Below are 54,780 nucleotides of genomic sequence, written 5' to 3' on the forward strand. Positions count from 1 at the left end.
CCGGCACAACAGGCAACTCCGCCGTCTGCTCCTCTGCGGCCATCGGCAGCGGGGTCGGCTCCGACGGCAGCAGGGCGGCCATCTGCTCGGCCATGCCTCCGAATCCTTCGCCGGCGTCGCCATCGGGATGCCGCTCGGGCCCCTTCCGTACCGTCATCTCCCCGCCCACGGGAAGGGAAACCCATTGCCGGGTTATCATTCCTCTCCTCCCGCCTGGCTGACCCAGTCGTAGGCGAGCGAGCCTTCCCGCCGCCGGCGCAGGGCCTGCAGCTGTTCGTCGAGCCGAGCGGCCTCGTCACTGACCTGCTGCCAGGCCTGGCGATACTGGCGGCCGAACTGGGCCAGCGCCGCCCGTTGCCGCTCGTTTAATCCGTGGCGATAGGGCTCCAGCTCTTGCAGCAGCAACCTGAGCTGCTTGTCCAGCTCTTCCAGCCAGCCCCATTGCCTGGCGTTTACCGCCTGCTGCACATTGCCCTGCAGCAGCAGCAGCCGGCCGAACAAAGGGGCTATCGAGGAGGTGTTCATGCCCGGCGTCTCCCGCTCCAACCCCAAAGCGGAATCCCCGTTTCCGCCCCGGTTTCCGCCGGGGTGGCCAAAAGGTTCCGTACCGCCATCAGGCCCCGGCCTCCTGGCCGAGCCTGTCCCAGCCTTCGCGCAGATCCTGCAGCACCCGCACCACGGGCACCAGCTGGGAAAGATCGTTGTGGACGCTGGCACCGAACAACTGGCGACCGCAGTAGTCGTACAGCTGGTGCAGGTTGGCGGCCAGCTCGCCGCCCTGCTCCATGTCCAGGGCGCTGTCCAGGCCGCCGAGGATATCGATGGCCTTGGCGATGGAGATGCCCTTTTCCCGGTTCCGCCCCGCCTGTATATGGCCTTCGGCCCGGGCGATTTCGTCCAGCAGCCCGTCCATCAGCATCAGCACCAGCTCCCGGGGCGAGGCCTGGGCGGCCCGGGCATCGGTCTGGGTGTGCTGGTAAATATCAAAGCCGGTATCGGCATCAAACATGGGAAGCTCCTGCCTCGATTTAGAACATGCCCATGGTCTGCTGCATTTGTTGTGCCAATGTTTGCATGCGGGTGAACTGGGCCAGGTAGCGCTGGTAGACCTTGTCCATGCGGTTGTCCAGCGCCTCCTGCCGGTCGGTGAGGCGATCCAGCCCCAGCTTGAGGCTGCGGTCCCGCTGTACCAGTATGCCGTTGCGATCCAGGTAGGGCTTGATGTCGGTTTCCATCCGGGTCAGCAGGCCACCGGCGCCGGTCAGCGCCTCTTCCAGGGCGCCGGGGCTGCTCTGCTGCAACCTGGCCATGGCCTCGGTATCCAGCGACAGCTTGCCCTGGCGGTCGGTCTTGATGCCGATCTCCGCCAGGCTCAGGCCGCCGCCCGGGTTGGACAGGATGGCTCGCAGCCGGCCCACCAGGCCCCGGCTCAGGCTGTCACCGCTCAGGGCCGCCGTCTTGCCCTCGCCGCCCTTGGTCTGCAGCTCCACCTCGGCCACCAGGGCATTGTAGGCGCTCACCACCCCCTTGAGGGATTCTTCTATCGCCGCCTTGTCGGTGGCCACGGTCAGGGTGAGGGGGGCGTCGGTATAGTTGCCGCCGCCATCCCGGGCGTGGGCCTTCTGCACCGTCAGGTTGAGGCCGTCGATATGGTTGTCGAAGCTGTTGCTGGCGCTTTCCAGCAGCAGGCCGCCGGCCCCGCCCAGCTCAATCTGCGCGTTTTGGGCCTGGCCGAGTCGGGTCTTGCCCGCCAGGGCCGCCTCCAGCTCGGTATAGGCGGCGCTGCCGTCACCGCCGCTCAGGCTGATGGTAAGGGCCTGATCGGCGCCGGTTTTAGCGCCGGTCAGCATCAGGTGGGTCTGGCCGTTGCTGCGCACCAGGGAGGCCTGCACCCCGCTGTTGTCCGCCGCGCCGTTGATGGCGTCGCGCAGGCCGGCCAGGCTCTTGCCCGCGTGCGCGGCCAGATCCAGGCTCAGGGTGTCGCCGGCCACGGTTATCTCCAGCACGCCCTGGGCCGGCACCGTCCAGTTTTCATCCAGGGCCAGGGAATACTGATCCGCCTGGGCCAGCTGTTTGACGTAGAGCTGGTAGTCGCCGTTGGCCGCGCCGCGCTTGAGGCTGGCGCCGGCGTAGCCCTCGGCGGAGAAGCTGGCCGCCTGGCTCTGCAGCCCCTTGCCGGTGTTCAGGGCCTTGACGGCGTCCTGCAGCGCCTGCAGCTTGCCCTTGATCTTGTTGTAGGCGTCCTTCTGGGCGCTGATCTGGCTGCGCTGGCTTCTGATCAGGGTGTCCAGCGGGGTGCGCTCGGCGCTCATCAGGGCCTGGGCCATGGTGGACGGATCCATGCCGTTCATTCCAAACATTGCCACCTCCGGGGTGTGTTGTGATGGGTGCACTGGAGCACCGTTCAGTTTAAAAGTTCACCAGTCCACATAGTTCAGAGGCAACAGGGCCACCTCCGCCGACACGCTTCAAGCACATCCCTGTGACGCTCGGCACATGCCGAATGTCGCGGAAACCGCCGTATCATCGCTTCGCGATGCTGGCGGCGGTGCAAGGCGCTTCGCGCCCCCTGGCATGTGACGGTCGGCGGAGACAATCCCTGTCGCCTCTTTCAAGCCCGGACGCCGTCCGCTGGTGGTGCCAGCAGAAGACACTGGAGTCTTGGGAAGGACAAAGGGTGCTCGCTAGATACTGCTAACGACCGGGGTGGCGGCGGACTTGAATCGGCGGGACAAAAACAAAAAGGCGGCCCCGAGGGACCGCAAGAGACGAGCCATATCCAGAGGACATGGAACATGAACAACAGGCGGGCTCCACGGCGGAGCCCCACAAAAAGGAAGTAAGGATGCGCTTAGCGCAGCAGCGACATCACCAGGCCGCTCATCTGGTTGGCGTTGCTCAGCACCGACATGCCGGACTGCATCAGCATCTGGTTTTTGGTCATATTGGAGGCTTCCTGGGCGAAGTCCGCGTCCATAATACGGCCCTTGGCGGACTCGGTATTTTCGCGCATATTGGACAGGTTATTAATGGTATGCTCCAGGCGGTTAATATTGGCGCCGAACTGGGCCCTCAGGGTACCCACATCATTCAAAGCGGTTTCCAGCTCATCGATAGCGCTGCCTGCATTGGCTGCATCATCAAGCGTTTCTGCTTTGATTGTTGTAATTGCCGCTGTAACTGCCGCCAAATTAACACTTGCATTAAATGACAGAGTTTCCGCACTGCTGGCACCGATCTGGAATGAAGCTGCTGCGGTAAATTTGCCTCCTGCAGCAAACAAATCATCACCGGCATACTTGGTATTGGTAATAATATTAGTCAGTTCATTGCCAAGCTCGTCATACTCGGTTTGCATTGCAGTTCTGTCATCATCGCTGTTGGTATCGTTGGCTGCTTGGGTAGCCAAATCCTTCATCCGGTGCATGATATTGGTAACTTCATCCATGGCGCCCTCGCCGGTCTGCAGCATGGAGATGGCGTCCTGGGAATTGCGCATGGCCACGCTCATGCCATTGCTCTGGGCTTGCAGGCGGGTGGCGATTTGCAGGCCGGCGGCGTCGTCGGCGGCGGAGTTAATACGGAAACCGGTGCCCAGGCGCTCCATGGCATTGCCCAGCATCTTGTTGGTGGAATTCAGGGTGTTCTGGGTCACCAGGGAAGTGTAATTGGTATGAATAGACAGGCCCATAATCTTTTCCTTTTAAAAAGGGTTGCTTGGTTCCCCTTGATAAAACGGCGGCACCGGACGGCAACTTTAATTAAGGCGGAAATATTTTTTGAGGGGTGAGGTGAGGAGGACAAACCATGCACCCGGCGCCATCGGCCCTGGATGCCCGCCTTCGCGGGCATGACGCGACTTTCCTGAAGACGCCGTGAGTCGGATTTCCTGGCTGCCCGCCTCCGCGGGCATGACCCACCACGACTAAAAGAGTGAAGCCTGGCGGCAGTGGACCGCCGACAAAGCGCCGGCCTGCCCTGTCGTCACTCCCGCGAAGGCGGGAGTCCAGTGCAATACTTTATGGTCCTCCGTCTTCGCGGAGGTGACCACCAGTAAACAGCGGTGTCGAGGGGAGCATGTCCGGCGATAAACCAGACCATGAGGGCTTACCGTCACGCCGAGAGCTGGGCACCCGGCCGCTTATTCCTTGCGCAGCAGGGCCACGGCGTTATGGCGGGAGACATTGGCCTGGGCCAGCAGGGCGGCCACCAGTTGCTCGAAGCGGCTGGCGGGGCCGGCCAGGGGCGCGGTGTCGCCCCGCTGCTCGATGGCCGGGGCCGGCCAGTCGTCGGCCATCTGCTGCAGTATCAGCTGGCGCTGGGCCTGCAGTCGCTGGGCATAATCCTGGATGCGGGCCATCACCCGGTTGAGGTGCTCCCGCTCGCTCAACAGCTCGCCCTTGCGCGCCGCCTCGGCCAGGGGCGCCAGGGCATCGGGCTCGGGGCTGGCCTTGATCAATACCGGCTCGCCGGCCGGCACCCGCACCCCCTCGCCCTGCATCAGTATCGGCTGGCGCAGCACCGCGTCCGCCTGGCCTTTCGCCACCAGCTGCACCCTGCCCTGCTCGCTCTCGGCACCGATACCGAGCGGCGCCAGGTGGCGGTTGAGCTGGGCCAGGGTGTCCGCCGGCCGCTGGCCCGGGGCTATGGTGATGCCCATGGCCTGCTGCTGGCCCGCCAGCAGCAGCGACACCCGCTCCCGCACCGGGCGCGGCCCCAGCAGGTCCACCTTGTCGAGCAGGTAGCGATGACGGGCGGCGTCCCCTTCCAGGGCCCTGGGCTGCAGCCGGGCGTCCAGCTGCCCTTCCCGCTGCAACTGCTCCGACAGCCGGGCCAGTTGCTCGCCCCAGCGGCCCTGCTGCTCCGGGCTCATGGCCGAGGCGTGCATGCGCTGGGCCAGGGTGCGCAACTGCAGGTACACCTGGCTCAGGGACTGCTCCGCCGCCTGCAGCTGGGCCACCCGGTTCTGGGCCTGGCCGAGCCGGCCCCATTGCTGGAAGCGGCCGGGCGCGGAGAGCAGTGCCTCCTGCCGCTCCCGCCGCTTCGCCTTGTCCTCGCCCCCGGCCGGGCTGCCGGCGATGGTCGCCGGCGCCGCCACCCCGGCCTGGGCCGGGTTGAGGCGTCCGTTGCTGACTTGCATATTGGCTCCCGTCATCCGTTACAGGGCATTGAACAGGGACAGCTTGTTGACGTTGACATAGGTCTGCTGGGTGCTCTGCAGCGCCAGCAGTATCTGCTGCATGTTCATGGCCGCGTCGCCGTAGTCGAGGGCGGACAGCTCGTTGTGCAACCCCTGGCCGAACACCTTCATCTCGCCGTGGGCGGCCACCACCTGATCCAGGCTGTTGATGCGCCCGCCGATATCGGTCAGCGACCGGGTGATATTACCTATGCCCTGGTCCAGGCTGTCGAGCATGTCGCCCACCGCATGGCCGATATTGCCGGGGGTGCTTTGCAGCAGGGCGATAAAACCGTGGATATCCTGCAACAGGTTGCCGCCGTTGAACAACAGCCGCTCGGCGCTGTCGTTGGCCGGCACCATAACGCCATTGGCGATGGCCACCCTGCGCTGGTAGTCGTCGCCCTGGTAGTCGAATACCCCGGGCGCGGTCTCGGCCACCGCCGGCCGGTCGGTGCGGGAGCCGGCGAAGACATAGTGGCCTTCCTCGTTGCGGGCGTTGGCCAGGTCGAGCAGGGCCTGCTTGAGGGACACCATCTCGTGGGTCAGGGCCTGGCGCTCGGCCAGCTCGTAGCTGCCGTTGCCCGCCTCCACCGTCATGTCCCGCAGCCGCAGCAGTATCTCCTTCATGCCGTCTACCTGGGTTTCCTGCTGGCCGAGCCGGCTCTTCACCTGGACGGCGTTCTTCTCGTACTGGTCGAGGGCACTCAGCTCCTTGTCGATGCCCTGCAGCCGCACCGTGGCCAGGGGATCGTCGGAGGGCTTGAGCAGGCGGTTGCCGCTGGCCATCTGCTGCATCAGCTTGCCGTAGTCGGCGCCGCCCTGCTGCAGGCTCTGCATCACCATCCGCTGGATTTGTCCTGTACTTACACGCATGGGGGAATCTTCCTCGCTGGGCGGTTACATCATGTTCAACAGGGTGTTGAACAGCTGGTCGGCGGTGCTGATCACCTTGGCGTTGGCCTGGTAGCTCTGCACATAGGTCATCATGTTCATCGCCTCTTCATCCAGGTTGACGCCGCTCACCCCGTCGCGCCGGGCCTGGGCCTCGGCGCGGATATTATTGGCCGCCGCCGCGTCCGCCTGCCACTGGGCGCTGGTGATGGCGAGCGCGCCCACCAGGGTGCGAAAGGCTTCGTAACCGCCGTCTTCCAGCGCCAACAGGGCCCGCAGGTTGTCGTTGTTGCCCGGGCCGGCGGCACTGGTGCCCGACAGGGCCAGATCCTCCGCCTGCAGCCCTTCCGCCACCCGGATGCTGCCGGCGGCGTCATTGCCGTCCAGGCTGAACAGGGGCCGGCCCGGCTGGCCATGGAGATCCTCGCCCAGGGCCAGCTGATCGTTGATTTTACCGGCGAAGTCGGCCGCGATGCGGTCGAGCTCTTCCCGGGCCGGCAGCAGCTGCTGGTGCCGGTGCAGGATAAGGCCGCCCAGGCTGCCGCCGATGCCGCCGTCGAGGGGGAATTCCTGGCCGGCGAAATGGACGCCGATATCCTGATCCTGGCGTTCGATACGGGCCGCCTGGTTGCCCAGCACCAGGGGCTGGCCCTGGCTCAGGCTGATGTTGAGGGTGCCGTCCTGCTGGCGGGCGGTGCGGATTTCCACCAGGCCGGACAGACGGCGCAGGGTCTCGTCGCGGCTGTCTTCGAGGACGCCGGTGTTGCCGCCCTTGGCGCCCACCTTCTTGATCTGGTCGTTGAGCTCGGCCAGCTGGGCCAGCAGGCTGTTGGCCTGGCTGTTGACCGCGTCGGTCTGGTCCAGCACCCGCCGCTGCTGGGCATCCAGCTGGGCGGCCAGGTAGTTGAAACGCTGGGCCAGGGCGCCGGCGGAGGCGATGATCTGCTGCCGGGGCGCCGTGCTCTGGGGCGTTTCCGCCGCGCTGTGCAGGGCGGCGAAGAAGTTGTTGAGGCCGGGCAGCAGGCTGCTGTCCGGGCTGCCGAGCACCGTCTCCAGTTGATCCAGGTAGCCGCTCACCTGAGTCCGGTAGCCGGCGTCGGACTCGGCGCGCCACAGCTGCACCGCGAGAAAGTCGTCGGTCACCCGGCGCAGGCCGGTCACCTGCACGCCGTTGCCGCCCATGACGCCGAAGCCGGACTGGCGGGCGCTCAGCATCACTTCCTGGCGGGTATAGCCGGGCACGTTCACGTTGGCCACGTTCTGGCTCATGGTGTTGAGGGCGGTCTGGGAGGCCAGCAGGCCCGACAAGCCGTTGTTGATCATTGCCATGGTTTTATCCGTTCCTGTTCGCCCTCAGCGGCTGGCTGAAGGCGGCGATGGGCGTCTCCCCACTAGCAACGACCGCAGGCTCCGAATTCTTTAACGGCGAGCTCAATTGGCTGACCAGCAAGTCCCTCAGGCCGGTCTGCCCCCGGGAAGCCAGGTTCATGGCCGTCTGGCCATCGTACCAGTCGCGCATCATCTCCTCCCGGGGGCCGGGGGCGAAAGGGCCGTCGGGATCCCGCAGGGCGTCGCTGGCCGAGCGCATCTGCTTGAGCACCTGCTGCAGGAACAGGGCCTCGAACTGTTCCGCCGCCTGCTCCACCGCCTGTTCGACGGGCTGCTGCTTGAGCTGCTCCAGCCCCTGCCATTGCAGGTAAGTCGCGGTTTGGGTTTTCATCTGTTCTCCTACAACACCACCAGTTCCGCTTCCAGCGCGCCGGCCTCGTTGAGCGCCTGCAGTATCGACATCAAGTCGTCCGGCTTGGCGCCCAGGCTGTTGACCGCCTGCACTATCTCGTCGAGGGAGGTTCCCTCGGGCCAGACGAACATGCGCCCGTCGTCCTGCTCCACCCGCAGGTCCGACTCGGGCGTGACCGTGGTCTGGCCCTGGGACAGAGGGTTGGGCTGGCTGACGTTGAAACGCTCGGTGATGGTCACCGTCAGGTTGCCGTGGCTCACCGCCGCGGCGCGCACTTTCACGTCCTGCCCCACCACCACGGTGCCGGTGCGGCTGTTGAACACCACCCTGGGCCTGTTCTGCCCCATTTCCACCCGGATATCCTCCAGCATCGACATAAAGGTCACCCGCTGGCGGCTGTCCGCCGGCGCCTGCACTTCGATGGCCCGGGGGCCGGTGGCCCTGGCCACGTCGGGGCCGAACACCTGGTTGATGGCCTGCTCCACGTTGCGGGCGGTGCGGAAATTGGCGTCCTTGAGGTTGAGGGTCACCATGGGGGTGCTGGCGAAGGTGGACGGAATCTCCTGCTCGATCAGCGCCCCGTTGGGGATGATGCCGGCGGTAGGCACGTTGACCGTGACCGAGGAGCCGCTGTTGCCCTCGGCCTGCAGGCCACCCACCACCAGGTTGCCCTGGGCCACGGCGTAGACCTGGCCATCCACCCCGCGCAAGGGGGTGAGCAGCAGGCTGCCGCCGCGCAGGCTGCGGGCATCGCCGATGGAGGAAACGGTCACGTCCAGGGTCTGGCCCCGCCCGGCCAGGGCCGGCAGGGTGGCGTGCACCGACACCGCCGCCACGTTCTTCAGCCGGGGATCCGTGCTGTCGGACAGCTGCACCCCGAACTGGCGCAGCATATTGGTCATGGACTGACCGGTGAACTTCACCTGGCTGCGATCGCCGGTGCCGGACAGCCCCACCACCAGGCCGTAGCCCACCAGCTGGTTGTCGCGGATGCCCTGCACGTCCACCACGTCCAGCAGCGGGCGTACCCGGGTCTGGGCGTCGGCCAGCACCGGCAGCCAGGCCAGCAACAAGGCCATCAATATCGGCATTCTCATGGCAACTCCTAAAGGGGGAACCAGCTGCTGTTGAAGAAACGACTCAGCCAGCCGGCCTGGTTGGTGTCGGCCAGGGCGCCGCGCCCGGCATAGGTGATGCGGGCGTCGGCCAACCGCAGGGACGACACCCGGTTCTGGCCGTCGATATCATCCACCCGCACCAGGCCGTTCAGGCGCACGTATTCGTCGCCCTGATTCAGCTTGATCCATTTCTCGCCCCGCACCCGCAGCACGCCGTTGGGCAGCACTTCCGCCACCGTCACCGTGATGGAGCCGGACAGGGCGTTCTGCTGGCTGGTGCTGGCGGAGCCCCGGAAGTCCCGGTCCACCGCTCCGTCCAGGGTCAGGTTGGTCCTGAGCTTGCGCCCCACCATGGGTGCCGGGATGTCGATGCCGCTGCTCTTGTCCATGCTGGTGTCGGCCTTCTTGCTGGACTGGGTGCGCTCTTCCAGGGTGATGGTCAGAATATCGCCCACCCGATAGGCCCGCCGGTCCTGGAACAGGGTGATCATGGAGTGCTGGTTGAAGGCGCTGCCATCCCGGTGCTGTTCCTGCGGCGATACCTGGCCCAGGGTCGGGGCCCAGTCTTCCTCGCCCGGCTCCGGCGGGATCAACTCATAGGTAGTGCAGCCGGCCAGCCCCAGCAGGCCGGCCCACAGCCAGTGCCTGGCGCTCTTCATCAAAGCGCCTGGCTCACGAACTTGAGCATCTGATCGGCGGCGGACACCACCTTGGCGTTCATCTCGTAGGCGCGCTGGGTGGTGATCATGTCCACCATCTCCTCCACCACGTTGACGTTGGAGCCTTCCAGGGTGCCCTGCTTGAGGGTGCCCAGGGCGTCGTCCCCGGCCTGGCCCTCGAGGGGCTCGCCGGAAGAGCCGGTCTGGCGGTAGAGGTTGCCGCCCATGGCCTCCAGCCCCGCCGGGTTGGCGAAGTTCACCAGGGTGATAAGCCCCAGTTCCTGGGGATCGGCCTGGCCGGCCAGCGTGGCGGTGACGGTGCCGTTGGCGCCCACCGCCACATTGATGGCGTTTTCCGGTATCTCTATCTGCGGCACCAGGGGCAGGCCCTCGGCGTTGACCATCAGCCCCTCGGCGTTGCGGTGGAACTGGCCATTGCGGGTATAGACCAGCTCGCCGTTGGGCCGCTCTATCTGGAAGAAGCCCTGGCCGACGATGGCCAGGTCCAGCTCCTGGCCGGTGTTCTGGAAGCTGCCGGTGGTGAACACCTTCTGGGTGCCGACCACCTTGACGCCGTTGCCCATCTGGATGCCGGAGGGCACCTGGTTCTGCTGATCCGCCGCCGCCCCGGGCTGGCGCTGCACCTGGTAGAACAGATCCTCGAAGGCCACTCTGTCCCGCTTGAAACCCACGGTATTGACGTTGGCCAGGTTGTTGGAAATGGCGGTCATGCGCGCATCCTGCGCGCTCAGACCGGTTTTGCTTACCCATAAGGCTGAATGCATGCTGTTATCCTGTTGATTGATTCAAAATCACGGCCGCGGCTCAGCTGCCGCGGATCAGCCGGGCACCGGCCCGGGCCTGGTCGTCGGCGGCCTTCATCACGTTGACCTGCAGCTCGAACTGGCGCCCCAGGGCCATGGTGTGCACCATCTCTTCCACCACGTTGACGTTGGCGCCTTCCAGGTGGCCCTGCTTGAGCACCACCTCGTCGTCCTGTTCCAGTTGCGGGCCCCGCTCGGGGTAGAAGAGGCCGTCCAGCCCCTTCTGCAGATCCCCGGCCTCGGGCAGCACCAGCTTGATGCGGCCCCCTTCCACCAGGGCGCCGCCCCCCGGCGGGGTCAGGCTGAGGGTGCCGTCGGCGCCGATGTCTATCTTGCTGAACTCGGGCAGCACCAGGGGGCCGCCGTCGCCCACCACCGGGTAGCCGTTGATGGTCAGCTCCCCCTCGGGGCTGACCAGCATATTGCCGGCCCGGGTGTAGGCCTCCTGCTCGCCGTTTTGCACGGCGATAAAGCCCTCGCCCTGGACGGCGATGTCCAGATCCCGGCCGGTCTGCTGCAACAACCCCGGCGCCATATTGGTGCCGGCCGGCTGGCTCTGGGCCAGGGCCCGGGTGCGCAGGCCGTCGCCGGCCAGGAAATGGGCCGAGGCCTGCTCGTAGTCGGCCCGAAAACCCTGGGTGTTGGCGTTGGCCAGGTTGTTGGCCCTGATGGCCTGGGCCATCATGCTGTGCTGGGCCCCCGACATGGCGGTGTATAGCAGGCGATCCATGGGCTAGTCCTTAAAACGAGTTGAACAGTACCTGGGTCATCTTGTCGGCGGTGCTGATGCTCTTAGAGTTGGCCTGGTAGTTGCGCTGGGCCGTCATCAGGTTGACCAGCTCGCCGGTCAGCTCCACGTTGGAACCTTCATAAGCGCCCGCGGTCAGGCTGCCCAGCACGCCGGTGCCGGGCTCGCCGATGACCGCCGCGCCCGAGGCGAAGCTCTGATGCCAGCTGGTGTCGTCGCCCTGGCGCAGGCCGTCGGGGTTGGCGAAATGAGCCATCACCACCTTGCCCTTGAGCTGATCCTGGCCGTTGGTGAACACCGCGTACATGTTGCCGTTGGACTCGAAACGCACGCCCGCCAGCTCGCCGGCGGTATAGCCGTCGTGCTGGTTGCGGGACACGTTGAAGTCGGCGGCGAATTGGGTCATGCGGGCCGGATTCAGGCTCACTTCCATGGCCTCGGCGCCGGCCGGGGCATAATTGAGGGTGATATTGCCCGCCGGGGTGGCCAGGGAACCGTCGGTGTTGAAGGTCAGCGCCTGGACGGTTCCCACCGCTTTACCATCTATCCGATAATTCACTTCCCAGCTATTGCTGCTCGGATCACCATCAGCCTGGTTAAGGGACATATTGAAGCCAGAAGCATGCTGGGTCATACCGGAGTGATCCAAGGCGATAATCATTTTGGTAGCCCCTTCCGGCTCGTACTCCAGGGTAAGACTGCCTGGGCTTGCCAGAGTACCAGCGGGATTGAAGGTGAGATTTTGGGGCGTACTTACTGCCTTACCGTCAATATAGTAGTGCGCCTCCCAGGTATCGGCGCCGGTCTTGACGAAATACTGAGTCATCACATGGCTATTGCCCCGGGAATCAAACAGCTCGCTGGAGCGGGAGAAGTTATAGCTGCTGGAATTGGTCGGAGCGAACGCATTTTCCGGGATGGTCGCGTCAGCATTCAGGTTGGCCGCAAAATTCAGTTGGGTGCTGGCCGTACCCGGCATTTTGACGAAATACTGGGTCAGCACATGGCGGGTGCCGAGGGAGTCGTACAGTTCGCTGGACTGGGAGAAGTTGTAGCTGCTGGCCTCCGCCGTATCGAAGGCGCCGGTGGGAGCCACCGCATCGGCCTTGAGGTTGGCGACAAAATCGAGCCGGGTGCTGGCCTGGGCCGGCAGGTTGGCCACGTCCACCCGCAGATCCTGCACCACGCCCTGGATCAGCTGGCCAGCCTCATCGGCCATATAGCCCTGCAACCGCATGCCGTTGTTGGCCACGATGAAGTTGTCCGCGTCCCGGTTGAAGGTGCCGGCCCGGGTATAGGCGCTCTGGCCGTTCAGGCTGGTCATGAAGAAGCCGTTGCCGGAAATGGCCAGGTCGAGGGAGCGGCCGGTGTTGACCACGTCGCCGTCCCGCTCGAAGTTCTGGGACACGTTGTTCACCTCCACCCCGCCGGGCTGGCCGCCGCCGTAGACGGCGGCGAATTCGGCCCGGGCGCTCTTGAAGCCGGCGGTGGATACGTTGGCGATATTGTGGCTGATCACGCCGAGCGACTGGTTGGTCGCGCGCAGCCCGCTCAGACCTATGTTGTAAGACATGAGTGTGCTCCTTGATGGGTTAGGGCTGACCGAACTCGGTTACCCGGAATAACGACACCTGGCCGATGCCGGCCAGGCTGAGCATGATCTCGCCCCCGCCGCCGGGCAGGCTGACCTTCTCGACGGTACGGGACAGATAGGGCGCCAGGGGCGTCGTCCGGCCGTCCTGGTGGGCCTGGACCCGGAACTGGTAGTCGCCGGCCTTGAGTTCCGGCAGGTTGAAGCCGACCTCGCCGCTGACCCCGCCCCACTCCTGTTCGTACACGGCTTTGCCCGCGCCATCGAACACCGTCAGGGTCAGTTGCTGGGTACCCGCCGGCACCGGAATACGGCCCTGCAGGGCTTCCGCCTCGCTCAGGCTGATGCTCTGGGCCGGCACCGTCACCTGCTTGCCCATCAGGGAAGTGCTGCCCAGCACCTGCAGGGTATCGAGCAGGGTGGCCTGCTGCTGGCCCTGCATCTTCATCTGCTCTATGCCTTCCACCATGCTGAACTGGGCCAGCTGGCTGACGTACTGGGTGCCGTCCATCGGATTGAGCGGATCCTGGTTGTTGATCTGGGCCACCATCATCTGCAGGAACTCGCTGCGCAGGCTGCCGATGTCGTTGCCGGGGCTGATGTTGCCCAGGGTCGAGCCCATGGCGCCGTCCAGGCCGTTGATGCTTGCCAATGCCATGATCAGCGCTGCCCCAGGTTGAGCAGCCCCTGCTGCATGCTGTTGACCCGGCCTATGACTTCCACCGCCGACTCGAAGCTGCGGGAGGCGGACATCATGTCGGCCATCTCCTCCATCACATTCACCCCGGCGTGATAGACATAGCCGTCGTTGTCGGCCAGGGGATGATCCGGCTGGTGGCGCCGCTCGGGCACCCGGTCGGACTGGAGTACACCGGCGATATTGACCTTGGCCCCCTGCAGCTCGCCGGTCTGGGCCTGCTGGTAGAGGGTGGCGAACACCGGCTTGATGGCCCGGTAGGCTTCCTTCTCTGAGGCCGCCACCGAGCCGGCATTCGCCAGGTTGGAGGCCACCGTATTCATGCGGCTGGTCTGCGCCTGCAGGGCGCTGGCCGCGATGTCATAAACGCCGCTAAACGACATGATCAACGTCCTTCTATGGCCTGGTTCAGGCCCCGTAGCTTGATGTTCAGGAAAGTCAGGCTGGTCTGAAAATCCATGGCATTTTCGGCGAAGGCAGTCTGCTCCACCGACAGCTCCACCGTGTTGCCGTCCTGGGACGGCTGGTAGGGAATACGGTACAGGCTCTCGGCGGCCCCTCCCGGCTTGCTGTGCCCTTGTTCCAGCTGCCGGGCGGTATGCTGCAGCACCGCCCGGTAGTCGATATCCCGGGCCTGGTAGCCGGGGGTGTCCACGTTGGCCAGGTTGCCCGCCAGTAATTGTGTTCTGTCCATCCTGAGCGATAATGCGTAGGGATGAATGCCAAGCGCCTTGTCCAGCCCCAGGGCCATCCGCTTTCCTTATGTACTTGCCAAGTCGATGGGCCTGTTATAAACAAGATTTATGCCACTAATTAAAATTTATAAAATTCAATGAATTACCTAATCAACATCCTGGCTTTCCGCCGTTCAGGGGAAGCCCGGCTTCCGCCCGGAAGCGCCCTGCTGCTGTGCCTGCTGCTCGCCCTGCCGGTGCGGGCCGAACTGGCCGACGATCTGCACCGGGAGGCGGAGCAACGCCTGCGGCTGCACGCCGAGCAACAGCAGTGGCCGCCCTACCAGGCCGACATGGCACCCTGGCTGCCCGCCGGCGCCGCCCACCTGCCCGCATGCAGCCAGCCGCCGCAATTCACCCCGGCCCAGCCGGACGCCCGCCCCTGGGGGCGCATCCCCTACCTGATCCACTGCCCCGACAGCCCCGGCTGGCAGACCCGGGCCAGGGTACTGGTGCGGGTACGGTTGCCGGTATGGGTGGCGACGGAGCCCCTGTCCCGGCAGCAGGAGCTGGCTTCCGCCCGGCTCGAGCTGCAGGCCATGGACATAGGCCGGCTGCACCGGGGCTTTATCAGCGGCCCCCGCCCCGGGCAGCAACGGCTGCTGCGGGATCTGCCGGCCGGCGAGCCGCTCTACCCGGCCCTGCTGGCCCCGGCCTGGCTGGTGCGCCGGGGAGAGGCGGTGGTGATAGAGGCGGTGGGCGAGAGCTTCACCATCAGCACCCGGGGCCAGGCCCTGGACAACGGTGCCGAGCGGGAGCTGATCCGGGTGCGCAACAGCGACTCGGGCCAGGAAATCCAGGCCCGGGTGGTGGGCGCCAACCGGGTGCGGACCCTGTTGTGATTGAAATTCAAGTTTTTCCACCCCCGGGTCGTTATGCAGATACAGCAGCGGATAACAGGTATGGTGTTATGAAAATCTCCCCCCAGAGGATAGGCGCCCTCGGCCCCCTCTCCTCCCAGGACGACAGTCGGAAAGGCCCGGCGACCGGGGCCTCGCCCCGGCAGGACTCGGCGCCCCGGCTCAGCCGGGAACTGAAGATGGTGCAGCAGGCGCGGGCGCAGCTGGATGCCCTGCCGGAAGTGGATATGGAAAAAGTGGCCATGCTGCGCCAGGCCATCGCCGACAATGCCCTGCCCCTGGATATGGACGCCCTGTCCAGAGCCATCGTAGATCTGCACGGCAAGTCATGAGCAGGGCGAAACTGGAACAGCTCTGGCAGTTACTCAAGCTGGAACTGGAAGGCTACAGCCAGCTGCACCAGATGCTGCTGCAGCAGGGACGGCTGCTGATCGGGCAGGATCACCAGGGCCTGCTGGTGCACAACCCCCGCCAGCTTCAGCTTTCCAGGCGGCTGAACGAACTTGGCGAACGGCGGGAAGTCCTCTCGCGGGAACTGAGCGGAACCCATGGCGGCGCGGCCATCGAACGGCTGTGCCGGCAACTGCCCGACAAGCCGGCCCGGGAATTGAGCCGGCAATGGCAGGAGCTGCTGGCGACCGCCGGCCACTGCAAGCAGTTGAACGACGGCAACGGCCGGCTGCTGGCCAGCCAGAAGGAATGGCTGGAGCGTCACCTAGAACTGAGCGCCCCCACCTACGCACCGGACTGACTGGTTGGCCGACTTGTAGGGTCGAATTTATTCGACCAAACCCCGGCGCCGTTGGTGGGATGGTCCACTGAAGTGGACCCTACAACAGGCCCAGATGTAACCCGCCGCCCGTAGGGTCGAATTTATTCGACCGAACCCCGGCGCCGTGGGTGGATGGTCCACTGAAGTGGACCCTACAACAGGCCCAGGTGTAACCCGCCGCCCGTAGGGTCGAATTTATTCGACCGAACCCCGACAACAGGCCCAGATGTAACCCGCCGCCCGTAGGGTCGAATTTATTCGACCGAACCCCGGCGCCGTGGGTGGAAGGTCCACTGAAGTGGACCCTACAACAGGCTCAGGTGTAACCCGCCGCCCGTAGGGTCGAATTTATTCGACCGAACCCCGGCGTCGTTATTGGAAAGTTCCATTGAAATGGGCCCTTCAACCCCAACATCGGCCATCGGCGGTGAGGGTGACAGGTCCGTTGAAACGGCGCCTAATATCGGCTCCCCGGGGCCTGGCTCAGGCACCATTCCAGCTGATTTTCCCACTCCCGGTTCTGCTGCCGGCGCTGCAGCGCCTGCCGGCGTTGCAGCTCCTGCAGTTCCAGCCCCTTGACCTTGCCCGCCTGCTGGCGGCTCAGGCGGGCGAAACGTTCCCTGTCCTGTGCGGCCACCAGCAACTGCCGCTGCTGTGCCTCCATCACCTGCCCCAGTTGTTGCTTGATATGCCCCTGGTTGAGCAGGCCGAGGGCAGAGGTGCGCGCCAGGGGCTCGGCGATCAGCTGCCGGGCCTGCTGCAGCCGCTGTCGCTGCTCGTGCAGTTCGGCCTCGCGCTCTGCCAGTCGATCCCGTTGCTGCAGCAAGCTGTTCAACTGCTGTTGCTGCTGCCTGAGCAGATGTTCACGCATCTTTTCCTCCGGTTAATAGCGCCAGTGCCCGCAAGCTCTGTTCCAGGTTGATCGCCTCCCCCTCCTGCTGCTGCAGGAACTGCTGCAGCCCGGGGTAACGGGCAATGGCTTCATCGGTATCCACGCTCTTGCCGGCCTGGATACCGCCCAGGGGCAACAGCTCCCTCACCTGCTGGTAGAGGCTGAACCAGCGTTTGCACTGCACCGCCTGCAACCAGTGCTGCTCGGTCGTTACCTTGCTCATCACCCGGCTGATGGAGGCGCCGATGTCGATGGCCGGGTAGTGTCCCTGCTCGGCCAGCTGCCGGCTCAGCACTATATGGCCGTCGAGGATGGCCCGGGCCGCGTCGGCGACCGGTTCCTGCTGATCATCCCCTTCCGCCAGCACGGTATAGAAGGCGGTCAGGCTGCCTTCGGGCCTGTGGCCGTTGCCGGCCCGTTCCACCAGCTCGGTCAGGGCGCTGAAGGCAGACGGCGGATAACCCCTGGCCACCGGTGGCTCGCCCACCGCCAGGCCGATTTCACGCCGGGCCTGTACGAAGCGGGTCAGGGAGTCCATCAGCAGCAGCACGTCCTTGCCCTGATCGCGAAAATACTCCGCCACCCGGTGGCAGGACTCCGCCGCCCGCACCCGCAGCAGCGGGCTCTGATCCGCCGGCGCGACTATCACCACCGCCTTGGCCCGGCCCTCGGGTCCGAGGCAGTCGTCGATGAATTCGCGCACTTCCCGCCCCCGCTCGCCGATCAGGCCCACCACCACCACCTCGGCCCGGGTATAGCGGGCCATCATGCCGAGCAGCACGCTCTTGCCCAGGCCGGGACCGGCGAACAGTCCCATACGCTGGCCCTTGCCCGGGGTCAGCAGGGCATTGATGGCCCGCACCCCCACGTCCAACGGCTCGCTCACCCGCTGCCGCCAGAGGGGGTTGGCGATCGGCGCCCGCCAGGGGATCTGCTGCCCGGCCTTCAGTGGCAGGCCGTCCAGCGGACGCAACAACCCGTCCACTATACGCCCCAGTAACGGCGGGCCCACGGCCAGGCTGGCATCCGACGGACAGGGGCGAACCCGGGCACCGGTAAAGAGCCCGGTCGGAGCAGTCAGCGGCATCAGCAACGCCTGCTCCCGGTCCAGGGCCACCACCTCGGCCTCCAGCTCGCCACCGCCGTCGGTTTCTATCCGGCAACGCTGTCCCAGGATCAACCGACAACCGGACACTTCCAGCACCATGCCGGTGACCCTGAGCAGACGGCCATAAATCTGGCCGATGCCGAGATCTTCGCTCAGCGCCGCCCTCGCCTGCTGCAGCTGAGCCTCAAGCCGGCTCATCGGCGGCTTCCAGCCCCTGGCTCACCCGGGCGATGCCCTTTTGCAGCCGCTCTTCGGTCAGGGCCTCCAGGGTCAGGGTTTCGGTTTCTATCCGGCAGTCTCCCGCCGCCAACGCCGGGTCCGTGTGCAGCACCCAGCCCTGGCACTCGGTGATGCCGAGGGCCTGCAACCGCCGCTGATCATCGGGGTTCAGAAACAACTGCAGCTCCTGCACCCGGGGATCTATCCCCTTTAACGCCTCTTCCACTATCGCCAGTACCTGCTGGGGATTCAGGGTCAGCTCGGTGCGGATCACCCGCCGGGACACCTGCTCCACCAACTCACAGATCTGTTGCCGCTGCTGGCGCAATGCCGACAGGGACAGTTGCTGCCATTGCTGCTCGGCCCCGCTCTGCCACTGGCGCAGCTCCTCCGCCAGGGAGCGCTGCAGTTCCTTCAACTGGGCCTGGCCCTGCTGCCGCCCCTGCTCGAAGCCGGCCTGGCGACCGCTTTCCATCCCGGCCTCGTAGCCGGCCTGGCGGCCCTGTTCCAGCCCCTGCTCATAGCCTTGCTCGAACCCCTGCTGGAACCGCTCTTCATCCTGCTCCGCCGTCGCCCCGACATCCGCCTCGCCGTAGAGGGAGGGAAAACGATAGCGGCGATAACCGCCGGCGGGCCATTTGCTGCCTGAAGGACCCTTCACTAGTTCACCACCTGCTCTTCATACAGCTGGAACTCCAGCTCGCCCAGTTCGACCAGCTCGCGCACCAGCCCCATGACCTCCAGCCGTGCATTGTCGACGCGGCTGACCGCCACCGCGCCCTGGCGCAGCATGTCCTGCTCCATCTGCTGGGCCATACGCCTGGGCATGGCTTCCAGCATGACCCGGCGCACATTGCTCTCGGCGCCCTTGAGTGCCAGCCCCAGCAGTTCCAGCGGCAGCTCCTGCACGATGCGTTGCAGGGTTTCCGGCGTTTGCCGGGCCAGGCTGGTGAAGTCGTACATGTTGCGTTCGATATGGCCGGCGGTGTCGGCATCCTGCTGTTTGATGGCCTCCATCAACTGGCCGCGGTTGCCCTGGTAACGGTTGACGATATCGGCCACCTGGCGCACCCCGTCCACCCGGGCACCGGCGTTTTCCGCCACGAAATCCAGGCAGCGCCGCAGCGCCGCCTTCAGCTCCACCACCACGAACTCGCTCACTTCGCTCAGGTTGGCCACCCGCAACAGCAGTTCGTCGTGCATGGCCGCCGGTAACAGGGACAGCACCGCCGCCGCCGTATCCGGTGGCAGGAAGGCCAGGATCACCGCCTGCATCTGGGGATGTTCCTGCTGCAGGAAGCGCGCCAGCACTTCCGGCTGTACCCATTGCAACCGCTGGATCTCCTGGCGGATCTGGTCCCCGTACATGGAGTCGAGCAGGCCCCTTGCCAGCTTTTCCCCCAGGGCCAGGTCCAGGGTCCGTTCCAGGTACTCCCGTGAGGCGGAGTTGATCCCGCTCTGCTGGCGGTAGAGATCGAAGAATTCCTGCAGGGTGCCCTTGGCGGAGTCGGCCGACACGCCCGACAACCTGGCCATGGCGGCCGTCACCTTGCGCACATCGTCCCGGTCCAGCCGCTGCAATACCCGTGCGGCGGCCGCTTCGCCCATGCTGAGCAGCAGCACGGCGGCCTTTTCCATTTCATCCAGCGGCATCTCGGTCTGTTGTTCAGTCATGGTCTTTAATCCAGTGTTTGATCACTTCCGCGACGCGCTCGGTTTCCCGCTCGGCCAGGATCTGCAGGTGGGCGACCTGCACCTTCAGCTCGCTGCCGGGAGGCGGCAACTGCCACTCCCGCTCATCCATTTCCCAGGGCAGCAGGGTATGGGGGCCGGCTCTGCCGTGCCCTGGCAGGCCCCGTTCCTCCTGTTCCATCCATCGCGCCTCCTGGGGCAACGCCGGCCCGGCCGTCACCGCCGCCAGGGCGGCTTCCTCCCGCTTGACGGCCGCCAGTTGGCGCCCGTTGAGGTGGTGGAGCAGCGGCCGCACCCCGAACAGCAGCAGCGCCAGCAGCATCAGGCCGGCGGCCAGATAGCGGGCATAGCTTTGCCATTCGGGGCTCTGCCACCACAGGGGCTCGGACGGGAACTCGGTGAGTACCGAGTGGGGAGCGAAGTCGAAACTGGTCAGGGCGAACTGGTCGCCGCGCGCCAGGTTGAAACCCACGGCGCCCTGCACCATCTGGCCCAGTTGCTCCAGCTGCTCGGCCTGCCAGCCGCCTTCCGGCGCCACCCCATTGTTGAGCAGTACCGACACGCTGAGCTGGCTGAGCCGGCCGCTCTGGTAGCGGGTATGCACCACGGAGCGACCGCTTTCATACTGGCGTTGGAATTCACGCCGTTCCCGCAGGTTCTGGTTGGGCTGGTTGCCGGCCTCGGCCTCTTCGCCCACCTGGGGCGGCACATTGGCCAGGGCCCCGGGAATCCCCAGGCCCAGGCTGTCCTGGCTGTTGTTCTCGCTGCCGGTCTCCCGCAACAGCACCGGGCTCTGATCCAGGGTTTCCCGGGTTTCCTCGACCGCATTGAAATCCAGCTCGGCGGTCACCTGTACCCGGAAGTTGTTGGCGCCCAGCACCGGATAGAGCATGTCCCGGGCCCGCTGGCTCAGCTGCTGCTCGAGCTGACGTGCATATTCCACCTGGCGCAGGCTCATCCCCCGGCTCTGGCCGTCGGCGGAAAGGTGGTCGCTCAGCAGTTGACCGCCCTGATCGATCACCGACACCTTGCCGTTTTCCATGCCCGGCACACTGCCGGCCACCAGGTTGACGATGCCTTCCACCTGGCCCGGATCCGGCTGCCGGCCGGGAATGATATCCAGCATGACCGACGCGGTCGGGGTCTGCTCGGCCCGGCCGATGAACAGGGTGCGTTCCGGCACCGCCAGGTGCACCCGGGCGTTGCGTACCCAGTCCAGCGCCATGATGGTCCGCGCCAGTTCGCCTTCGAGGGCATGACGGTAGCGGCGGGTTTCCATGAACTGGCTGGTGCCCAGGCCGGTTTGCTGGGCCAGGCCGTCGAGGCCGGTCGGCAGCACCGCCTTGATACCGCGGGAGGCCAGCAGCATCCTGGCCGGCCCGAGCAGCCCCGGCTCCACCAGTATCTCCCCGCTCTGGGGATCGAGGCGGAAATCTATCTTGCCCGCTTCCAGGGCTTCCACGATGCTGCCCTTGTCATACAGCTCCTGTTTGCCGTACAGGGGCACATAGCTTCGCCCCGATTGCCACAACAACGCCACCACCGCCACGGCAATCACCGCGGCCAGCAGGCTGAGCAACAAGACCTGGCGGTGGTGGCGGGACAGCCCCTGCCAGCGGGCCCAGCCGCGGGCCATCGACACCTTGAATTGCCGGCCGGCGGAAAAATCGGACGGGGGAATGGAATGCACTTCGGCCATGAGGGTTCCTTACAACGGCATACGCATAATGTCATCAAAGGCAGTCATCAGTTTGTTCCTGACCTGTACCAGGGCAGAGAAACTGAGTCCGGCCTTCTGGCTGGCGAGCATGGCGCCGACCAGGTCGTCACTGACGCCGGTCTCTACCGCCGTCATCAGCCCGGCGGCCTGCACCTGTTCCGTATTGATACTGCGCACCGAGCTTTTCATTAACTCGGTGAAGGAGCCCTGTTCCACGGCCGGGGCAATGTCGCCACCGGCGGCCCGCTGCTGCAGTTGCGTCATCCGCACCAGCATCGCCTGTTGTTCTGTCTGCAGTGAAACGTTCATATGGTTCCGCTATGCCCCCACGGCTCGGTCAATATCAATGCCCTGCTCTCGCATGGCGGCCAGTTTGTAGCGCAATGCCCGGGTCGTGAGCCCCAGCGTTTCCGCAGTGCGGGAGCGATGCCCGCTGTGCTGGCGCAATATCTGCAGCACATAGTCAAACTCGGCGCGCTGGCGGCTGGCCTGCAGCCCCTCGCCCGGAGCCTGGTTGCCGGGGTTCGCGGCCGCGGGCAGGGAGCCCAGGGTACTGGGCCTGCATCCCCGCTCGTCTTCCGGCAGCATCAAATCCGTCGCATCGATGATGGCGCCCCGGGCCAGGATCAGGGCCCGCTGGATCACGTTTTCCAGCTCCCGGATATTGCCGGGCCAAGGGTAACCGAGCAGGGCCCGCTCCGCCTCCGGGCTCAGACGGAACAGTTCGCCCTGCCCGTAGCGGGCCAGGAAGTGACCGGCCAATGGCAGTATGTCCTCGGCCCGCTCCCGCAGCGGCGGCCAACAGAGCGGCAGCACATCCAGCCGGTAGAAGAGGTCTTCGCGGAACTGGCCGGCCGCCACCGCCTCCCGCAGATCCCGGTTGGTGGCCGCGACAATGCGCACATCCAGGTGGATCTTCTGGTGGCTGCCGAGCCGCTCCACTTCCTTTTCCTGCAGCACCCGCAACAGCTTGGCCTGCAGCGCCAGGGGCATTTCCGATATTTCGTCCAGCAGCAGGGTGCCGCCGTTGGCCAGCTCGAACTTGCCCGGCTGCGCCTGGGCCGCGCCGGTAAAGGCCCCCTTGCTGTAACCGAACAGCACCGCTTCCAGCATGGTCTCGGGGATGGCGGCACAGTTGACGGCCACGAAGGGGCCATCACCGCGACCGGACATCTTGTGCACATACTGCGCCAGGCACTCTTTACCCGTCCCCGACTCACCACTGATCAGTACCGCCGCCGGGGTTTGCGCCGCCCGGTACGCCAGTTGCAGCACCTGCAGCCCCGAGCGCGAGCGCACCACCATATTGCCGGTGCTCTGGCGCAGGGCCAGGCTCTGCCCCAGCACCCGCAGCAATTGGCTGGGCTGGTAGGGCTTGAGCACATAGTCGCTCGCCCCGGCGTGCAGGGCTTTCCCCGCCAGGCTGCTTTCCCCGTGCTCGACCATGGCCATGACCACCGCCTGGGGGAAACGACTGACGGCACTGCGGATAAGATCGAGAAAGGAAACGCCGATATCGCTGTCGAGCAGGATGACCTTGGGCTGCTCGGCCCCGGTCCGGCCCAGCCCGGTCATGGCTTCGACCCGGTATCCCGCCGAGAGCAAAGCGCCGTAACACAGATCGGACACACCGGCCCGGGACACCAGCCACATCAATGTCGACGACACGGTTCCTGCCTTCATGATGCCTGCTCCTGTTTGATGATCCGGATAACGACCCGCCGATTCTGGTAACGCCCGGCCGGGGTATCGTTGGCCGCCAGGGGCGACGCCTCGCCGTAGGCCTTGATATCCAGGCGCAGTGCCGGCAATTGCCGGCGCAACAGGGCGGCCACCCGCTCGCCCCGTTCCCGGGACAGGCGCTGGTTCAGCTCCGGGTGGCCGCTGCTGTCGGTGAAGGATTCGATGACGAGGCCGGTCACCTGCCGGTCGCTCGCCAGGCGGCCGGCCAGGGCCGAGAGCCGTTGCTGCTGCGCCGCGCTCAGGTCGCGTACCCCGGCATGAAAATGAAGGACCAGGCTGTGGCCGTCGCTGCCCGGTTCGACCGCGGCTTCGCCCCGGCACAGGCGGAACTGGCCGTAGGCCTGCTGGAAATGGACACTGGGGATGATAAAGCGGCGCGGGCTGCCCTGCTCGCGAATGCTCAGCCAGCGGCCGTTGGCCATGGCGCTGAGCACGGAGGGAATATCATGGTGGTATTGCAGGCGCTGGCGTTGCCAGTGGCTGTTGCCGATAGGCTCGGCTTCGCCCTGCTGCCAGGGTGCCGGACTCAAGGCCAGCTCGGCACCACCACCCTGTATGCCTTGCTGCTGCCACTCGAGTTCGAAGCGTACGCCGCCACCGCTATCGGCGACAAAACGGGCGGAGGCCACCCGTCCGACCTGATGTTCCATCACGCAACGGGATGCATCACCCACAGCATGCCAAGCAGCCCTGTCCATGGCGGTTGAAAACTCCTCAGCCATAAGGGGACCGCTCAACAAAACGCCGAGGCAAACCATGCCCTGCAGTCTTGTAAGGTTGTTCATATTCCGTCTTTTGAGAGTGTGCACCGGCATATCCCGCCGGTGTGGCCTTTGGCCACTTTTTATTATGTACAGCTGAGAAAGGTATACAGGCTGGCCCTGAGGGCCGGAGGGTTATCCCTGCCTTGGCAACCCCGCTGTCGTAGGATAAAACATCCCTTAGACCGGAAGCTTTGCGTCCTGACCTTTCAGTCAGTTTGCCCTTGTCATCAGCAATCGATTCAGTGCGACAATAGTTGACTAAAAAAAACGACGTAATTCAACAACAAAAGTCAGTTTTTTCCGTTTATATGGGACTGGTGTCGCATCCTGCTCAGGATGCCGCCAGTCCTCCTACCAGATGAACCCGCCGGGGGTGGGCCGGCCTCAACCCAGGGTGCCGACCACGTCGATCTGGATATGCTCGGGCACCTCGTTGTAGGACAAGACCTTCAGACTCCTGGCGAAAACGGCGCCATAGCGGGCCAGCAAGGGCCTGAGCTGGGGCATCACCAGCAGCACCGGCGGCACGCCCTGGGCCTGCAACGCCTCCCCTACCGAAGGCATTTTCTGCTGCAGTTGCGACAACAACGCCGGTTCGACCGGGAAGCTGTCGATGCTGGCCTTGGCGTTCTGCTGCTGGGCCTGATTCAGGGCCTGCAGCAGGGTCTGCTCCAGGCCGTCGGCCAGGGTAAAAGCGGACAACACGCCGCGTTCTCCCATGATCTGGCGCACTATTACCCGCTTCAGGGCACAACGCACATCCGCCGCCAGCAGCACCGGATCCTTGGTGATCTCCGCCCCCTCGACCAGGGCGGTGGCGATGGTGGTGATATCCGCCAGGCTCACCTGCTCCTTCAGCAGGTAGCGGTAGACCTTGAGCTGCAGTATCGGCGGCAGCAACTCCGCCAGGGTGTCCGCCAGCTTGGGCGCCTGCTGCTGCAGCCGCTCCCCGAGCCGGACCACGTCATCCAGCACCAGCAGCTCGGCCAGGTGCTCCCGCATCAGCTTGCTGACATGGGTCGCCACCACGGTGGCCGCATCCACCACCGCATAGCCCAGGTTCAGCGCCTTGGGCTTGCTGGCCGCGTCTATCCATACCGCCGGCATGCCGTAGGCCGGCTCATGGGTGAGTTCGCCGTCGATATCGCCGTAGACCTGCCCTTTGTTGATGGCCAGCATGCGCTCGCCGTCGGCGCTGCCGCTCGCCATCACCACGCCACCGAGCTTGATACGGTATTCCTGGGGGGCCAATTGCAGATTGTCGCGGATCCGCACTTCCGGCAGCAGAAAACCGGCCTGCTCGGACAACGTCTTGCGCACCCCGCGGATCCGCCCGAGCAGCGGCGCCCCCTGCTGCTCGTCCACCAGCCCGACCAGGCGATAGCCCAGCTCCAGGGTCAGCAGATCCACATAGGGCAGATCCTGCCAGGCCAGGGCCTGAGCCGATTCCTGCTCCTTGGACAACAGGGCCTCGGCCTGCTCCAGGGGCGTGGTTTCGGGCCCTTGCCGCTGCAGCCGCCAGGCCACATAGCCCAGCACGGCGGCGAACAGCAGGAATACCAGCGTCGGCATGCCGGGCACCAGGCCGAGGATCAGCATCACCGCCGCCCCGGTATAGACCACGCGGGGCGAGGCCAGCAGCTGTTGGCCGACTTGGGCGGACATGTCGCTCTCGTCGTTGACCCGGGTCACGATAATGGCGGCGGCAGTGGCCAGCAGCAGCGAGGGGATCTGTGCCACCAGGCCGTCACCTATGGTCAGCAGGGCAAAGCGCTGGAAGGCCTCCGCCGCACCGAGCTCGTGCTGGAACATGCCGATCATGAAGCCGCCCAGCAGGTTGATGAACAGGATCAACAAGCCGGCGATGGCGTCGCCGCGCACGAACTTGGAGGCCCCGTCCATGGACCCATAAAAGTCCGCCTCCCGGGCCACTTCCTGCCGACGGAGCCGGGCCTGGTGTTGATCCAGGGCCCCGGCGTTGAGATCCGCGTCGATCGCCATCTGTTTGCCGGGCAGGGCATCCAGGGTAAAGCGGGCCGCCACCTCGGAGATACGCTCGCCGCCCTTGGTGATCACCACGAAGTTGATGATCATCAGGATCACGAACACCACCATGCCCACCACGTAGTTGCCGCCGATCACCACCTCGCCGAAGGCCTGGATCACCTTGCCCGCCGACTCGGGCCCCTCATGGCCATCGAGCAGCACCACCCGGGTCGAGGCCACGTTCAGGGTCAGCCTCATCAGGGTCGCCACCAGCAACACCGTGGGGAACACCGAAAAATCCAGCGGCCGCCGGGCCGACACCGCCACCAGCAGCACCAGGATGGCCAGCACGATATTGAAGGTAAACAAGGCATCCAGCAGCCAGGGCGGCAACGGCAGTATCACCATGGCCAGCACCGCAATCAGCAGCAGGGGAACCCCCATATAAGGATGGCTTAGGCCTTTCCAGTTCACGCTTCACCTCGTTTTCGTTGATATTGTTGCGGGATCTTGAACTCGGGCAATGCCCCCGGCGGGCGCCCCCGGCCGTCCCGCCAGGCCTGCAGTTGCAGTACATAGGTCAGCACATAGGCCACGGCGCTGTAGAGGCCGGCCGGCACCTGCTGATCCACCCGGGTGGAATAGTACAGGGCCCGGGTCAGGGCCGGGGAGCTGATGACCTCGCGCTGGTGCCGCCGGGCCAGCTCCCGGATCCGCGCCGCCAGCTCGTCACTGCCCTTGGCGATCACATAGGGGGCTTCGGCCCGGGCGGGATCGTATTTCAAGGCCACGGCATAATGGGTCGGATTGACCACCACCACGTCCGCCTCGGGTACCCGCCGATCGATGCGTCCCCGGGCCATCTGGAACTGGATCTGGCGGATCCGCTGCTTGACCTCGGGCCGGCCTTCGGTGTTCTTCTGTTCATCCTTCACCTCCTGCCGGGTCATTTTCAGCTTTTTGGTGAGGCTCCATTTCTGGAAGGGCACATCGATAAGCGCGATCACCGCCAATGCCAGGCACAGCAGCAGCACCGCCAGCACCAACAGCGCCAGCCCCTGGCCAAAGCCGACATAGAGCGGCATCCGCCCGAGAAACAGCAACCGCTCCCAGCTGTAATAGAGCGTGGCCCCCAGGGTCGCCCCCAGCAGCCCGACCTTGAGCATCGCCTTGAACAGCTCCACCAACGCCTGGCTGGAGAACATCCGTTTCAGGCCCGCCAAGGGATTGAGCCGTTCCAGTTTGGGCTGCAGGCTGCTCCAGGCCAGCAACAGTCCGCCCGGCAGCAGCCCGGACAGGATCAACAGTACCGATATGGTCAGGAAAAACGGCAGCAAGGCCCACAGGGTGGCCATCAGGGCTTGCTGCAGATAGGACAGCATCAGTTCCGGCTCGCGGGTAGCCGCCGCCGGCAGCGCCATGGCCTGGGTAAAGAGCCGCTTGAAAAAATCGCCCAGGGCTACCGCCTGCCACCACAGCACCAGGCCGCCCAGCAGCAGCAACACCACCGTATTCAGATCCTTGGACCGGGCCACCTGGCCCTGGCGCCGGGCCTTCTTGCGTTTCTGCTCTGTCGGCTGCTCGCTCTTGTCCTGGGCCGAATGCTGCTCCGCCATGAATTAACGACTCCAGGTTCGCATCAGATCGAACACATCCTGGCTGAATTCCAGGTAACGCTGGGGAATATTGGCCAGCATCAGCAACAGGGACACCAGCCCCAGCATCATGCTCATGGGAAAACCCAGGGCAAAGATATTGAGCGAGGGAGCACTGCGGTTCATCACTCCGAAGGTGATGTTGACCAGCAGCATGGCGATCACCGCCGGCAGCGCCAGGATCAGGGCGGCCCCGAACATCCAGCCGAACAGGCGGATAACCAGCTCCAGATCCAGGCGGTAGAGGCTGTGGCCGGCGGGCCAGCTGCGAAAGCTCTCCACTATGATGTCCAGCGCCAGCAAATGGCCGTTCCAGGCCAGGAACAGCAGGGCCGCGAACAGCCACAGCAGCTGGCCCAGCAGGGGCGCCGAGCCGCCGTTGACCGGATCGTTCATCACCGCCATGGCCAGGCCCATCTGCATCGACAGTATCTGCCCGGCCATGGTCACCAGGGTGAACAGCATCTGCAGCATCAGCGCCAGCAGCACCCCGAACAGTATCTGCTCCAGGGTGAGGACGGCGGCGCCGAAGGAAAAGGGATCTATGGCCGGGCCCGGGGGCAAGAGCGGAAACAGCAGCAGGCTGAGCACAAAGGCGAACAGCAGCCGGGTCAGGGGGCTCAGGTGGCCGTCACCGAACAGGGGCAGCACCCAGAAAAAGGCGGCCAGCCGGCAGAACGGCCACCAGCCTTTACCGATCCAAGCCATCAGTTCCGGTGTGCTCAGGCTGACCAGTGCCGTCATCCGATGGTTCCGGGAATGCTCAGGAACAGCATGTCGAACAGCTCCATCACCTGGCGCAGCAGCCAGTGGCCGGCAAAAATCAGCATCAGGAGGGTGATCAGCAGCCGGGGAAAAAAGCTGAGGGTCTGTTCCTGGATCTGGGTGGCCGACTGGATGATGCTGACCACCAGCCCCACCACCATGCCCGGCACTATCAGCACGCTGACCATGGCGATAATGGTCAGTACCGCCTGGCCTATCAAATCGACGGTTTGCTCCGGTGTCACCTAACCTCCAAAACTGCGTGCCAGGGTACCGACCGTCATCGACCAACCATCCGCCAGCACGAACAGCATCAGCTTGAAGGGCAATGAAATCACCAGAGGCGACAGCATCATCATGCCCATGGCCATCAGTACGCTGGCCACTACCAGGTCGATCACCAGGAAGGGGATGAACAGCATAAAGCCTATCTGAAAGGCGGTTTTCAGCTCGCTCAGCACGAAGGCCGGGATCAATACGTCAAAAGGCACCTGCTGGGGTTCGAGACTCACATCCTCCTCGGCGATGCGCAATATCTGCTCCAGATCCGTTTCCCGGGTCTGGGCCAGCATAAACTGCTGCAGCGGGGCCTTGGCCGTCACCAGGGCCTGCTCGAAACCGATGGTGCCCTGATCATAGGGCACGAAGGCGTTGTGGTAGATGTCCTGCCACACCGGCCGCATGATCAGCAGAGTCAGGGCCAGGGCGATACCGATCAGCACCCGGTTGGGCGGGCTCTGCTGCAACCCCAGGGCCTGACGCAGCACCGCCAGCACCACTATGATGCGGGTGAAGCTGGTCAGCATCAGCAGGAAGGCCGGCAGCAGCCCCAGGGCCGTCATCAGCAGCAGTATCTGGAGCTTGATGCTGTACTCGGCCTCGCCGTCGGGCCCCAGTACCGACAACAGGGGGATATCGGCCAGGGCCGTGCCCGGCAGCAGCAGGCCGGCAGCGCCCCAGCACCATAGCGACTTAGCCTTCATCGTGCTGGTCTTTCGCCACCTGCTGGTGAATGATCCGGGTCAGGCGCACACCGTAACGGCCGTTGGCCACCACCACTTCGCCCTGGGCCAGCAGGGTACCGTTGACCCGCACATCCAGCGGTTCACCGGCCAGTTTGTTCAGTTCGATCACCGCTCCCTCACCGGCCTGCATCAGTTCACCCAGGCTTATCTCGGCGCTGGCCACCTCCAGCGAGACCTTCACCGGCAACTGCTGGAAATAACTCAGATCCCGGCTGCCCGCGCCCTTGGCTTCGGGTTCGCCCGCCTCCTGGAACAGGCTGTCCAGGCCATCGCCCAGCAACAGGCCTTCATCCATTAGTTTCTCCGTCATCATTCACCTCGATGTTCAATCAATAAATCCGTGACTGGCAAACACCAGCATGCCCTGTTGCTCCGCCACCCGCCCTTTGAGCAGTGGCTGCTCGCCCACCCGGGCAGTCACTTCGTGGAACAGGGAAACCGGCAGCACATCTCCTGCCCGCAGGCCGGCCAGGCTGCCCAGGGGCAGCTCGCATTCGGCCAGGGGAATACTGAGGCGGGTCCTCAGCTGGGGCAGTATCTCCTGCAGCGCCCCGGCCAATTCGAGCTGGCGGGTATCGGTGACGGCCGGGGGTTGTGCGGGGCGAGTCAGGGAGGGCAGCAGCAGATACCACTGCATCGACTGCCCGGACAGCACCAGCTCGACCACTATTATCGTGGCCGCGCTGTCATGCCGGGCTTGGGGAACGGGAACCATACTGCCCTGCTCCATCAGGGAGCCAGGTACCAGCTGAGCCAACACATCCTGCCCGAACAGGGACAACAGGCTGAGCCCCAGCCGCCGTTCCGTTTCCGACACCGGCCGCTTGTGCTGCGCCGTACGCCTGGCCGGATGGCCGCCGAAGGTCATTTCCGCCAATTGATAGAGATCCGCATGGGCCATCATCAGGCTGGGCCCCGGCTCGGCCACGCCATCCAGCTCGTAACCGCAGGAAAAACACAAGAACGGCTCGTCCGTGCCGGACTCGGGCAGAGACTCGGTAACATGCAAGGACAGGGACAGCTCGGTGCTGTACAGCATGGCCTCCAGCCTGTTGTGCCAGGTATTTTTCCTGGCTTCCAGGCAGACGACGAGGTGCTGCGATTGCTGGGCGGCCGACTCATTGCCGCGAAAAAAATCATAGCGGGGAAACAAGGCATCCGGGGCGACCAGATGCACTCGGGCACCGGTCGCAGATGCATTTTTCAGTTGCCTATTTGCCACAACAAGGTACCTCCGGTGCGACCCTGTCGGGTCGGCTCTTCTGAAACAGCCTTTACTTTGCTGGCATCAGCCAAAAATAAAATACAGATCCGGCGCCGTCTGGTCAGCCCAGCCCAAGGCCGCACCGCAGCCGGACCAAGGGGCCGCTTAACCAACACGATATGAGCTACAACGACGGCCAACAGCCGGAACTTAAACGATTCCGGCACTTTTTTTCCATAGACCGTCATCAGATTTTCATCCGGGCCGGCTATGATAGGCACTCGGATGTTAATTGACGACTTAATTTTATGTTTCAGGTGTTCTGGCAATTCTTCAAGCTGGGCTGGGTCAGCTTCGGCGGCCCGGCCGCCCATATCGGTTATTTTCAACGCCATTTCGTGCAACAACTCGGCTGGATCCCGCAGGATCGCTTCGCCTCCACCCTGGCCCTGTGCCAGTTCCTGCCCGGGCCGGCCTCCAGCCAGCTGGGCTTCGCCATCGGCTACCAGCGCGCCGGCCTGGGCGGCGGCGTCGCCGCCTTCGTCGGCTTCACCCTGCCTTCCTTCCTGCTGATGCTGGGGCTGGCCCTGGCCGGCCAGGCCTGGGCCAGCCAGCCCGCGGCGCTGGCGGCGATCGCCGGCCTCAAGCTGTTCGCCCTGGTGGTGGTGGCCGATGCGGTGCTGACCATGGCCGGCCAGTTCTGCCGCCAGCGGCTGACCCTGGCGCTGGCGGTGGGCACCGCCGCCCTGCTGTGGCTGATGCCCGGCCTGCTGGCCCAGTTCACCGCCCTGCTGGCGGCGGCCCTGGTGGGCGCCCTGTGGCTCCAAAAAACCGGTGGGGACAGCCACCGGAAAATAGCCCCCAACTGGCCCTTTCTGTTGCTGTTCGCCGGCCTCTTTCTGCTGCCCTGGCTGCTGTCCCTCGACGGCACCGCCCGGATTTTCGCCGACTTCTACCAGGCCGGCAGCCTGGTGTTCGGCGGCGGCCATGTGGTGCTGCCGCTGCTGCAGGGGCTGCTGGGCGATCGGATAAGCCATGAAGTCTTCCTCACCGGCTACGCCGCCGCCCAGGCCATGCCCGGCCCCATGTTCACCCTGGCCACCTTCCTGGGGGCGGAGCTGTGGCCGGCGTCACCGGTGCTGGGTGCCCTGGTGGCCACCTTCGGGGTCTTCCTGCCCGGCTTCCTGCTGCTGCTGGCGCTGCAGCACGGCTGGCAGGCCCTGGCGGCCCGGCCGCTGATGGCCGGCGCCGTCACCGGCATCAACGCCGCCGTGGTGGGCTTGCTGCTGGCCGCCCTCTACCAGCCGGTGTTCGTCAGCAGCGTCACCGGCGCCCCGGCCCTGGCCGCCGCCGCCCTGGGGCTGCTGGCCCTGCGGGTGTTCAAGTGCCCGCTGCTGGTGCTGATCCCGGCCTTTATGCTGCTGGGGTTCTGGCTGTAGCCGTCCGGGCTCACAGCTTCACCCTTTTCAGGCGCAATGCGTTGCCCACCACGAAGACGCTGGACAGGGCCATGGCGCCCGCCGCCACCATGGGCGACAGCAGCAGGCCCAACGCCGGGTAGAGGGCGCCCGCCGCCAGCGGGATCAGGCTGGCGTTGTAGGCGAAGGCCCAGAACAGGTTCTGGCGGATATTGCGCAGGGTGGCCCGGCTGATGGCCAGGGCATTGGGCACGGCGCGCAGGTCCCCGCCCATCAGCACCACTTCCGCCGCTTCGATGGCGATATCGGTGCCGGTGCCGATGGCAATGCCCACTTCCGCCTCGGCCAGGGCCGGGGCATCGTTGATGCCGTCTCCCACGAAGGCCAGGGCCCCAAAGCGCGCGCGCAATGCCTGCAACGCCGCCACCTTGCCGTCCGGCATCACCTCGGCCACCACCTCGTCGATGCCGAGCTCGGCGGCGATGGCCGCGGCGGTACGCCGGTTGTCACCGGTGATCATGGCGACCTTCAATCCCAGCCGGTGCAGGGCGGCGATGGCCTCGGGCGTGCCCTCCTTGATCGGATCCGCCACCGCCATCACCGCCGCCAGGCGGCCGTCGACCACCGCGTAGAGCGGGCTCTTGCCGGCCGAGGCCAGGGCGGCGGCCGCCTCACTCACCTCGTCCAGGGCAAGATCCAGTTGCGTCAGGTAACGATCGGCCCCCACCTGCAGCCGCCGGCCGGCGACGATGGCGGACACCCCCAGCCCCGGCAGCGCCTCGAACCCTTGCGGCTCGGCCAGAGTCAGGCCCCGCTCTTCGGCCGCCCGGACGATGGCCTCGGCGATGGGATGCTCGGACTGCCGCTCCACCGCCGCCACCAGGGCCAGCACCTCGGCCTCGTCGAAACCCGGTTGCACCAGCAGATCGGTCAGCTCCGGCCGGCCCCGGGTCAGGGTACCGGTCTTGTCCAGGGCGATGACGCTCGCCTCGCGCAGACTTTGCAGCGCCTGGCCCTTGCGGAACAGTATTCCCATGTCGGCGGCCCGGCCGGTACCGACCATGATGGAGGTGGGCGTGGCCAGGCCCATGGCGCAGGGGCAGGCGATGATCAGCACCGCCACGCCGTTGACCAGGGCGAAGGTGAGCGCGGGCTCGGGCCCCAGCCACAGCCAGATCAGGAAGGTCAGCGCCGCCACAGTCATCACCACCGGCACGAACACGGCGGTGACCTTGTCCACCAGCGCCTGGATCGGCAGCTTGGCGCCCTGGGCCTGCTCCACCATGCGCACTATCTGGGCCAGCAGGGTGTCGGCGCCCACCTTGGTGGCCTCGAAGCCGAGGGCGCCGTTCTTGTTGACGGTGCCGCCCACCACCTCATCCCCCGCCAGCTTGGCCACCGGCACCGGCTCGCCGGTGAGCATGGACTCGTCCACATAGGAGCTGCCCTCGAACACCCGCCCGTCCACCGGGATCCGCTCCCCCGGACGCACCTGCACCCTGTCCCCCACCCGCACCTCGGCCAGGGGCACCTCCCGCCATTCCTCCCCGCGCCGCACCCGGGCGGTCTTGACCTGCAGGCTCAGCAACCGCTGTATGGCCTCGCCGGTGCGCCCCCTGGCCCTGGCCTCCAGGTAGCGGCCGAGCAGGATCAACGTCACGATCACCGCCGCCGCCTCGTAGTAGACATGGCGGCTGCCCGCCGGCAGCCAGTGGCCGGCGAAGGTGGCCACCACCGAAAAGCCCCAGGCGGACAGGGTGCCCAGGGCCACCAGGGAGTTCATGTCCGGCGCGCCGCGCACCAGCGCCGGCAGCCCCTTCTGCAGAAAGCGCAGGCCGGGGCCGAACAGCACCAGGCTGGTGAGCAGGAACTGGATGCCCCAATTGAGCGGCCGGCCCAGGCTTTGCTCAAGCCAGTGGTGCATGCCGGGCACGAAATGGGCGCCCATCTCCAGTACGAACACCGGCAGCGTCAGCACCGCCGCCAGCCAGAAAGATCGCTTGAGGGCGAGCTGCTCCCGCTCCCGCCGCCGGCTGTCGTCCTCCCGCTCGGCGGACAGGGGCACGGCGTCGTAGCCGACCCGGCGGATGGCCTCGGCCAGGCTGGCCGCGTCCTGGTTGCCGGCCAGCACCTCCACCCGGGCCTGCTCGGCGGCCAGGTTGACGCTGGCCGACAGCACCCCGGGCAGGCCGGCGAGCGCCTGCTCCACCCGACCCACGCAGGAAGCGCAGCTCATGCCGATGATGGCAAGCTCCAGTTGCTCGGTGCGGCTGTGATAGCCGGCCTGCTCCAGGGCGGCGACCAGGGTTGCGGGGGCGACATCCCGGTCCAGGATGAGTTCGGCGCTTTCCGCGGCCAGGTTGACCGAGGCCGACTGCACCCCGGGCGTGGCGAGCAGCGCCTTTTCCACCCGCCGCACGCAGGAGGCGCAGGTCATGCCTGCAATCGGCAACCTGAGGCGATGCTCGTCAAGAAAAGCGGTTTGAGACAATGCGGTCATGCTGGAATTCCCTGGTGTGACATTATGGGTCCACTATCAGGCTTGCCATCGTGGGAAGGTCAAGCGCAAAAAGAGAGTTTGTGCAACGGCCCACCGTCATCCGCCCCGGCCGGTATCGGCCCGGGCCGCCCCGGAGCGCTCAATCCTCCCGGAGCGGATAAACAGGACCAGCAGGGTCAGCAGCAACCCCGCCATGATGGGCCACAGCAGGCTCCAGGCGTGCGTCAGGCCCGTTTCGCCGAAGGTCATGGGCGCCAGCTCCGCCGTGGCCCGCCAGGGCAGCCACCAGAACAGCACCAGGCTGACCAGGGTCAGGCCGCCCCAGCCCGCCAGCATCCAGGGGGAATGGCGCCCGCTATTGGCATCCCCCTGCAGGCACCACAGAAAACGCATCACCACCAGGGTGGTGGCCAGGGCCCCGGCGCTCATCAGCGCCGGCAGCAGGGAAGGCAGCCCGACGCCCGGCAGATCCGGTACCAACACCGACTTCATCGCCAGCTTGGCCACGGCCCCGCTGGTCAGGGGCAGGCCCGCCAGGGACAGCCCCGGCAGCGCCACCAGCAGCCACCACAGCGCCTGCCCGCTCCGGTGCACCGGCCGTGGCAGGCCGGTGGCAAGAAAGAGGGCGCCCTTGGCCAGGCCATGGTGCAGGGCATAGAGGCCGATCACCGGCACCATGGCCGCCGCCTGCCCGGGAGCCGCCACGGCGGCCCCCACCAGCAGGGTCATCAGCCCCATCTGGCTGATGCTGGAATAGGCCAGTATGGTCTTGGGCGCCTGCTGCATCAGCCCCAGCAGGGCGCCGCCGAGGGCGCCGACCGCCCCCGCCAGCACCAACCCCCGGCCGAGGGCCTCCTGGCCGGGCAACCCCAGGGGCAGCAGCAGCACCCAGCCCAGCAGCCCGGCCTTGATCATGGCCCCGCTCAGCACGGCGCTGGCCGGGGTGGGTGCCACCGGATGGGCCAGGGGCAGCCAGAAATGCAGCAGCGGCAACCCGGCCTTGACCCCGAAGCCCAACAGCAACAGCAGAAAGATGAAGCCGCCCCGCTCCGCGGCCGCCACCGCCGGGGCCAGCTCGGCCAGCATCATGCTGCCCGCCCGCTGGGCCGCCAGCAGCAGCCCGGCCAGCAGCAGCATCTCCCCCAGCAGCGCCATCACCAGGTAGACCTTGCCGGCAAACAGCGCCCTGGGAGTCTGGTCGTGGATCACCAGGCCGTAGCCGGCAAAGGTCATCAGCGCGAAGAAGGAGTAGAAGCTCGCCAGATCCAGCGACACCATCAGGCCCAGGTTACCGGTGAGCGTCAGGGCCCACAGCAGGTAGAAGCGACGGCGGCGCCGCTTCAGGTAGCCCACCGCGTAGAGCCCGGCCGCCAGCCACAACGCCGCCGCCGCCAGCAGCAGCAGGCGGCGCAGATCGTCCAGCCCCCAGAGGGCGCCGGTCAGCAGATAGGGCAGGGAAAGGGAGACGGGCCCCTCGTAGGCCAGGGCCAGCAGCAAGCCCGGCAGCGGCATCAGTACCAGCCCCAGCCGCCAGGCCAGGCCGCTTCTGGTCAGGCCGGCCAGGGGCAGCAGGCCCAGGGGCAGCAGCACGGTCAGCACCAGCAGGGCGGTCATGGCAGATACTCCCGCAGGGCGATGAGGCGCGCCCAGCTGAGGGGGCTGAAGGGCGCCGAGGCCAGCACCCCGGCCAGCACGGTGAACAGGGCGGTGCACAGGGCCGGCCACAGCAGCCAGCCGCTGGTCTCCAGCCGGCCCCGGCCCCGCTCCTGCGGCCAGTAAGCAGGCGCCGGGCGAAACCACAGCCGGTGCACTATCGGCAGGAAATAGGCGGCATTGAGCAGGCTGCTGGCGATCAGCACCGGCAGCACCCAGGCCATGCCCGCCGCCAGCGCCCCCGAGCCCAGCATCCACTTGGTGATAAAGCCCGCCAGGGGCGGCGCCCCCATCATGCCGAAGGCGCCTATGGTAAAGGCGATGCTGGTGCCGGGCATCCGCCGGCCGGCGCCGTCGAGCTGGTCGATGCGGGTCACCCCCAGGGTTTGCGCGTAGTTGCCGGCACAGAAGAACAGGGTCACCTTCATGATGCCCTGGTGCAGCAGGTGGACCAGGCCGCCGACGGTGCCCAGGGGACCGAACAGGGCCACCCCCAGTATGATGTAGGACACCTGGCTGACGGTGGAAAAGGCCAGCCGCCGCTTGAGGTTTTGCTGGAACAGGGCCTGCAGCGAGCCGTACAGCACGGTAAAGGCGGTCAGCCAGGCCAGGGGCTGCAGCAGCCCCAGGGCCTGGCTGAACTCGATGCCGTAGATATCGTAGACCACCCGCACTATGCCGAAGGCGCCGGCCTTGACCACCGCCACCGCGTGCAACAGGGCGCTGACCGGCGCCGGCGCCACCATGGCCCTGGGCAGCCAGCCGTGGAAGGGAAAGATCGCCGCCTTCACCGCCAGGCCGGCGATCAGCAGCACGAAGATCATCGACAGGGTGCCGTACAGCGCCGGATCGAGCTCGCGCAGCTGGCCGGTGGCGCGGAAATTCAGATCCCCTACCAGGGCGTGCAGCCAGGCGATGCCCAGCATCAGCACCACGCCGCCGGACAGGGTATACAGCAGGTAGTTGTTGCCCGCCCGGATGACCTGATCATTGCCCCTGTGCACCACCAGCGGGTAGGTGGACAGGGTCAGCATCTCGTAAAACAGCAGGAAGGTGAACAGGTTGCCCGCCAGGGCGATGCCCATGGTGCTGGCCACACACAGGCTGAAGAAGCCGAAGAAGCGGCTGCGGTTGGGCGAGCCCTCCAGGTAACCCACCGCATAGATGGTGGTGAACAGCCAGAGCAGGGCGGACAGGGCGGCGAACATCACCGACAGGCCGTCCGCCTGCAGCACCAGGTTCACCCCCGGCGCCAGGGGAAAGCTCAGGCCGTAGTCGGTGCCCCGGAACACCCCCAGGGTCATCACCACCACCAGCCCCAGCTTGATCACCGCCGCCAGCAGGTTGACCAGGATGCGCTTGCCATGGCTCTGCTCCGGCAGCATAAAGATGATCAGCGCCGCCAGCAGCGAGGTCATGATCACCAGCACCGGCATCCAGGTGGTGAGATTCACGATCCCCCCTCCCCGGCGAAGGGCAGGGCCAGCACCGCCAGCGGCCACTCCGCCGCGAAACCGAGGCCGATGGCCATCAGCGCCAGCACCATGGGGATCACCTCCAGTCCCCGGGGCGGGTGGTAGAAGGTATCTTCGCCCCCCTTTTCGAGAAAGGAAGCGCGGAAGATGCGGAACAGGTAGAGCGCCGACAGCAGCCCCCCCGCCACCAGCAGCAGTATCCACCACCACTGGCCGCTGCGGATGCTGGCCTGCAGCAGCAGCCACTTGGCGACGAAGCCGCCGGAAGGCGGCAGCCCCATCAAGGACACCGCCGCCAGGCCGAAGGAAAACAGCGAAAAGGGCAGGAAGCGGCTCACCCCGGCCAGGGCGTCCACCCGCGGGCTGCCCACCGCCAGGATCAGGTTGCCCGCCGCCAGGAACATGGCCGCCTTGGCCAGGGCATGGCTCAGCAGGTGCAGCATGACCCCCTGGCGGGCCAGTTCGGCCGTTTCTCCGCCCTGGCTCAGGGGAAACAACAGGAAGAGATAGCCTATCTGGGCCACCGAGGAATAGGCCACCACCATCTTCAGCCGCGCCTGGCGCAGCGCCAGCCAGCCGCCCACCAGCACCCCGCCGGCGCCCAGGGCCCCCAGGGCCTGGGCCAGCCACCAGCCGGCGGCGCCCTCCCCCAGCCCCCACCACAGGCGGGCGAAGACATAGAACGAGGCCTTCACCACCAGCGCCGACAGCAGGGCACTGACCGGCGACTTGGCGATGCCGTGGGCCGGAGGCAGCCAGAAATGCAGCGGAAACAGGGCGGTCTTGAACGCCAGGCCGGCGGCGGCGAGCAGGATCACCAGCAGCGGCGGCGGCTGCTCGGCGGCGAGCGCCGCCAGGCCGGACAGGGACAGGGTGCCATAACCGCCGTAGAGCAACGCCACCGCCAGCAGATAGCCCAGGGAGCCCAGCAGGGCGGCAAACAGATAGCGCAAGGCGGCGCGCAGCGCCCCGGCCTCCCCGCCCAGGGCCACCAGCCCCACCGCCGCCAGGGTGATGAGCTCCAGCCCCACATAGAGGTTGAACAGATCCCCCGCCAGCCAGACCCCGTTCAGTCCGGCCCACAGAAACCAGAACAAAGGCCAGAAATAACGCGGGTCCCCCTTGGCGGCATCCAGGTAAACCCCCGCGTGCAGGGCGGCGGCCGAAGCCACCAGGGCGGTGAACAGCACAAAGGTCACCGCCATGCCGTCCACCCTGAGCTCTATTCCCAGGGGGGCCGGCCAGCCGCCCAGGGCATAATACTGCCCCCCCTCCCGGGCGACGGTCAGCCACAGGCCGACGGACACCAGCGCCTGCAGCAGTATTCCGGCCCAACAGAGCCAGTAGCCCCGGCGAAAATCCACCAGCACGGACATCACCGCCCAGGCCAGGGGGGTGAACAGCAAACCGGGGATCAGCAGCGCCAGCATCAGGAGTCGGGCCCTCGGCCCAGGCTCGTGTGCCCGCTCAGGTGGTACCAGCGCCGGATCAGCACCAGCGCCAGGGCGGTGGCCGCCAAGGCCACCACTATGCCGGTCAGCACCAGTGCCTGGGGCACGGGATCGGCCAGGCCCTCGGGCTGGGCCAGGCCGACCAGCAGCAGGAAGGTGCCCGAGCCCATCAGGTTGAAGGCCATCAGCCGCCGCAGCAGGTGGCGGCAGAGCAGCAATCCCGCCAGCCCGATGCCGCACAGGGCCACCGCGGCCAGCACATAGAGTTGCACCTGCATCATGGCTTCTCCCCCCGGTCGGCGGCGGACGGTTGCGCCGGCGCCACCGCGAACAGCCCCACCAGTACCATGGCGATGGACAGGGTGAGCATGGCCTCGATCAGCAGGATAAGCCCGCCGGCCCAGGCGGGCGGATAGGCCAGGAAGGCGTCCCCGCGCACCGCCCCCATCACCGCCACCAGCAGGAAAACGGCGAAGCCGACCACCAGCCCCAGCCGCAGCATCGGCCCCGGCCGCAAAAAGGGCAGCGGCACCCCGCCCAGGCGCAGCAGCACCCCGGTGGCGCCCAGCACGGAGCCGGCCTGGAAGGCGCCGCCGGGACGGTCGCTGCCCGCCCACAGCAGGTAGGCGGCCAGCACCAGCAGCAAGGGCACGAACCAGCGCATCAGCGCCCGCAGCAGGGGATCCCGGGTGTGCAGTTCCCGCGCCTCCATGGGCGCCACCGCGCGCATGGACAGGCCGGCCAGCCCCGCCACCATCAGCACCCCTATCTCCAGCAGGGTGTCGTAGCTGCGAAAATTCAGCAGCACGGCGGTCACGGCATGGTCCACGCCGCTGTCCGGCAGCCGTTCGGCCACCCGCAGGCGCAGCTCCACCGCCGCCTCCCGGGCCAGCAGCTGCCAGGCGGTGTGCCCCAGGGCCCCGGTCAGCGCCAGGCTGGACAACAGCACCAGCACCGCCTTCATCTGTCCTCCTCGCCCGGGGGCGCCCTGTCGCCGGCGCGGGGCTCCCGGAAATGACTCACCGCATCCAGCAGCAGGACCCCGGTCAGGCCGGCGCCGAGGGCCGCCTCGACCAGGGCGATATCGGGGGCATGGAGCCGCACCCAGGCCAGGGCCATCAGCAGGCCGAAGGCCATGAACATCACCACGGCGCGGAACAGATCCGGCGACAACAGAGTGCCCAGGGCGGTCAGCAGCAGGGCGATGACCAGCAGCAGATCCGGCAACAGTTCAATCATGGTGTTCCTCCTCGTCGGCCCGAGGCCGCACCGCCAGCGCCACCAGGTGGGCGGCGGTGGCGCTGGCCGCCAGCGCCAGCAGCCAGATCAACACCAGCTTGGCCGCTCCCGCCAGCGAAGCGGCAAAGGGCAGCAACCCCAGGATGATCAGGCCCAGCCCCAGGTTGTCCACCTTGGTCAGGGCATGGATGCGGCTCAGGGTATCGGGAAAGCGGAACAGGCCCAGGGTACCGACGGCGTAGAAGAAGCACCCCGCCAACAGCAGCAGGCTCTGCACCAGTTCAAGGGGCGTCATGGTCTCGTCCTCCCTCCTTGCCGTCCCGCCCGCTGTCGATGCGCACCACCCGGGTGACAAAGGCCACGGTGGCCAGTATGGCCAGCACCGCCAGCACCAGGGCCACGTCCCGCAGGGCCGGCTCCTGCATGGACTCAGCCAGCACCAGAAGCAGGCCGATGCCGGTGGTGCCGAACAACTGGGCCGCCAGCATGCGATCCGCCGCCGCCGGCCCCCGCCACACCCGCCACAGGCCGAGCAGCAGGCTCAGCAGCAACAGGCCGGCCACCAGGGACAGCACCGCCGCCATCAGGGCCAGTCCCCCGGCAGTTCGAACAGCAGGGCGACATGGCGCTCGGCGTCCCGCAGCGAGGCCGCCACCGGCATGCCCAGATCCAGGCAATGCAGCTCGAGGCCGCGCTCATGCAGCCGCACCGACAGGGTGCCCGGCAGCAGGCTCAGCACGTTGGCCAACAGCCAGCGCGGGCTCCCCGGGGGCAGACGCAGCGGCAGAGTCCGGATACCGGGATCGACCGGCAGGGAAGGCAGCAGCAACCGGCGCGCCACGTCGAGCCCGGCGGCCATCGAGCGGGTAACGAAGAAAAAAAGAAAGCGGGGAAGCCGGCGCAGGCGGATGCGGTACCCGCCCGGTGGGAAGAGCCCGGCGGTCAGCAGGGCCACCGCCAGCGCGACCGCCAGCCCCAGGGCAAGGGCGGAGATCTCGCCCTCGGTCAGCACCCACCAGAGTATCGCCAGCGCCAGGAAACGAACCATAACCGTCCTTTACGTAATTGATTCTGTTATAAAAGACTATAGGACACCGGGGCCGGGTGCAGGCAGGTTTCGCTTTCTCGGGTGGCCGGATGGCGGCCGGGCTGGCCGGCCGCCCTCGGTGTTACGGCTGTTCGTTCGCGGGGGCGGAGAGCTGTTCCAGAATGGCGCAGTCGGGGTGCTCATCGCCCGGGCAGGCGGCGATCAGTTGTTCCAGGGTGGTTTTCATGGCGGCCAGCTCCCGCATCTTTTCCTCCACCTCCGCCAGGTGCTGCTCGGCCAGCTCGCGTACCGCCCGGCTGGCCCGGTGCGGATCCCGCCGCAGCCGGAGCAGGTCTTCAATCTGGCGGATGGAAAAGCCCAGCAGCCGCGCCTGGCGGATGAACTTGAGCTCCTCGACGCTGTGCCGATCGTATTGCCGGTAGCCGGACTCGGTGCGGGCCGCCGGCCTGAGCAGACCGCTCTGTTCATAGTGGCGGATCATCTTGGCCGACACCCCGGCCCGCCGCGCCGCCTCTCCGATATTCATGGGAACCTCCGTAGTGCCATCATCCGGTATTGTGCCCCGTCCCTGGATGCCCGCCTGCGCGGGCATGACGGTGCGGTGTCACTCCCGCGAAGGCGGGAGTCCATGGCGCACCGCGGTTAAAAAGATGTCCGCCCGGCTCAGGCCGGCGGGTAGCCGGCTTCCACCAGGGCCTCGATCACCTCGTCCCGACCGATGGCGCTCGCCACCTGCAAGCGATGCGCCGCCAGGTCGAATTCCAGCACGCAGCCCGGGTCCAGCTCTTTCAGCGCCCGGCTGATGGCGCCGGTGCAATGGCCGCAGCTCATGTCGGGCAGGGTAAAGGTCAGCATCGCTCTCTCCTCGTGTTTGGTTGCTTCACCCCCTTACTTTCAACCTTACCACAAGGGCAAGGTCAAGCCCTTTTTACGACTGTTCCAGCCGCCGCTCCTTGATCCAGGCATAGAGCGCCGGTATCACCAGCAGGGTCAGTATGGTCGAGGACACCATACCGCCCACCATGGGGGCGGCGATGCGGCGCATCACCTCGGAGCCAGTGCCCGTGCCCCACATGATCGGCAGCAGGCCGGCCATCACCGACACCACCGTCATCATCTTGGGCCGTACCCGCTCCACCGCGCCCTCGATGACGGCGGCATAGAGATCGGCCGCCCCCGGGGCCCGCCCCTCCTCCCGGCACTGGCGGCACAGCGTCTGCCAGGCCTGATCCAGGTAGATCAGCATGATCACCCCGGTCTCGGCCGCCACCCCGGCCAGGGCGATAAAGCCCACCGCCACCGCCACGCTCAGGTTGTAGTCGAGCCACCACAGCAGCCAGACCCCGCCGATCAGGGCGAAAGGCACCGACAGCATCACGATCAGGGTCTCGGTCAGGCGCCGGAAGTTGAGGTAGAGCAGCAGGAAGATCAGTGCCAGGGTGGCCGGCACCACCAGCTTCATCTTCTCCATGGCCCGTTCCATGCTTTCGAACTGACCGCTCCACACCGCGTAGTAGCCGGGCGGGAAGGACACCTGATCCTGCACCGCCTCGCGGGCCTCGGCCACGTAGCCGCCGATGTCCCGCTCGCGGATATCGACGTAGATGTAGGCCGACAGCAGGCCGTTTTCGGTGCGGATGCCCGGCGTGCCCTGCTCGATGCGAATGTCCGCCAGCTGGCCGAGCGGGATCAGGGCCCCGTCCATCCCGGCCACCAGCACCTCGCGGGCGATGGTGTCCGGGTCGCCGCGCAGTTCGCGCGGGTAGCGCAGGCTCACGCCGAAGCGCTCCCGCCCCTCCACCGTGGTGGTCACCAGCTCACCGCCCAGGGCGGCGGCGATCACCGACTGCACCTCGGCCATGCTCAGGCCGTAGCGCGCCAGTTGGCGCCGATCCGGGCTGATGGTGAGGTAGTAGCCCCCGGTCAGGCGTTCGGCGAAGGCGCTGCTGGTGCCCGGCACCTGCCGCACCACCGCCTCTATCTGCCGCGACAGCCGTTCTATCTCCTGCAGATCCTGGCCGAACACCTTGATGCCGATGGGGGTCCGGATGCCGGTGGAGAGCATGTCGGTGCGCGCCTTGATCGGCATGGTCCAGGCGTTGGCGATGCCGGGCAGGCTGACCGCCTGGTCCAGCTCGGCGATCAGCCCGTCCAGGGTCAGGCCGGGGCGCCACTCCCGCTCCGGTTTCAGGTTGATCACCGTTTCGAACATCTCGAGCGGGGCCGGATCCGTGGCCGAGTTGGCCCGCCCGGCCTTGCCGAACACCGAGGCCACCTCGGGAAAGCTCTTGATGATCTTGTTCTGGGTCTGCACCAGCTCGGCCGCCTTGGTCACCGACATGCCCGGCAGCGAGGCGGGCATGAACAGCAGGGTGCCCTCGTTGAGGCTGGGCATGAATTCGCTGCCGAGCCGGGCATAGGGCCACCAGCTACTCACCAAAGCCACCACCGCCAGCAGCAGGGTCAGCTTCTTCCAGCGCAGCACGCCGTGGATCCAGGGCCGGTACAGCCACATCAGCACGCGGTTGACCGGGTTGCGCCGCTCGGCAATGATGCGGCCGCGCACGAACATCAGCATCAGCACCGGCACCAGGGTCACCGACAGCAGGGCGGCCCCGGCCATGGCGAAGGTCTTGGTGTAGGCCAGCGGCGAAAACAGCCGTCCTTCCTGATCTTCCAGGGCGAACACCGGCAGGAAGGACACCGTGATGATCAGCAGGCTGAAGAACAGCGCCGGGCCCACCTCCTGGCAGGCCTCCAGCATGATGGCATGGCGCGACTTGCCCGGCGGCGCCCGCTCCAGGTGCTTGTGGGCGTTTTCGATCATGACGATGGAGGCGTCAATCATGGCGCCGATGGCGATGGCGATGCCGCCCAGGCTCATGATGTTGCTGCCCAGTCCCAGGGCGCGCATGCAGATAAAGGCGAACAGGATGCCGAGCGGCAGGGTGACGATGGCCACCAGGGCGCTGCGCGCATGGAGCAGGAACACGAAGCACACCAGGGCCACCACCAGGCTTTCTTCCAACAGCTTGAGGCTGAGGTTGTCGATGGCGCGCTGGATAAGCTCGGATCTGTCGTACACCGGCAGCAGCTCCAGACCCTCGGGCAAGCCCGGTGCCAGCCGGGCCAGGGTCCGCTTGAGGTTGTCGATCACCGCCAGGGCGTTCTCGCCGTAGCGGGCCACGGCGATGCCGCCGACCACTTCCCCCTCGCCGTTGAGCTCGGCCAGGCCCCGCCGCTCGTCCGGGCCCAGCTCGATGCGGGCGACATCCCCCAACAACACCGGCACGCCCTGGCTGGCCTTGAGCACTATCTGGCGCAGATCCGCCACCCCGGTCAGGTAGCCGCGCCCCCGCACCATGTACTCGGTTTCGCTCATTTCCACCGCCCGGCCGCCCACATCCAGGTTGCTCTGGCGGATAGCCTCGGCCACTTCCATAAACGACAGGCCGTAGGCGCGCAGCCGCACCGGATCCACCACCACCTGGTACTGGCGCACGAAGCCGCCCACCGTCGCCACCTCGGCCACGCCCTGGGCCTGGGTCAGCTGGTAGCGGATAAACCAGTCCTGCAGGGTGCGCTGCTCGGCCAGATCGTGCCGATCGGACTGCAGCGCATACTGGTACACCCAGCCCACCCCGGTGGCGTCGGGCCCCAGGCTGGGCGTGACGCCCGCCGGCAACTGGCCGGCGGCGCCGTTGAGGTATTCCATCACCCGCGAACGGGCCCAGTAGAGATCGGTGCCGTCTTCGAAGATCACGTACACGAAAGAGGCGCCGAAGAAGGAAAAGCCCCGCACCACCCTGGCCTTGGGCACCGACAGCATGGCGGTCACCAGCGGGTAGGTGACCTGATCCTCCACCACCTGGGGCGCCTGGCCGGCGTAGTCGGTATAGACGATGACCTGCACGTCCGACAGATCCGGAATGGCGTCCAGGGGCGTCTGCCGTACCGCCTGGAGGCCGCCGATCACCAGCAGCCCGGTCAGCAGCAGCACGATCAGCCGGTTGTTGAGCGACCAGGCAATGACTGCGTTCAGCATGATCAGTGCCCTCCCTGCGCCGTATGGGCATGCTCGCCATGGCCACCGAGACCGCCGTGGTCGTGGCCAGCGTCCGGCTCCATGGCAGCGGCACCGTGACTGGCATGGTCGTGGCCGGCGTCCTGCTCCATGGCAGCGGCGCCGTGACCGGCATGGCCGTGGCCGGCGTCCGGCTCCATGGCAGCGGCGCCGTGACCGGCATGGCCGTGGCCGGCGTCCGGCACCACGGCAGCGCTGCCGTGACCGGCATGGCCGTCATGCTCCCGGCCGTCATCCGCCGCCCCCGGCCCGGCGCCGCCGTTCATGCCCTGCAGGGCGGCCATCAGGTTGCTTTCGGCATCGATCAGGAAGTTGGCGGAGGTCACCACCTGCTCGCCGGGGGCCACTCCGGCGGCCACCTGCCAGTAGCCGTCGTGGCGGCCGGCGGTGGTCAGCTCCCGCGGCTCGTAGAGCCCCTCGGCCAGGGCGACGATGGCCACCCGGCGCCGGCCCGAGTCGATCACCGCCGAGTCGGGCAGCGCCACGCCCCGGCCGAGGTCGTGGTGCAGCTGCACCCAGGCGAACTGGCCGGGTTTGAGCCGGCCGCCGGGGTTGTCCAGCTCGACCCGCACCCGGAGGGTGCGGGTGTCGCCGTTCAGCACCGGGGCCACGAAGGCCACCCGGCCGTCGAAGGTCTCGCCGGGATAGGCTTCCAGGCCGATGGAAACCGGCCGGCCCGGCTCGGCCAGCGCCAGCTCCTGCTCGGGGATTTCGACCTGCAGCCAGAGCCGGGACAGATCGGCCAGCCGGAACAGCTCCTCGCCGGGCATGAAACGGGCGCCTTCCAGCACCGGCTTGGCCAGCACGGTGCCGCCGCGCGGCGCCGGATAGGCGATGGTGCGCCTGGGCTCGCCGCCCCCGCGCAGGCGCGCCAGCTCCGCCTCGGGCAACTGCCACAGCTGCAGCCGGCGCAGGCTGCTGTCGGCCAGCTGGGCCAGCCCCCGGCGCAGCGCCTCGTCGCCCCCGGCCAGCCGTTGCAGGCCCCGGTGCGCCAGGCGGTATTCCTGGGCGGCGGCGTAGAGCTCGGGGCTGTATACCTCGAACAGCGGCTGGCCGGCCTCCACCCGCAGGCCGGTTTCCTTCACCAGCAGCCGTTCGACCCAGCCCTCGAAACGGGGCGCCACCGAGAACAGGGCGCCCTCGTCCGGCTCCAGGGTCGCCACCGCCCGCAAGTTGCGGCTGAAGTCGCGCTCCTGCACCCTTTCGGTCCTGACCCCCAGCTTCTGCACCTTGTCGGCGGATACCCTGACCTGGTTGGGACCGGTCACCTCGCTGGCATAAACGGGGATGTAATCCATGCCCATGGGATCCTTCTTCGGCACCGGCGAGGTGTCGGGCAAGCCCATGGGATTGCGGTAATAGAGGATGCGCCCGGCCGGTTCCGCGGCCGGCTCGTGCTCGAACACCGGGAGATAATCCATGCCCATGGGATCCTTCTTCGGCACCGGCGAGGTGTCGGGCAGCCCCATGGGATTGCGGTAATAGAGGATGCGGGGGCCGGCATCGGCCGCCTGGGGCGCAGGGGCGACCTGCTGCTGGCCCAGCCAGTAGCCGCCGCCCGCCAGCATCAGCCCCGCCGCCGACAGCAGCAGTGTGGACATGGCTTTCATCATTGTTCTCCTGTCAGGGTCAGCAGGGCGTTTTCGGCCCGGAAGCGTGCCACTTCGGCCATCAGCTGGTCCTGGCCGAGCCGGCGGATCTGTTGCTGGGCATCCAGCAGCATGGCAAATTCCACCCGGCCGGTGGCGTACCCCGCCAGCGCCGATTCAAAGGTCAGCTCCGCCTGGGGCAGCAGGCTGTGCCGCAGCAGTTCCAGCTGCTGCCGGCTGCCGTCCCGCCGGGCCACCAGGCCGTGCACGGCCTGCTCCAGCTCGCGCCGGCCCGCGTCTGCCAGGGCCTGGCTGCGCGCCAGCATGGCGCCGGCCTCGGCCCGCTCCGCCCGCCGCGCGCCCTGCTGCAGGGGCAGCCGCACCGACAGCATCAGCTCGACGTTGTCGAGCTCGTTGTCCATCTGCACCGCCGACAGCCCCAGCCCCACCTCGGGCCTGTTGTTCAGCCGGCTCTGCCGGTAGCGGCTGTCGGCGGCCTGCCGCTGCTGCTCCAGCGCCTTCAGGCCCGGGTTGCGGGCCAGGGCCCGCTCCCCCCAGTCGGCCTCATGGCCGAGCAATTCGGGCAGGCTGTCGGGCTGGCCACCCAGGGCGGCCGGTGCCAGGTTGAGCAGGCCGGCCAGCTCGGCCCGGGCGGCTTCCGCCTCGGCCAGCAACGCCAGTTGCTCGTTACCGAGCATGGTGCGCTCGGCCTGGGCCCGCAGCACCTCGGCCTGGGCGCCGAGACCGACGGCATAACGCTGCTGGGCGGTCTGCTCGACCTGCTCGATCAGCAATTCCAGGTGCCGGTTGATGCGCTGGCTTTCCTGCGCCTGGTACCAGTCGGCGTAGGCCGTGCGCACCTGGCCACGCAGCCGGAGCCGTCGCTGCTCGCGCTCGAATCCGGCCTGGCGGCTGCCCGCCTCGGCCCGCTCCACCTCGAGCCCGCGCGTGCCCCAGCGGGGCAGCATCTGCTCGATGCCGTACTTCATTTCCCCCACCCGGCGCGGCGCCAGGGTGGGGTTGTCGGGATCGATGCCCATCCATTCGATGCGCAACACAGGGTCGTCCCAGGCGCTGGCCATGACGATGGCCTGGCGGCTGGCCTCGACCTCGGCGGACATGGCGGCAAGCTCGGGATTGTGCCGTTCGGCCAGCTCCAGCAAGGCCGGCAGGTCGAGGGAGGCAGGGGTTTCCGCCAGGGCGGGATTCATCAGGGCAAGGCCGACCAGCACGGCGGCCAGCCGGCCACCAACGGCGCGGCGCGGGGGTTCTTTCATGGGGGCATCCACTGTTCTATAACCATGGTTACAGCATGGATGTTCAACCTGATGCCAAGCTGACGGCAGCATTACATTTCTGTCATCCGGGCGGATGGGGGGAACAAAATGGTAAAGTGGCCGCCATTGCATAGCGTTACCTCACCGACCCGGCAAGGAGTCCGACCGCCAAGATGGGCAGCTTTCTTTCCCTGACCACCCGCCTGAGCCTGCTGTTCGGCGTGACCATGATCGGCATCTGGAGCCTGGTCAGCCTGGTGCTGATCCAGTCCCTGGACCACCATTTCGACCAGCAGGACCAAGCCGATATCCAGGGCAAGCTGCAGCTGGCCCGCAACTTCCTCGCCACCCACCTGCAGGGTGACGGCCAGCGCTGGCCCCTGCTGGAAGAGCACCTCAACGACGCCCTCTCCGGCCACGGCAGCCACTATATCCTGATGCTGGATCCGGACGGCCGGATGCTGGTCGATGCCCGGCCGCCCGGCGCCCGCCAGCCGGGGCTGGAGCACCTGCCCCTGGCGATGCCGCCGTCGGCCAGTTGGCAGCAAACCTGGGAGGAGCAGGGCATCGTCTATCGCGGCCTGGCCGAGTGGGAAGACTTCGGCCCGCCCCTGCCCTGGCCCGGCGCCCCCGAGCGGGTGCTGATCCGGGTGGTGCTGGACACCAGCTACCACCAGCACTTTATCGACGACATCAAGAAGGGGCTGGCCTGGTTTACCGGCGGCATCGCCCTGATCTCGGTGCTGCTGGGCTGGCTGGCCTCCCGCCTGGGGCTCAAGCCGTTGCGGGAGCTGGCCTCGGTGTCCACCCGGGTCAGCGCCGCCAAGCTCGATCACCGGCTGTCGCTGGCGCAGGCGCCGGTGGAGCTGCACGCCCCCATCCAGGCCTTCAACGCCATGCTGGATCGGCTGGAGGACTCCTTCCGGCGGCTGTCCGAGTTTTCCTCGGATATCGCCCACGAGCTGCGCACCCCGGTCAACAGCCTGATGATGCAGACCCAGGTTGCGCTATCCCGGGAGCGCGACGCCGACGACTACCGGGAAGCGCTGTACAACAACCTGGAGGCGGCCGAGCGGCTGGCGCGGATGATCGGCGAGATGCTGTTTTTGGCCAAGTCGGAGCAGGGGCTGCTGACCGTGCTGGCCGAAGAGGTCGACCTGGCCGGGGAAGTGGACGAACTGCTGGAATTCTTCGAGCCCCTGGCCAGCGAGCAACAGCTGCGGCTGCGGCGCCGGGGCGAGACCCGGCTGCACGGCGATCGCGCCATGCTGCAACGGGCCTTCAGCAACCTGCTGTCCAATGCCATCCGCTATACCCCGGCCGGGGCCGAGATCCGGGTGGAGATAGGGCGGGACGACGACGCCGTGATCGTGGCCGTCGCCAACCCGGGCACCCCCATCCCCGCCGAGCAGTGGCCGCGCCTGTTCGATCGCTTCTACCGCGCCGACAGCGCCCGCCAGTCGGCGACCGACGGCACCGGCCTGGGGCTGTCCATCGCCAAGGCCATCGTCCAGGCCCACGGCGGTACCCTGTCGGTGCACTCCGACGAGCACGAAACCCGCTTCAGCGCCCGCTTTCCCCGGACGCGCCCGCCAGGGGCGTCCGCTTGAGCCGGAGCGAGTTGCCGACAACCGACAGCGAGCTGGCGGTCATGGCGACTACCCCTATCATGGGGTGCAGCAACCCCAGGGCGGCGATGGGAATGGCGGCCACATTGTAGCCGGAGGCCCACAGCAGGTTTTCGACTATCTTGCGGAAGGTCAGCCGCGAGAGGTGCGCGGCCTGTACCACGCCGCCGAGGCGGTCGCCGATCAGGATGACGTCGGCGGCCTCCACCGCCACGTCGGCGCCGGCGCCGATGGCGATGCCCACGTTGGCCTGCTTCAGGGCCGGGGCGTCGTTGATGCCGTCCCCCACCATGGCCACCCAGGGCCCCACCTCGGCCTGCAGCTCCCGCACCTTGTCTATTTTGCCTTCCGGCAGCACCTGGGCGTAGACGCTGTCGATGCCCACCTGGGCCGCCACATGGCGGGCGGCCCGCTCGTTGTCGCCGGTGAGCATCACGGTGCGGATGCCCATGGTCTTGAGCGCGGCCACCGCCTCCCGGGCATCGGCCTTGAGGGTGTCGGCGATGGCCACCACCCCGATCAGCCGGTGTTCACGGGCCACATAGAGGGCGGTCTTGCCCTGCTCCTCCATCCCGGCCAGCGCCCCCGCCAGCTCGTTCGTGTCCAGCCCGCATTCGGCCATCCAGCGGCCGTTGCCCACCCGCACCAGGGCACCCTCGAGGCGGGCCTGTACCCCCCGGCCGTTGAGCGCCTCGAAGGCCTCGAGCGGCGGCAGCGCAAGATGCGCTTCCCCGGCCCTGTCCCGCAGCGCCTGGGCGATGGGGTGCTCGGAGCCGACCTCGACCGCCGTGGCCAGCACCAGCAGCTCGTCCGCCGACACGCCCCCGGCCGGCACCAGATCGGTCACCACCGGCTGTCCCCGGGTCAGGGTGCCGGTCTTGTCGAACACCACCACCCGGATGTCCTTGAAGGTCTGAATGGCCTCGCCGGAGCGGTACAGTATACCCAGCTCGGCGCCCCGCCCGGCCCCCACCATCAGGGCGGTGGGCGTGGCCAGGCCCAGGGCGCAGGGACAGGCGATCACCAGCACCGCCACGCTGGACAGCAGGGCCACCAGGGGCGCCGACAGTTCCGGATTGACCCAGGGCAGGAAGCCCGCCCCCCAGTACAGGATGCCTCGCAATGCCTCCCCGAACCCCAGCCAAACCGCCAGGCTGAGCAGGCTTGTCAGCAGCACCAGGGGCACGAAGCGGCCGGTCACCCGATCCGCGAACTCCTGGATCGGCACCTTGGAGCCCTGGGCCCGCTCCACCAGGCCGATCACCTGGGCCAGGAAGGTATCTTCCCCGACCCGGGTGGCGCGCACCCGCAGCAGACCCTCCTTGTTGATGGTGGCCCCGATCACCCCGTCACCGGGGGCCTTCTCGACCGGCAGCGGCTCGCCGGTGGCCAGGGACTCGTCCACATGGCTGGCCCCCTCGATCACCTCGCCGTCGGAGGGGATCTTCTCACCGGGGCGCACCACCATCAGGTCGCCCACCTGCACCTCGCCGATGGGCAGTTCCACCTCTTCGCCGTCACGCAGTACCCGGGCACTCTTGGCGCCCAGCTCCAACAACTGGCGGATGGCCTGGGAAGCCCGGCCCTTGGCCCGGCTTTCCAGGTAGCGGCCGAGCAGGTGGAAGGTCATGATGGTCGAGGCCATTTCCATAAAGGAAGTCATGGGAAACAGGAAGCCGACCAGGCCGATCAGGTAGGGCGGCAGGCTGCCCAGGCTGATGAGCACGTCCATGTTGGCGGTCCTGTTGGTGAGCGCCTTCCAGGCGGACACATGGGTGGCGGCACCGGCGACGAAGACCGGCACCACCGCCAGCAGGGCGACCAGCAGCAGGTAGCCCGGCACCGGCAACCAGAACATCTCCACCATCATCAGCAGCATGATCAGGGTGGTGGGCACCCCGGCCAGCCACAGCCGCCTGCGGGCATCGCGCAGGTAGGCTTCCTCGGCCTCGGCGCCGGCCTCGGCCTCCCCCTTCAACCCCGCATGGGCCACCTCGTAGCCGGCCCGCTCGACCGCCGCCCTGAGCGCGGCCACATCGGTCCGGCCGGCGTCGAACATCACCGTTACCTTGTGGGTGGCGATCTGGGTGCTGACCGCCGTGACCCCGGGCAGGCGCCGCAGCGAGGTGCCGACCAGACCGGCGCAGTGGTCGCTGCCCATGCCGGGGACAATCAGGGTCGCTTCGGCAGGCCCGCCGCCCGGCGCCCTGCCGGAGGCCTTCGCCTCCCTTGCTATGCTGTCCATCATCTCTTCTCCTTATCTGGCAACAGGGCCGCTCGCTCCCGGCAGGCGGGGGAAGAAGGCCGGCACCCGTTGCCGGTAGGCTTCCCATTCGGCCCCGAAGGCATCCCGGGTGCTTTGCTCCTCCTGCCGGGCCAGGCGCACGTACATCACCACCAGCACCGGGAACATCAGCAGGGTCAGCAGGGTCGGCCACTGCAGCAAAAAGCCGGCCATGATCAGCACGAAGGCCGCGTACTGGGGATGGCGGAGCCGGGCATAGGGCCCGCTCTGGGCCAGTTGTCCCTGGCGCTGGGCCCGGTAGAGCACCCGCCAGGCGCTGGCCAGCAGCAGGAAGCCGCCGAACACCAGGATATTGCTGAGAATATGCAGCAGGCTGAAATGGGGGTTGCCGCTCAGCCCGAGCAGGGTGCTCCACAGGTGGCCGGCGTCGTGGCTCAGGGGATCCAGTTGCGGGTAGCGCCCCTGCAGCCAGCCGGCCAGCAGGAACAGGGTCAGCGGCACGCCGTACATCTCGACGAACAGCGCCACGATAAAGGCGGCGAAGGTGCCGAAGGTGCGCCAGTCCCGCCGGCTCTGCGGCTTGAAGAAACTGAACGCGAACAGGATGAACACCAGGGAGTTGAGCACCACCAGCCCCCAGAGGCCATAGGCCGGAATATCATGATCCATAAGTTCAGTCTCCCTTGTGGTGGTGGTCGTCACCGCCACCCCCGCCATGGCCCCGGTGCATAAACAGGTGCATCAGGGGGCAGAGCAGGATAATGAGGTAGGGCAAGGCGCCCAGCAGGTGGGCGCGGTGCTCCTGCCACAGAAAGAACAGTGCCACGGCCGCGAACACCAGCAGAATGAGCCAGAAGCCGCGGGGCCCGGAGGCCGGGCCAGGGTTGGAATCCTTGTTCATGGGGATCTCCCGAAGGGGCCGGCCCCGGTAAAGGACCGGCCGCCGATGGTTAGTGCTGCATCTGGTCCATGTCCATCTGGCCCATGCCCATCTGGCCCATGTGCCCCATCATCTGCCGGCACATGGCCATATGCTCTTCCATCTGCGCCATGGACTGGGTCATGAACTCCAGGTGCTCCGCCAGCAACCGCTCGCGCTCGGCGGGATCCTGCGCCTGTTGCAGCGCCGCCATCTGCTCGCGCATGGTCTGCATTCGCTCCTGCATCATGCCCATCTGCTGCCGCCGTTCCATCATGGTGGCGGCATCGACCGGCTTGGCCGGTTCGGCGGGGGCGTGGTGGGCTTCTTCGGCCAGCACCGGCGACAGGTTCAGCATCAGGCCCAGGCCGGCGGCGATAAGGATATGTTTGTTCATGGTGATATTCCTCTTGCTCTATAAAGGGGAAGGCACGGCCACCGAGGGTGGAGGTGCGCTCCCTCTGGATAACGGGGTAAAGCGAGAATGAGCGCCGGGCACGAAGGCTCCCGGCTGCCGAGGGGAATATCAGATACGCAGGCGAACGGTGGCGAGATAGCGCGGCAGCTTGGCCAGGGGCGGTGCCCCGGGCTCGGCCAGTACCGCCCACCGCTGAAGATGCGGCGCCGCCGGCTGCGGCGGCGTGGAAGGAGGAGCCAGGAACAGCGTAAGCAGCCGCCCCTGGTCGCCCGGCTTGATAAAGGGCTCGGATTCATCCAGCCCCTGCTGATGGCAGATCAGCTCTTCGGCCTCGGCCTGGTGCGTCAGGCTGTCGAACACCGGCCCGGCCAGGCAATGGAGGGGCAGCAACAGCACCCACAGGCTCAGCAGGCACACCAACAGGCTTGCCACCGGCCGTGATCTTTCATTGCTGAACGGGTGCCCCATGCTCCCTCCCGGATAACCGATCTGAAAAATCAGTCTAAACAATATCAGTCTAGATGAGTTGATATGCCCTGGAGTTGATTTTGATCAACAATGACTCTTTAGTAGAGCTTGTTTTACCTGTCCTGGTTTTTGAACGAGATTAAAATTCATCAAGAACAGCTCAAGAAAAAGCCGGCCATAAGGCCGGCAAAAACATCCATCAGAGTCAAAACAAATAACTTACGCCAAGACCTTCACACAAAAAATAACCTGGTACTCAACATTAAAAACATCAACAATTACGATCACCAGCAATTCATGTCAATTCAAGATAAAACAATATAAATTAATGATGCCTGTTCATGCGCTCCTGAAACCGGTCGACACCGTCGGTTCCGTTAGGACCAACACTTAAATATACCTTTGCCGGAACAGGTTTCGCTTGGCTTTGATCATTTCGTAGTTTTTCCATTTTTTCCTGAAGGCGATCCACACCATCGGAGCCATTGCTGCCGGTATTAAGATAAACCTTTGCAGGCACACACTGTACAGCTTCTTCACCTGTTTTTGAGGCGCGTAGTGCAGACATTTTTGCCTGGAAGCGGTCTACACCATCACTTCCAAAGTTTTCGGTGCTTAAGCAGAGCTGAGCCGGTTTTTTATCAGAAAAAGTATCGGATGCCTGTAGTGTAGGCATCATCAATATGGCAGCAACAACGAGAATGGAGCTAGTGGTTTTTTTCATGATGCTTTCCCTCTTAACTTATGATGGGTAATTTAATTCTTAAGTTAAGAATAG

58 protein-coding genes and 1 riboswitch (1 of these 59 only partly in view) are annotated in these 54,780 nt (G+C 66.4%); of the genes, 5 read left to right on the plus strand and 53 right to left on the minus strand.

The genetic code is table 11. The features are described from left to right. The 17 genes from JKV55_RS20170 to flgB all read right to left on the minus strand — a co-directional run. On the minus strand, positions 1-199 hold the start of the coding sequence (locus JKV55_RS20170; protein ID WP_202087829.1) for a flagellar hook-length control protein FliK. Its footprint begins 836 nt before the window's first position; the window shows 199 of its 1,035 coding nt (coding positions 1-199); its start codon is at positions 197-199; its stop codon lies beyond the left edge, outside the window. Beyond that, the gene (locus tag JKV55_RS16125) at positions 196-525 is read right to left on the minus strand and encodes a hypothetical protein (RefSeq protein WP_202087830.1); all 330 of its coding nucleotides are present in this window, start codon (positions 523-525) and stop codon (positions 196-198) included. Before JKV55_RS16125 ends, JKV55_RS20170 begins: the two co-directional genes overlap by 4 nt. An 88-nt stretch (positions 526-613) precedes the next feature. Beyond that, the gene (gene fliS / locus JKV55_RS16130) at positions 614-1,009 is read right to left on the minus strand and encodes a flagellar export chaperone FliS (protein WP_202087831.1); all 396 of its coding nucleotides are present in this window, start codon (positions 1,007-1,009) and stop codon (positions 614-616) included. Between the two features lie 19 nt (positions 1,010-1,028). After that, positions 1,029-2,360, minus strand: a complete 1,332-nt coding sequence (gene fliD, locus JKV55_RS16135; RefSeq protein ID WP_237332905.1) for a flagellar filament capping protein FliD — start codon at positions 2,358-2,360, stop codon at positions 1,029-1,031. Positions 2,361-2,851: 491 nt separating this feature from the next. Next, positions 2,852-3,691 carry a lateral flagellin LafA gene (lafA, locus tag JKV55_RS16140; RefSeq protein WP_202087832.1) on the minus strand — a complete coding sequence of 280 codons (840 nt, stop codon included), beginning with the start codon at positions 3,689-3,691 and terminating at the stop codon, positions 2,852-2,854. Between the two features lie 450 nt (positions 3,692-4,141). Then, on the minus strand, positions 4,142-5,140 hold the full coding sequence (locus JKV55_RS16145; RefSeq protein ID WP_237332906.1) for a hypothetical protein: 999 nt from the start codon (positions 5,138-5,140) through the stop codon (positions 4,142-4,144). A gap of 18 nt (positions 5,141-5,158) precedes the next feature. Continuing rightward, a complete protein-coding gene (flgL, locus tag JKV55_RS16150; protein ID WP_202087833.1) occupies positions 5,159-6,055 on the minus strand; it encodes a flagellar hook-associated protein FlgL in 897 nt (298 codons plus the stop codon). 24 nt (positions 6,056-6,079) lie between these two features. Next, positions 6,080-7,402: a flagellar hook-associated protein FlgK gene (gene flgK / locus JKV55_RS16155; protein WP_202087834.1), complete on the minus strand. Its 1,323-nt coding sequence runs from the start codon at positions 7,400-7,402 to the stop codon at positions 6,080-6,082. 4 nt (positions 7,403-7,406) lie between these two features. Next, the gene (locus JKV55_RS16160) at positions 7,407-7,793 is read right to left on the minus strand and encodes a rod-binding protein (protein ID WP_202087835.1); all 387 of its coding nucleotides are present in this window, start codon (positions 7,791-7,793) and stop codon (positions 7,407-7,409) included. An 8-nt stretch (positions 7,794-7,801) separates the two neighbouring features. Continuing rightward, positions 7,802-8,905 (minus strand): lateral flagellar basal body P-ring FlgIL, encoded by a 1,104-nt coding sequence (fgIL, locus tag JKV55_RS16165; protein ID WP_439654916.1) that lies wholly within the window; start codon positions 8,903-8,905, stop codon positions 7,802-7,804. Positions 8,906-8,919: 14 nt separating this feature from the next. Further along, positions 8,920-9,594 carry a flagellar basal body L-ring protein FlgH gene (gene flgH, locus JKV55_RS16170; RefSeq protein ID WP_202087837.1) on the minus strand — a complete coding sequence of 225 codons (675 nt, stop codon included), beginning with the start codon at positions 9,592-9,594 and terminating at the stop codon, positions 8,920-8,922. Beyond that, complete coding sequence (gene flgG / locus JKV55_RS16175) at positions 9,591-10,376, minus strand: flagellar basal-body rod protein FlgG (protein ID WP_202087838.1); 786 nt, start codon at positions 10,374-10,376, stop codon at positions 9,591-9,593. The genes flgH and flgG overlap by 4 nt, the downstream gene beginning before the upstream one ends. A 40-nt stretch (positions 10,377-10,416) precedes the next feature. Then, a complete protein-coding gene (locus tag JKV55_RS16180; protein ID WP_202087839.1) occupies positions 10,417-11,145 on the minus strand; it encodes a flagellar basal body rod protein FlgF in 729 nt (242 codons plus the stop codon). 10 nt (positions 11,146-11,155) lie between these two features. After that, positions 11,156-12,736: a flagellar hook-basal body complex protein gene (locus JKV55_RS20175; protein WP_304952628.1), complete on the minus strand. Its 1,581-nt coding sequence runs from the start codon at positions 12,734-12,736 to the stop codon at positions 11,156-11,158. Between the two features lie 19 nt (positions 12,737-12,755). Continuing rightward, entirely contained in the window at positions 12,756-13,412 is a 657-nt protein-coding gene (locus JKV55_RS16195) for a flagellar hook assembly protein FlgD (RefSeq protein ID WP_202087840.1), read from the minus strand. 2 nt (positions 13,413-13,414) lie between these two features. Then, complete coding sequence (gene flgC / locus JKV55_RS16200; protein ID WP_202087841.1) at positions 13,415-13,834, minus strand: flagellar basal body rod protein FlgC; 420 nt, start codon at positions 13,832-13,834, stop codon at positions 13,415-13,417. A gap of 2 nt (positions 13,835-13,836) precedes the next feature. Beyond that, on the minus strand, positions 13,837-14,202 hold the full coding sequence (gene flgB, locus JKV55_RS16205) for a flagellar basal body rod protein FlgB (protein ID WP_202087842.1): 366 nt from the start codon (positions 14,200-14,202) through the stop codon (positions 13,837-13,839). 81 nt (positions 14,203-14,283) lie between these two features. On the opposite strand from flgB, the gene flgA reads away from it, so the two are divergent. The 3 genes from flgA (at position 14,284) to JKV55_RS16220 (ending at position 15,796) form a co-directional block, all read left to right on the plus strand. Further along, complete coding sequence (gene flgA / locus JKV55_RS16210) at positions 14,284-15,027, plus strand: flagellar basal body P-ring formation chaperone FlgA (RefSeq protein WP_202087843.1); 744 nt, start codon at positions 14,284-14,286, stop codon at positions 15,025-15,027. Positions 15,028-15,095: 68 nt separating this feature from the next. Further along, positions 15,096-15,377 carry a flagellar biosynthesis anti-sigma factor FlgM gene (gene flgM / locus JKV55_RS16215; protein WP_202087844.1) on the plus strand — a complete coding sequence of 94 codons (282 nt, stop codon included), beginning with the start codon at positions 15,096-15,098 and terminating at the stop codon, positions 15,375-15,377. Continuing rightward, a complete protein-coding gene (locus tag JKV55_RS16220; protein ID WP_202087845.1) occupies positions 15,374-15,796 on the plus strand; it encodes a flagellar protein FlgN in 423 nt (140 codons plus the stop codon). The genes flgM and JKV55_RS16220 overlap by 4 nt, the downstream gene beginning before the upstream one ends. A gap of 478 nt (positions 15,797-16,274) precedes the next feature. Here JKV55_RS16220 and JKV55_RS16225 read toward each other — a convergent pair whose 3' ends face one another. The 15 genes from JKV55_RS16225 to JKV55_RS16295 form a co-directional block, all read right to left on the minus strand. After that, the gene (locus tag JKV55_RS16225) at positions 16,275-16,688 is read right to left on the minus strand and encodes a hypothetical protein (protein WP_202087846.1); all 414 of its coding nucleotides are present in this window, start codon (positions 16,686-16,688) and stop codon (positions 16,275-16,277) included. Next, positions 16,681-18,015 (minus strand): FliI/YscN family ATPase, encoded by a 1,335-nt coding sequence (locus JKV55_RS16230; RefSeq protein ID WP_202087847.1) that lies wholly within the window; start codon positions 18,013-18,015, stop codon positions 16,681-16,683. Before JKV55_RS16230 ends, JKV55_RS16225 begins: the two co-directional genes overlap by 8 nt. Continuing rightward, a complete protein-coding gene (locus JKV55_RS16235) occupies positions 18,002-18,697 on the minus strand; it encodes a FliH/SctL family protein (protein ID WP_202087848.1) in 696 nt (231 codons plus the stop codon). The genes JKV55_RS16230 and JKV55_RS16235 overlap by 14 nt, the downstream gene beginning before the upstream one ends. Further along, on the minus strand, positions 18,697-19,710 hold the full coding sequence (locus JKV55_RS16240; protein WP_202087849.1) for a FliG C-terminal domain-containing protein: 1,014 nt from the start codon (positions 19,708-19,710) through the stop codon (positions 18,697-18,699). The genes JKV55_RS16235 and JKV55_RS16240 overlap by 1 nt, the downstream gene beginning before the upstream one ends. Continuing rightward, positions 19,703-21,427, minus strand: coding sequence for a flagellar basal-body MS-ring/collar protein FliF (gene fliF / locus JKV55_RS16245; RefSeq protein ID WP_202087850.1), 1,725 nt, complete (start codon positions 21,425-21,427; stop codon positions 19,703-19,705). Before fliF ends, JKV55_RS16240 begins: the two co-directional genes overlap by 8 nt. A gap of 9 nt (positions 21,428-21,436) precedes the next feature. After that, positions 21,437-21,757: a flagellar hook-basal body complex protein FliE gene (gene fliE / locus JKV55_RS16250; RefSeq protein ID WP_202087851.1), complete on the minus strand. Its 321-nt coding sequence runs from the start codon at positions 21,755-21,757 to the stop codon at positions 21,437-21,439. A gap of 9 nt (positions 21,758-21,766) precedes the next feature. Continuing rightward, positions 21,767-23,131, minus strand: a complete 1,365-nt coding sequence (locus JKV55_RS16255; protein WP_202087852.1) for a sigma-54 dependent transcriptional regulator — start codon at positions 23,129-23,131, stop codon at positions 21,767-21,769. Further along, entirely contained in the window at positions 23,128-23,889 is a 762-nt protein-coding gene (locus tag JKV55_RS16260; protein WP_237332907.1) for an OmpA family protein, read from the minus strand. The genes JKV55_RS16255 and JKV55_RS16260 overlap by 4 nt, the downstream gene beginning before the upstream one ends. Positions 23,890-24,097: 208 nt before the next feature. Next, positions 24,098-24,185, minus strand: a riboswitch (cyclic di-GMP riboswitch). A gap of 154 nt (positions 24,186-24,339) precedes the next feature. After that, complete coding sequence (flhA, locus tag JKV55_RS16265) at positions 24,340-26,385, minus strand: flagellar biosynthesis protein FlhA (protein WP_237332946.1); 2,046 nt, start codon at positions 26,383-26,385, stop codon at positions 24,340-24,342. Positions 26,386-26,411: 26 nt separating this feature from the next. Beyond that, entirely contained in the window at positions 26,412-27,557 is a 1,146-nt protein-coding gene (gene flhB, locus JKV55_RS16270) for a flagellar biosynthesis protein FlhB (RefSeq protein WP_202087855.1), read from the minus strand. A 3-nt stretch (positions 27,558-27,560) separates the two neighbouring features. Further along, positions 27,561-28,340, minus strand: coding sequence for a flagellar biosynthetic protein FliR (fliR, locus tag JKV55_RS16275; protein ID WP_202087856.1), 780 nt, complete (start codon positions 28,338-28,340; stop codon positions 27,561-27,563). Continuing rightward, positions 28,337-28,606, minus strand: coding sequence for a flagellar biosynthetic protein FliQ (locus JKV55_RS16280; protein ID WP_202087857.1), 270 nt, complete (start codon positions 28,604-28,606; stop codon positions 28,337-28,339). The genes fliR and JKV55_RS16280 overlap by 4 nt, the downstream gene beginning before the upstream one ends. Next, positions 28,607-29,344 (minus strand): flagellar type III secretion system pore protein FliP, encoded by a 738-nt coding sequence (gene fliP / locus JKV55_RS16285; RefSeq protein WP_237332908.1) that lies wholly within the window; start codon positions 29,342-29,344, stop codon positions 28,607-28,609. After that, positions 29,334-29,696: a flagellar motor switch protein FliN gene (fliN, locus tag JKV55_RS16290; RefSeq protein WP_202087858.1), complete on the minus strand. Its 363-nt coding sequence runs from the start codon at positions 29,694-29,696 to the stop codon at positions 29,334-29,336. The genes fliP and fliN overlap by 11 nt, the downstream gene beginning before the upstream one ends. Before the next feature lie 15 nt (positions 29,697-29,711). Then, positions 29,712-30,563: a FliM/FliN family flagellar motor switch protein gene (locus tag JKV55_RS16295; RefSeq protein ID WP_202087859.1), complete on the minus strand. Its 852-nt coding sequence runs from the start codon at positions 30,561-30,563 to the stop codon at positions 29,712-29,714. 335 nt (positions 30,564-30,898) lie between these two features. On the opposite strand from JKV55_RS16295, the gene chrA reads away from it, so the two are divergent. After that, positions 30,899-32,029 (plus strand): chromate efflux transporter, encoded by a 1,131-nt coding sequence (gene chrA, locus JKV55_RS16300; RefSeq protein ID WP_202087860.1) that lies wholly within the window; start codon positions 30,899-30,901, stop codon positions 32,027-32,029. A 10-nt stretch (positions 32,030-32,039) separates the two neighbouring features. On the opposite strand, the gene JKV55_RS16305 is transcribed toward chrA, so the two are convergent. The 15 genes from JKV55_RS16305 to JKV55_RS16375 form a co-directional block, all read right to left on the minus strand. Continuing rightward, positions 32,040-34,508 (minus strand): heavy metal translocating P-type ATPase, encoded by a 2,469-nt coding sequence (locus JKV55_RS16305; RefSeq protein WP_202087861.1) that lies wholly within the window; start codon positions 34,506-34,508, stop codon positions 32,040-32,042. A gap of 96 nt (positions 34,509-34,604) precedes the next feature. Further along, on the minus strand, positions 34,605-36,122 hold the full coding sequence (locus JKV55_RS16310) for a proton-conducting transporter transmembrane domain-containing protein (protein ID WP_202087862.1): 1,518 nt from the start codon (positions 36,120-36,122) through the stop codon (positions 34,605-34,607). Continuing rightward, a complete protein-coding gene (locus tag JKV55_RS16315) occupies positions 36,119-37,615 on the minus strand; it encodes a complex I subunit 5 family protein (protein ID WP_202087863.1) in 1,497 nt (498 codons plus the stop codon). Before JKV55_RS16315 ends, JKV55_RS16310 begins: the two co-directional genes overlap by 4 nt. Next, positions 37,612-39,066, minus strand: a complete 1,455-nt coding sequence (locus JKV55_RS16320) for a complex I subunit 5 family protein (protein ID WP_202087864.1) — start codon at positions 39,064-39,066, stop codon at positions 37,612-37,614. Before JKV55_RS16320 ends, JKV55_RS16315 begins: the two co-directional genes overlap by 4 nt. Next, the gene (locus JKV55_RS16325; protein ID WP_202087865.1) at positions 39,066-39,368 is read right to left on the minus strand and encodes an NADH-quinone oxidoreductase subunit K; all 303 of its coding nucleotides are present in this window, start codon (positions 39,366-39,368) and stop codon (positions 39,066-39,068) included. The genes JKV55_RS16320 and JKV55_RS16325 overlap by 1 nt, the downstream gene beginning before the upstream one ends. After that, positions 39,365-40,051 (minus strand): MnhB domain-containing protein, encoded by a 687-nt coding sequence (locus tag JKV55_RS16330; protein WP_202087866.1) that lies wholly within the window; start codon positions 40,049-40,051, stop codon positions 39,365-39,367. Before JKV55_RS16330 ends, JKV55_RS16325 begins: the two co-directional genes overlap by 4 nt. Next, positions 40,048-40,326: a Na(+)/H(+) antiporter subunit B gene (locus tag JKV55_RS16335; protein WP_202087867.1), complete on the minus strand. Its 279-nt coding sequence runs from the start codon at positions 40,324-40,326 to the stop codon at positions 40,048-40,050. The genes JKV55_RS16330 and JKV55_RS16335 overlap by 4 nt, the downstream gene beginning before the upstream one ends. Next, on the minus strand, positions 40,319-40,621 hold the full coding sequence (locus JKV55_RS16340) for a monovalent cation/H(+) antiporter subunit G (protein ID WP_202087868.1): 303 nt from the start codon (positions 40,619-40,621) through the stop codon (positions 40,319-40,321). The genes JKV55_RS16335 and JKV55_RS16340 overlap by 8 nt, the downstream gene beginning before the upstream one ends. Further along, positions 40,608-40,910: an MrpF/PhaF family protein gene (locus tag JKV55_RS16345; RefSeq protein WP_202087869.1), complete on the minus strand. Its 303-nt coding sequence runs from the start codon at positions 40,908-40,910 to the stop codon at positions 40,608-40,610. Before JKV55_RS16345 ends, JKV55_RS16340 begins: the two co-directional genes overlap by 14 nt. Further along, complete coding sequence (locus JKV55_RS16350; RefSeq protein WP_202087870.1) at positions 40,910-41,374, minus strand: Na+/H+ antiporter subunit E; 465 nt, start codon at positions 41,372-41,374, stop codon at positions 40,910-40,912. The genes JKV55_RS16345 and JKV55_RS16350 overlap by 1 nt, the downstream gene beginning before the upstream one ends. A gap of 121 nt (positions 41,375-41,495) precedes the next feature. Further along, positions 41,496-41,900 carry a Cu(I)-responsive transcriptional regulator gene (gene cueR / locus JKV55_RS16355; protein ID WP_202087871.1) on the minus strand — a complete coding sequence of 135 codons (405 nt, stop codon included), beginning with the start codon at positions 41,898-41,900 and terminating at the stop codon, positions 41,496-41,498. A gap of 137 nt (positions 41,901-42,037) precedes the next feature. Further along, positions 42,038-42,229 (minus strand): heavy-metal-associated domain-containing protein, encoded by a 192-nt coding sequence (locus JKV55_RS16360; RefSeq protein ID WP_202087872.1) that lies wholly within the window; start codon positions 42,227-42,229, stop codon positions 42,038-42,040. Between the two features lie 73 nt (positions 42,230-42,302). Next, positions 42,303-45,419, minus strand: coding sequence for an efflux RND transporter permease subunit (locus JKV55_RS16365; protein ID WP_202087873.1), 3,117 nt, complete (start codon positions 45,417-45,419; stop codon positions 42,303-42,305). 2 nt (positions 45,420-45,421) lie between these two features. Continuing rightward, on the minus strand, positions 45,422-47,059 hold the full coding sequence (locus tag JKV55_RS16370) for an efflux RND transporter periplasmic adaptor subunit (RefSeq protein ID WP_202087874.1): 1,638 nt from the start codon (positions 47,057-47,059) through the stop codon (positions 45,422-45,424). Between the two features lie 8 nt (positions 47,060-47,067). Then, positions 47,068-48,324 (minus strand): TolC family protein, encoded by a 1,257-nt coding sequence (locus JKV55_RS16375; protein WP_202087875.1) that lies wholly within the window; start codon positions 48,322-48,324, stop codon positions 47,068-47,070. Positions 48,325-48,497: 173 nt separating this feature from the next. Between JKV55_RS16375 and JKV55_RS16380 the strand changes: the two genes are divergently transcribed. Continuing rightward, positions 48,498-49,934 (plus strand): heavy metal sensor histidine kinase, encoded by a 1,437-nt coding sequence (locus JKV55_RS16380; protein WP_202087876.1) that lies wholly within the window; start codon positions 48,498-48,500, stop codon positions 49,932-49,934. On the opposite strand, the gene JKV55_RS16385 is transcribed toward JKV55_RS16380, so the two are convergent. The 6 genes from JKV55_RS16385 to JKV55_RS16410 all read right to left on the minus strand — a co-directional run bounded on the left by JKV55_RS16385 (position 49,888) and on the right by JKV55_RS16410 (position 54,726). Then, positions 49,888-52,200, minus strand: coding sequence for a heavy metal translocating P-type ATPase (locus JKV55_RS16385; RefSeq protein ID WP_202087877.1), 2,313 nt, complete (start codon positions 52,198-52,200; stop codon positions 49,888-49,890). The genes JKV55_RS16380 and JKV55_RS16385 overlap by 47 nt on opposite strands. 9 nt (positions 52,201-52,209) lie before the next feature. Then, a complete protein-coding gene (locus tag JKV55_RS16390) occupies positions 52,210-52,866 on the minus strand; it encodes a methyltransferase family protein (protein ID WP_202087878.1) in 657 nt (218 codons plus the stop codon). A gap of 4 nt (positions 52,867-52,870) precedes the next feature. Beyond that, a complete protein-coding gene (locus JKV55_RS16395) occupies positions 52,871-53,098 on the minus strand; it encodes a DUF2933 domain-containing protein (protein ID WP_202087879.1) in 228 nt (75 codons plus the stop codon). 49 nt (positions 53,099-53,147) lie between these two features. Then, positions 53,148-53,513: an EMC3/TMCO1 family protein gene (locus JKV55_RS16400; protein WP_202087880.1), complete on the minus strand. Its 366-nt coding sequence runs from the start codon at positions 53,511-53,513 to the stop codon at positions 53,148-53,150. Positions 53,514-53,642: 129 nt separating this feature from the next. Further along, positions 53,643-53,966: a hypothetical protein gene (locus tag JKV55_RS16405; protein ID WP_202087881.1), complete on the minus strand. Its 324-nt coding sequence runs from the start codon at positions 53,964-53,966 to the stop codon at positions 53,643-53,645. A 361-nt stretch (positions 53,967-54,327) separates the two neighbouring features. Continuing rightward, positions 54,328-54,726 carry a hypothetical protein gene (locus tag JKV55_RS16410; RefSeq protein ID WP_202087882.1) on the minus strand — a complete coding sequence of 133 codons (399 nt, stop codon included), beginning with the start codon at positions 54,724-54,726 and terminating at the stop codon, positions 54,328-54,330. Between the last annotated feature and the right edge of the window lie 54 nt (positions 54,727-54,780).

It is taken from the genome of Zobellella iuensis (genome assembly GCF_016746085.1).
Taxonomy (GTDB): Bacteria; Pseudomonadota; Gammaproteobacteria; order Enterobacterales; family Aeromonadaceae; genus Oceanimonas; species Oceanimonas iuensis.

Excerpts from the sequence above, each read along its gene's own strand:
- JKV55_RS16125 (WP_202087830.1), bottom strand. The coding sequence starts at position 525 with ATGAACACCTCCTCGATAGCCCCTTTGTTCGGCCGGCTGCTGCTGCTG.
- fliS (WP_202087831.1), bottom strand. The coding sequence starts at position 1,009 with ATGTTTGATGCCGATACCGGCTTTGATATTTACCAGCACACCCAGACC.
- fliD (WP_237332905.1), bottom strand. The coding sequence starts at position 2,360 with ATGTTTGGAATGAACGGCATGGATCCGTCCACCATGGCCCAGGCCCTG.
- lafA (WP_202087832.1), bottom strand. The coding sequence starts at position 3,691 with ATGGGCCTGTCTATTCATACCAATTACACTTCCCTGGTGACCCAGAAC.
- JKV55_RS16145 (WP_237332906.1), bottom strand. The coding sequence starts at position 5,140 with ATGCAAGTCAGCAACGGACGCCTCAACCCGGCCCAGGCCGGGGTGGCG.
- flgL (WP_202087833.1), bottom strand. The coding sequence starts at position 6,055 with ATGCGTGTAAGTACAGGACAAATCCAGCGGATGGTGATGCAGAGCCTG.
- flgK (WP_202087834.1), bottom strand. The coding sequence starts at position 7,402 with ATGGCAATGATCAACAACGGCTTGTCGGGCCTGCTGGCCTCCCAGACC.
- JKV55_RS16160 (WP_202087835.1), bottom strand. The coding sequence starts at position 7,793 with ATGAAAACCCAAACCGCGACTTACCTGCAATGGCAGGGGCTGGAGCAG.
- fgIL (WP_439654916.1), bottom strand. The coding sequence starts at position 8,905 with ATGCCGATATTGATGGCCTTGTTGCTGGCCTGGCTGCCGGTGCTGGCC.
- flgG (WP_202087838.1), bottom strand. The coding sequence starts at position 10,376 with ATGCATTCAGCCTTATGGGTAAGCAAAACCGGTCTGAGCGCGCAGGAT.
- JKV55_RS16180 (WP_202087839.1), bottom strand. The coding sequence starts at position 11,145 with ATGGATCGCCTGCTATACACCGCCATGTCGGGGGCCCAGCACAGCATG.
- JKV55_RS20175 (WP_304952628.1), bottom strand. The coding sequence starts at position 12,736 with ATGTCTTACAACATAGGTCTGAGCGGGCTGCGCGCGACCAACCAGTCG.
- JKV55_RS16195 (WP_202087840.1), bottom strand. The coding sequence starts at position 13,412 with ATGGCATTGGCAAGCATCAACGGCCTGGACGGCGCCATGGGCTCGACC.
- flgC (WP_202087841.1), bottom strand. The coding sequence starts at position 13,834 with ATGTCGTTTAGCGGCGTTTATGACATCGCGGCCAGCGCCCTGCAGGCG.
- flgB (WP_202087842.1), bottom strand. The coding sequence starts at position 14,202 with ATGGCCCTGGGGCTGGACAAGGCGCTTGGCATTCATCCCTACGCATTA.
- flgA (WP_202087843.1), top strand. The coding sequence starts at position 14,284 with ATGAATTACCTAATCAACATCCTGGCTTTCCGCCGTTCAGGGGAAGCC.
- flgM (WP_202087844.1), top strand. The coding sequence starts at position 15,096 with ATGAAAATCTCCCCCCAGAGGATAGGCGCCCTCGGCCCCCTCTCCTCC.
- JKV55_RS16220 (WP_202087845.1), top strand. The coding sequence starts at position 15,374 with ATGAGCAGGGCGAAACTGGAACAGCTCTGGCAGTTACTCAAGCTGGAA.
- JKV55_RS16225 (WP_202087846.1), bottom strand. The coding sequence starts at position 16,688 with ATGCGTGAACATCTGCTCAGGCAGCAGCAACAGCAGTTGAACAGCTTG.
- JKV55_RS16230 (WP_202087847.1), bottom strand. The coding sequence starts at position 18,015 with ATGAGCCGGCTTGAGGCTCAGCTGCAGCAGGCGAGGGCGGCGCTGAGC.
- JKV55_RS16240 (WP_202087849.1), bottom strand. The coding sequence starts at position 19,710 with ATGACTGAACAACAGACCGAGATGCCGCTGGATGAAATGGAAAAGGCC.
- fliF (WP_202087850.1), bottom strand. The coding sequence starts at position 21,427 with ATGGCCGAAGTGCATTCCATTCCCCCGTCCGATTTTTCCGCCGGCCGG.
- fliE (WP_202087851.1), bottom strand. The coding sequence starts at position 21,757 with ATGAACGTTTCACTGCAGACAGAACAACAGGCGATGCTGGTGCGGATG.
- JKV55_RS16255 (WP_202087852.1), bottom strand. The coding sequence starts at position 23,131 with ATGAAGGCAGGAACCGTGTCGTCGACATTGATGTGGCTGGTGTCCCGG.
- JKV55_RS16260 (WP_237332907.1), bottom strand. The coding sequence starts at position 23,889 with ATGGACAGGGCTGCTTGGCATGCTGTGGGTGATGCATCCCGTTGCGTG.
- flhA (WP_237332946.1), bottom strand. The coding sequence starts at position 26,385 with ATGGGGGTTCCCCTGCTGCTGATTGCGGTGCTGGCCATGGTGATACTG.
- flhB (WP_202087855.1), bottom strand. The coding sequence starts at position 27,557 with ATGGCGGAGCAGCATTCGGCCCAGGACAAGAGCGAGCAGCCGACAGAG.
- fliR (WP_202087856.1), bottom strand. The coding sequence starts at position 28,340 with ATGACGGCACTGGTCAGCCTGAGCACACCGGAACTGATGGCTTGGATC.
- fliP (WP_237332908.1), bottom strand. The coding sequence starts at position 29,344 with ATGAAGGCTAAGTCGCTATGGTGCTGGGGCGCTGCCGGCCTGCTGCTG.
- fliN (WP_202087858.1), bottom strand. The coding sequence starts at position 29,696 with ATGACGGAGAAACTAATGGATGAAGGCCTGTTGCTGGGCGATGGCCTG.
- chrA (WP_202087860.1), top strand. The coding sequence starts at position 30,899 with ATGTTTCAGGTGTTCTGGCAATTCTTCAAGCTGGGCTGGGTCAGCTTC.
- JKV55_RS16305 (WP_202087861.1), bottom strand. The coding sequence starts at position 34,508 with ATGACCGCATTGTCTCAAACCGCTTTTCTTGACGAGCATCGCCTCAGG.
- JKV55_RS16310 (WP_202087862.1), bottom strand. The coding sequence starts at position 36,122 with ATGACCGCCCTGCTGGTGCTGACCGTGCTGCTGCCCCTGGGCCTGCTG.
- JKV55_RS16320 (WP_202087864.1), bottom strand. The coding sequence starts at position 39,066 with ATGCTGGCGCTGCTGATCCCCGGTTTGCTGTTCACCCCCCTGGCCTGG.
- JKV55_RS16325 (WP_202087865.1), bottom strand. The coding sequence starts at position 39,368 with ATGATGCAGGTGCAACTCTATGTGCTGGCCGCGGTGGCCCTGTGCGGC.
- JKV55_RS16330 (WP_202087866.1), bottom strand. The coding sequence starts at position 40,051 with ATGAAGGCGGTGCTGGTGCTGTTGTCCAGCCTGGCGCTGACCGGGGCC.
- JKV55_RS16335 (WP_202087867.1), bottom strand. The coding sequence starts at position 40,326 with ATGATTGAACTGTTGCCGGATCTGCTGCTGGTCATCGCCCTGCTGCTG.
- JKV55_RS16340 (WP_202087868.1), bottom strand. The coding sequence starts at position 40,621 with ATGACGCCCCTTGAACTGGTGCAGAGCCTGCTGCTGTTGGCGGGGTGC.
- JKV55_RS16345 (WP_202087869.1), bottom strand. The coding sequence starts at position 40,910 with ATGGCGGCGGTGCTGTCCCTGGTGGCCGGCCTGTTGCTGCTGAGCCTG.
- JKV55_RS16350 (WP_202087870.1), bottom strand. The coding sequence starts at position 41,374 with ATGGTTCGTTTCCTGGCGCTGGCGATACTCTGGTGGGTGCTGACCGAG.
- cueR (WP_202087871.1), bottom strand. The coding sequence starts at position 41,900 with ATGAATATCGGAGAGGCGGCGCGGCGGGCCGGGGTGTCGGCCAAGATG.
- JKV55_RS16360 (WP_202087872.1), bottom strand. The coding sequence starts at position 42,229 with ATGCTGACCTTTACCCTGCCCGACATGAGCTGCGGCCATTGCACCGGC.
- JKV55_RS16365 (WP_202087873.1), bottom strand. The coding sequence starts at position 45,419 with ATGCTGAACGCAGTCATTGCCTGGTCGCTCAACAACCGGCTGATCGTG.
- JKV55_RS16370 (WP_202087874.1), bottom strand. The coding sequence starts at position 47,059 with ATGTCCACACTGCTGCTGTCGGCGGCGGGGCTGATGCTGGCGGGCGGC.
- JKV55_RS16375 (WP_202087875.1), bottom strand. The coding sequence starts at position 48,324 with ATGAAAGAACCCCCGCGCCGCGCCGTTGGTGGCCGGCTGGCCGCCGTG.
- JKV55_RS16380 (WP_202087876.1), top strand. The coding sequence starts at position 48,498 with ATGGGCAGCTTTCTTTCCCTGACCACCCGCCTGAGCCTGCTGTTCGGC.
- JKV55_RS16385 (WP_202087877.1), bottom strand. The coding sequence starts at position 52,200 with ATGATGGACAGCATAGCAAGGGAGGCGAAGGCCTCCGGCAGGGCGCCG.
- JKV55_RS16390 (WP_202087878.1), bottom strand. The coding sequence starts at position 52,866 with ATGGATCATGATATTCCGGCCTATGGCCTCTGGGGGCTGGTGGTGCTC.
- JKV55_RS16395 (WP_202087879.1), bottom strand. The coding sequence starts at position 53,098 with ATGAACAAGGATTCCAACCCTGGCCCGGCCTCCGGGCCCCGCGGCTTC.
- JKV55_RS16400 (WP_202087880.1), bottom strand. The coding sequence starts at position 53,513 with ATGAACAAACATATCCTTATCGCCGCCGGCCTGGGCCTGATGCTGAAC.
- JKV55_RS16410 (WP_202087882.1), bottom strand. The coding sequence starts at position 54,726 with ATGAAAAAAACCACTAGCTCCATTCTCGTTGTTGCTGCCATATTGATG.